The organism is Pseudomaricurvus alkylphenolicus (assembly GCF_011683955.1).
Lineage (GTDB): Bacteria > Pseudomonadota > Gammaproteobacteria > Pseudomonadales > Cellvibrionaceae > Pseudomaricurvus > Pseudomaricurvus alkylphenolicus.
In genome coordinates this window covers 1-57,671 of sequence record NZ_JAAQPI010000013.1, presented here as the reverse complement: position 1 = coordinate 57,671, position 57,671 = coordinate 1, and the positions used below count along the sequence as shown (strand labels likewise).

The following is a 57,671-nucleotide window of genomic DNA, read 5'->3' as shown; positions in this document are numbered from 1 at the left end:
TGATGCTGGAGGAAGTCTCTATGTCAATTGCTGTAACACAGGCCGCTCTGAAAATGGAGGAGCAAGGCGAACAATTGACCCCTCATGAAGTGATTCAGCTTCTGCTTGATGGCGCACTGGAGCGTCTCGGCCAGGCTGCATTGCAGCTACGTTGTGGTCGTGAAGAAGAAGCAGGCAAGTTAATGGCCAAAGCCATCGGAATTATCAACGGGTTGCGTCAAAGCCTCGACTTTGAGCAAGGCGGCGAAATGGCGATCAAGCTGGATTCCCTTTATGGTTATCTGATCAAGCGCCTGAGCGAAGCGGAGGCCGATACCGGCGAGTTTGTGCTGGCGGAATCTTCCAAACTGCTCGGTGAGCTGAAGGCCGGTTGGGATGCCATTGCCTGAGGTGCGCATTTGCCTGATGTGAATTCAGGCTAAAGAATGCGGGGAGGGTGCCGCTAACATTCTGGAATCAGTCTCAATTGAGCGAACCGGAGTGTTGTTATGGCGGTGGTGCCTTACTCTCAACTGACCCTGTGCCGCGAGCGCAAATCCCTGCAAGATGCCTATCTCAAGGCCGATTGGCAGCGCGTCAAAGATCTTGATTCGAGCCTGATGCAGGCAGTGGATCAAGCCTCTGAGGATCCTGGCAAGGACATGGCGGCTCTGCTGCAGGAATTGCAGGAAGTGGTGGGTTTATACCGCGACATGCTGGATCAGTGCGATACCCTGGTCAGAGATGCCGCCGATCATCTGCTCTAGGCCCGTTTTGATTACCCCGGGGCGACCGTTATACTACGCTTATGTATTAAGCTTACCGATAGCTTGGTTCGAAGAGTCCGCTGGAGACGTGCGTAGGTCGTTATGAAGGGGCCTGAACTTTACCGACAAATTGACCTCAAGGCCAAGGTGTACTCGGCTTCGCCCCATCAGCTGATCGCGCTGATGTACGAGGGTGTCCTCACCAGTCTGGCCGAAGCCCGCCAGGCGATGGAGTCCAATCAACTGAGCGCCAAGGGCCAACACATCACCAAGGCGATCACCATTCTGTCCGGCTTGCGCGAAAGCCTGGATCTGTCCATTGAATCGGACTTTCCCCACAATCTCGACAACCTTTACGACTATATGCAGCGACGCCTGTTGCAGGCCAGTACTGAGATGGATGTCAGCATGATCGAAGAGGTCAGTGAGCTACTGTTGGTTGTGAAGTCCGGCTGGGATCAAATCAAGCCCCAGCGGCCAGAGTCCCGGTAGGTCTGGCACCTTAACCCTCCTTCTTGATCTCAATCAGCGAGAAACGCAATAACTTTGTAATTTAAAGTCGCTTTCGGTATAAAGACTGCCTTTTATTATTCTTGAGATTTCTATAGCATGGTTTCTCAATAATAATTCTGTCAGAAATTTGACTGCTATGGTCGTCTTGGCTAAACCTGTTTGAGGGTTGTCATGAGGCTGACAGTTTGGGCGGACTTTTTAAGCGGGGAAGGTCAATAATCGCATGTGGCGAGAGTTAAAGGTGCTGGTGATTGATGACGATAAACAGCGTCGTCATGATTTGAAGGTTGTCCTCGACTTTTTGGGGGAGCCCTCGGTTACCACAGGTTGTGATAACTGGGTTGAAGCGGCCAGGAGTGCAGAGGAAGAAGACTCTCCCATCGTGGTTGCTATCCTGGGTGATTGCCACCAGCCGCATTCCCTGTCCCAACGCATTGAGGAAGTTCGCGATTGGAATGACGGTGTATCTGTGGTTCTGTTAGGTGAAAGCCAGCAGTTGCCGACGGATATGGACGTAGCCCTGTCGCAGCGGGTTCTCACTTATCTGGCGGAGCCGCCAAGCTACAATACCCTTCTTGATACGCTGCATCGGGCCCAGCGCTATTGTGAGGCGGTGGAAGCCAACAAGCGCGCACGCCATCAACGCCCGGTACATTTGTTTCGCAGTCTTGTCGGCACGAGCCGCGATATCGAGGCCGTTCGGGGCATGATGTCTCAGGTGGCCGATAAAGATGTGACGGTTTTGGTCACCGGCGAATCCGGCACCGGTAAAGAGGTGGTTGCCCGTAACCTGCATTATCATTCACCACGTCGCGACAAACCCTTTGTTCCCGTTAACTGTGGGGCCATTCCCGCGGAGCTGTTGGAAAGCGAGCTCTTTGGTCATGAAAAAGGTGCATTTACCGGCGCTATCAGTTCGCGAGCTGGGCGCTTTGAAATGGCCGAGGGCGGTACGCTGTTTCTCGATGAAATCGGCGATATGCCCCTGAACATGCAGGTGAAAATTCTACGGGTATTGCAGGAGCGCTGTTTCGAAAGAGTGGGTGCCAATAAAACCCAGTCTGTGGACGTGCGTGTCATTGCCGCGACGCATCGTAACCTTGAGGATATGATCGAGAAGGGCAGTTTTCGAGAGGATCTCTATTATCGTTTGAATGTCTTTCCCATTGAAATGCCGTCTCTGCGCGAGCGTACTGAAGATATCCCGCTGTTACTGAACGAGTTGGTGTCTCGGATGGAAAGCGAGAATCGCGGGTCACTGCGATTTAATTCTGCCGCCATCCTGTCCCTGTGTCAGCACGAGTGGTCGGGCAATGTGCGAGAGCTGGCCAACCTGGTGGAGCGCATGGCCATCATGCATCCCTATGGCGTTATTGGTGTTCAGGATCTGCCCAAGAAATACCGTCACATTGATGTGGTGGAAGAGGAGTTCGAAATCGCGGTGGAAGAGACCAGTTCCCAGACCACGGTTGTCAGCATGGGGGATACCACCTTGTTGCCGGAGCAGGGCATCGATTTGAAAGAGTATCTGACCACATTGGAGCGCAGCCTGATTCAGCAAGCGCTGGACGACTGCGGTGGCGTGGTTGCGCGTGCGGCGGACCGTCTCTCCATACGTCGTACCACTCTGGTTGAGAAAATGCGCAAATACGAATTACAGAGAGGCTGAAAATAGTTCTGGGCAAACCTATGGGTTTGCTCTAACATGCTCGCTTTGCGATCTATCACGATTGAATACAATTGCCATTGATCAATGAATTTTGACCTATGAATTTTCATTCCCCAGCCAAATTTCCAGCCTTTGCTGCCAAACGATGTGCGGTCGTCGCACGTTATTGGCTGGCAGAGCATGCTGTGGCTTGGGGAAGACCCGACAGGTAGTGTTTTAAAAAACACCCTGATTCATCAAAAGCCGCAGCTGACGAAACTGCGGCTTTTTTGTTTCTGATTCCGCATTTCTCATCGCTGCCAAACAGACAAACTGGAGGACACAATGTCTGCTCAGCTGGCTTACGCCACCGTTATTCTGGTGTGGTCCACCACGCCGCTGGCCATCAAGATCGGCAACGATTCACTCACGCCCATGGCGGCGCTGTCACTGCGCACGCTGCTGGCGACTGCGCTGGCATTGAGTGTCTGTGTGCTGGTGCGGCGAGCCAGCTTTTGGCGTCGTGAGCACTGGCCGGTGTATGGGGCAGCAGCGATTGGTATTTTTCCGAACATGCCACTGGTGTATAGCGCCGCCGAGTATATCCCGTCGGGTCTGATTGCCATTATGTTTGGTATTTCGCCATTCTTGACTGGCGTGATGGCGTGGATGTGGCTGGGAGAGGACGCATTGCGGGGGCGTAAACTGGCGGGTCTGGCACTGGCGATGAGCGGGCTGTTGCTGGTGTTTTACAACCAACTGTCACTGGACGGTGAGGCCTGGATCGGCATGCTGCTGATGCTGGCCTCCACGTTTCTGTTCTCCCTCAGTAGCGTACTGGTCAAAAAGTTGGCGCACAAAACAACGGTCTCCGCCGCCGACCAAATGTTGGGTTCCATGCTGGTGGCTTTGCCGGGGTTGTTGTTGTGCTGGTGGTTGGTCGATGGCAATTTGACGGTTGAATTCAGTCGCTCCTCGCTGTTGTCGGTCCTGTATTTGGCATTGCTGGGATCGCTGTTGGGAATGGTGACTTATTTCCACATACTGAAGACACTACCCGTGGCCACAGTGTCCCTGATCCCTCTGATCACACCGGTGCTGGCAGTGATTCTTGGGGCCTGGTTGGCCGGGGAGCAAGTGCCCGCGGCAACGGCCATGGGAGGGTTGCTGATCTTGTTGGCTCTGGCGATATATCAGGGAAATCTGACCGTGCTCTGGCGCCGGTTCCGGCGTTTACCTCGACAGGCGGCAGAGCCAAAACCCCTGACACCTGGACGTTCTTCTATTTGATGGTGGCAATAACTTGGCATTGTGTTTGCAAAAGCCCTGTCAGTAGGGCCGGAGTGATGAGTCTTTGACACCACTTCGGTCCCGTGACAGGTGACAGGAGCAACACAATGGCGAAAGCCGGGGTATTCGAAGAGGTAGATCTGCCCGAGTCCATCAAGGGCAGTCTTTCGAAAGGGGATCTATCTGACAAGGAAGAACTGCGCGCGGCATTTGAGATGTTCAATCAAATGTCCCGGCAGCTGGCGGATTCGTACCAGCATCTGGAAAAACGCGTCGCCGACCTGACCCAGGAGCTCAACACCGTATCGGCCAAGCGTCTGGAAGATCTGGCGGAAAAAGAGCGCATTGCCGAGCGCCTGGAAAGCCTGCTGAAAGTATTGCCCGGTGGCGTGGTAGTGATTGACTCGCGAGGGGTTATCACCGAAGCCAATCCCGCCGCCAAGGATATGTTGGGTGAACCCTTGGAAGGTATGCGTTGGATCGAGATTATCCAGCGCAGCTTTTGCCCACAGGACGACGACGGTCACGAAATTTCCACCAAGGACGGCCGTCGCATCAGCATTGCCACCCGCTCACTGGCGGAAGACGGTCAGATTATCCTGCTGACCGATCAGACGGAAACCCGACGTTTGCAAAGTGAGCTCAGCCGCCATGAGCGGCTATCCGCTTTGGGGCAGATGGTATCGGCCCTGGCTCATCAGATTCGAACTCCCTTATCCGCCGCCATGTTGTATGCCGGCCATCTCGTCGGCGGTCAATTACCACCCAACAAACAGCAGACCTTCTCTGAAAAGTTGCTCAAGCGCCTCAATCATATGGAACGCCAGGTACAGGATATGCTGGTGTTCGTCAAAGGGGATATGGCGCTGGATGATGTGATTACCTGTGCGGAGCTGGCAACCGGGGTGAGCGAAGAGATAGAAGTTCTGCTGGCCACCAATAGGGTCAACTGCCACTGGGATAACCAGTGCCCCACCCATCTGTTGCGTTGTCATAAGGATGCGTTGATTGGGGCGATTCTCAATCTGGTGAACAACGCTATCCAGGCCGGTGGTGAGGATGTAGAGATCTACATCGAGCTGGCGTTGGCTCAGGAACAATTTGTATCGATCTGTGTGAAGGACAACGGTCCGGGTATGGATGCGGAACTGTTGGACACGGTCAAGGACGTATTTGTGACCACCAAGGCGCAGGGTACAGGCCTGGGGCTGTCAGTGGTGGACAGCGTGGCGCGGCGTCACGGTGGTCATTTTGAGCTGAACTCTGCGCTGGGGGAGGGGACCGAGGCTCGTCTGCTGATTCCTCTGGCGCAATTGACGGCAGCACAGATTACCAGCGCCAACAGCGCTGTGGCGAATGGTTAAAACAAGTTTTTATCTAGGAGAATAACATGGGTTTGCCTGCATACGAGCTCAATACCAATCTCACTCGAGTGCTGATTGTTGAGGACGATCTGGACTTGCGCGAGGCGCTGGAGGATACGCTGCAGCTGGCAGATTATGATGTGCTGACGGCGGACAGCGGTGAAGCGGCTCTCCAGACTCTGGCGCTGGAGAACGATATCCAATGCGTGGTGTCCGATGTCAACATGGGGGGAATGGACGGCCATGAGTTGTTGCGAGCCATCAAAGCACAGTACCCGCATATTCCTGTGATTCTCAATACCGCCTATGGCAGCATCGACCGCTCGGTGGAGGCGATGCGTGAAGGTGCGGTGGATTATCTGGTCAAACCTTTTGAGCCTCAGTTGTTGGTGGATACCGTCGGCCGTTATACCGGGGCGGCGGAACCCAGTGGTGATGATGCCCCTGTTGCTCAGGACCCTTCCAGCCAGCAGTTGTTACAGTTGGCCCAGAGAGTCGCGGAGTCGGATTCCACGGCGTTGATCATCGGTGAGTCAGGAACCGGTAAAGAGGTGCTGGCCCGATTTATTCACGCTCACTCGCCCCGTGCGAAGAAGCCGTTTATTGCCATCAATTGCGCCGCCATTCCGGAGAATATGCTGGAGGCTATGTTGTTCGGTCATGAGAAGGGGGCGTTTACCGGCGCCTACAGCAGTGCGCCGGGTAAATTTGAGCAGGCCAACGGTGGCACCCTGTTATTGGATGAGATTTCGGAGATGGATCTCGGGTTGCAGGCCAAATTATTACGGGTCTTACAGGAGAAGGAGGTTGAGCGCCTGGGCGGTCGTAAGACTATCCGTCTGGATGTGCGGGTGATTGCCACGTCCAACCGGGATATGCGTCGGCATGTGGCGGAGGGCAAGTTCCGGGAAGACCTTTATTTTCGTCTGAGTGTGTTGCCTTTGCAGTGGGCGCCGCTGCGCGATCGGCCGGCCGATATTCTGCCCCTGGCGGAGAAGCTGTTGTCGCGTCATGCCGGCAAGCAGTATCGCAAGGGGGTTCGTCTGGATCCCGGTGCCTGCCAAACGCTGTTGCAGTACCCATGGCCGGGTAATGTGAGGGAGTTGGATAATGTCATGCAGCGTGCGTTGATTTTGCAGCCGGGTGCGACCATTTACGCTCAGGATCTGGGGTTGATCGAGCAGGTGAGTTATAGCGAGAAACCGAGTCTGATGACGGCAGGTGTGGTCGCCACCAGTCAGCAGTCTGCGCCGGTTTTTAGTGAGGCTTCACCGGTTCCACAGAGTGTGGCTATGGCGTCGATGAGTTCGGAGAATAATGCTGTGTTTACGGCTCAGCCGGCCGAGTCTTTGGACAGCAGCCCGACCGATGATAGCGCGGTCTTGGGAGACGATCTGAAACAGCGCGAATTTGAGATTATTGTGAATACGTTGCGACAGGAACGGGGCAGTAAGAAGAACACCGCAGAACGCCTTGGTATCAGTCCACGGACACTGCGTTACAAAATTGCGCGGCTCAAGGATGTGGGGTTGGATATTAATCTGGCTTATGGTGGTTGACGTCAGGGCAGGAGTTGATAGGCAGCAGAGTGCCATAACCGGAAGTTCATAATCCTGGTTCAGGGCACCATGGGCGTTCGATAATGTCCGCAACGACCGCACGACGTAGGGTGGATTAGAAGCGCTTTGCGCTTCGTAATCCACCGATCCGCCGAAGGTTTAAATTGGCGGCGGCCGTGTACAAATCACCTGTTGCAGGCACATTCAAGGGTGTTAAAAACCGGGCCGAAGCCAACGAACATCTCCGGCAGAACCGGCGGATTACGGCGCAAGCGTCTAATCCGCCCTACGCATAAACAACGCCGTCAGAGTACCAATCCTGCGAATTTCTAAGACCGGTTATGGCACTAAACAGCCTTTGCCACGAGCGACAGAATCCAAATGGCCTTCATAGTTTCCTTAAAGCCCTTCCGGGTTCTGCAGCAAAAGCTCGACACTTAGAATTGAAAATCAAATTCTTCCATTTCGCGTTTCAGCTTCAGATCTTCAAGGCGTTCTTCCAGGCGCCGACGTGCGTCAACAGTTTGGAGTTTGGTCTCGGTCTTGGCTGGTGGCGCTGACCGGATCTGAGGGGCTGCTTTGGTTTTACTTGTACTTTTTGAACTCACCGCTAAGACCTCACTGCTCATATCGAATTTCCTCCGTGTCGATAATCACTGCGTTAGTTGTTTGTTATATATATCGGTCTGGCCGAAAACTATACTCGCTGCGGCTGCCGGGTCAAGACCCGCTGAGGACGTTTCGGTGAAAGTTCTGTGACATTTTGGTCATACTTTCAATGCGGAGGAAAGACGCCATTTTGTCGTCGGCTTCGTTCTTGGGTTCAACCGGATTTGACTGTTCCCGCAGTTGTCGGAAACACCTCAACCACCACGCGCCAAGCCGATGGGCGGCATCAAAGCGGCAACAATCTCCCGCCGGCAAAGATTGGCCCACTTTGTGCAGATTAACCACTAAAGCATGCCGCGAGCACTTCGCCGCCAATTAATTGTCGGGTGCTTGGCTTAACGTGGTAACCCACAAACCAGTTCTCAGGAATCACTATGACCGATCGCGTGGATATCAATCGCCTGCTGGTGGAAATGCGTTCCCTCAAGAACCAGGCTTTTCAGCGCCCGGAGCCGCTGTCGTCAAAGGATGTCAAGGACGCAGCCGGGGTTAATCTCAACGGTGCCAAGGAAGCAGAGGCTGTACCGTCATTTGGTGAGATGCTGGAGCAGGCGGTGAACAAGGTCACTGAAGTGCAGAAAACCTCCGCAGGTTTAGCCACGGCTTATGAGAAGGGTGACCCCAATGTGGATATCACGGATGTGATGGTGGCTTCTCAGAAGGCCAGTGTGTCTTTCCAGTCGATGGTGCAGGTGCGCAACAAACTGATTGATGCTTATAAAGACGTCATGAATATGCCGGTGTAAACCGCGGGTTTACAGTCAGCATTCAATAAAAAACGTTACCCAAGGATTGCGGAGTTAGAGAATCCCAATGGCGACAGCAGACACAGACTTGCCGGCACCGGGCCGGGATAATCCGGCATCTGATCTTATTGAAGGTTTTAACAGTCTCAACCTGATTCGTCAGGCGGGTCTGATGGTGGGGTTGGCAGCCAGTGTTGCCATCGGTTTTGCGGTGGTGCTCTGGACTCAGGGCAAGGACTACCGTCCTCTCTATGGCAGTCTTGACCGTCTCGATTCCGCCGAGGTGACGCAGATACTGGAAACCAACGACATCGAATTCAAAATGGATGCCAACACCGGGGCGTTGCTGGTGGCATCCGAACATGTGCACAAAGCCCGTCTTAAGCTGGCGGAAGCTGGATTGCCCGGGGATCGCTCAGTCGGTTTTGAGTTGTTGGATCAGGAGCAACCACTGGGCACCAGCCAGTTTATGGAAAGCGCCCGTTACCGACGCAGTCTGGAAGGCGAGTTGGCCCGAACGGTTACCAGTATTAACAGTGTGCGCAGTGCGCGGGTACATCTGGCCATTCCCAAACGCTCGGTGTTTGTCCGTGATCCCCGTCGTCCCAGTGCTTCGGTGTTTGTGGAGCTGTTTCCGGGCCGTGGTATGAAACCGGCACAGGTTAAGGCTATTGCCAATCTGGTGGCGTCCAGCATTCCAGAGCTGACTCTGGACAATGTGACGGTGGTGGACCAAAAGGGCAATTTGCTGTCGACCGGGGAGGAAAGCGAAGAGCTGCTGATGGCCGGCCGCCAGCGGGAGTACACCCGCAAGCTGGAAAACGACTTTATTCAACGCATCAACAGTATTCTGGAGCCCATAGTGGGTTCAGGCAGTTACAAGGCCGAAGTCAGCGCGGATGTGGATTTCACCGAGGTGGAGCAGGCTGAGGAAATCTTTAACCCCGATTTGCCCGCTGTTCGCAGTGAGCAAACCCTGGAGGAGGCCCGTGTCGGTGAGGCTGTGGCAGGTATTCCTGGAGCGCTGACCAATCAGCCCCCAGGCGCGGCGCAGGCACCGGAAAGGGCGGGCGCGGAAGATGGTGCCGGCGGACCACGGGGCTCTCAGAACAGTCGCAAGCAATCTACCCGCAATTTCGAGCTGGATCGCACCGTCAGCTATACCAAACACCAGATGGGTAAGCTGCGCCGGCTCACCGTCGCGGTGGTGGTGGATGACCGCATTGGTCTGGATTCGGATTCGGGAGTTGAGTCGCGCCAGCCTTGGAGCGACAATGAGCTGGAGCGGCTGGCGGTACTGGTACGCGATGCGGTGGGCTACTCGGCGGTGCGCGGTGACAGTGTGAACGTCTTGAACTCGCCGTTTATTGATCGCAAGGATGAGATGCTGATCGGCGAGGCGCCGTTCTACCAGCAGCCCTGGTTTTTGTCCCTGGCCAAGCAGGCCGCGGGTTTGATTATCCTGTTGGTTTTGGTGACTGGCTTGTTGCGGCCGGTCCTCAAAAGTCTGACCACCACCGGGGTCAAACAGCGGGAAGAGGAGCGGGCCCGGGAGCTGGCGGCACTGGAGTCCTCCGGTTTGGACAGTTTTGAGGGGTTATCTGACGAAACGGTAACCCTGACCGGCGGTGAGGCGCTGGCACTGCCCAGTCCCGAAGAGAGTTATGAACAACAGTTAAATGCAGTGAAGGGCCTGATTGCGGAAGACCCCGGAAGGGTGGCACAGGTGATCAAGCGCTGGGTCAACGAAGATGAATGATGTCACCAATCCACCGGCGGAGCAGGGTGAAAAACGCGTCGCCTTAAATATGCCCAAACTGGATCAGGCCGCCATCCTGCTGATGAGTATGGGCGAGGCGGATGCGGCGGAGATCCTCAAGCATATGGGCCCCAAGGAGGTTCAGCGTCTGGGGACTGCCATGTCACAGCTCGCCAATGTGGAGCAGGGCACCGTCGAGGCTGTACTGGGGGAGTTCCTGGATGAGGTCAGAACCCTGACCGGCCTGGGCATGGGGTCAGACAGCTATATTCGTAATATGCTGGTGACGGCGCTGGGTGAGGACAAGGCCAATGGCCTGATCGACCGCATCCTGCTGGGCGGAAACACCACCGGCCTGGACACCCTGAAGTGGATGGAGGCCCGTTCGGTGGCTGACATCATCCGCAATGAGCACCCGCAGATTCAGGCCATTGTGATCGCTTATCTCGATCCGGACCAGTCTGCCGAAATCCTTAATTTTTTCACCGAGAAGGTGCGCCTGGACATTATGATGCGTGTCGCCGCGCTGGATACTGTACAGCCGGGTGCTCTGCAGGAGCTCAATGATATTCTTGAGCGTCAATTCTCTGGCAATGCGGCCTCCCAGACCAAGGACATGGGTGGATACAAGGTAGCGGCGGAGATCATGAACAATCTGGACAGTTCTGCGGAAGCCGACTTGATGGAATCCATCAAGGAAGTGGACGAAGAAATGGGCAATCAGATCCAGGATCTGATGTTTGTGTTCGACAACCTCAAAGAAGTGGACGACCGGGGAATACAGGCGCTGCTGCGCGAGGTGTCTTCCGAAGTGCTTATTATCGCCCTCAAAGGTGCCGACGAAGTGCTGCAGGAGAAAATTTTCAAGAACATGTCCAAACGTGCTGCCGAACTCTTGCGCGACGATCTGGAAGCCAAAGGGCCCGTCAAGGTCTCCGAGGTGGAAGGTGCCCAGAAGGAAATTCTCACCATTGCCCGCCGCATGGCCGATGCCGGCGAAATTGTGTTGGGCGGCGGTGGCGAGCAAATGATGTAATAAGACCATTCTATGAGCGGCAACAACCCCAACCGCATAGCCTCGGAAGATCTGCAGGACTGCAACCCGTGGCTGCTGCCTGACGTCAGTGGCAAGGTGATTCCGTCGGCTGAAAAGGAGGCGGCGGATCGCGAACGCCATCAAGGCGAGGTGATCGAAGACGTCAGTGGTGAAGAGGTCAGCTATGCGCCCATGACCGCCGATGAATTGCAGGCGTTGACGGATGCGGCTGAGAAAGAGGGCTTCGACAAAGGACACGCCGAAGGCCTGGCGCAGGGCCAGGCCGAAGGTCATAAGCAGGGATACGAGCAGGGCCTGCAGCAGGCACAGCAGGAAAGTGCCAAGGTACTTGATGACCAGGTAGGGCGGCTATTGCAAATTGCCGAGGCGTTGATGGCCCCAATTGGTGATCAGGAACAGCAGCTGGAGCATCTGTTACTCAGTTACGTGACACGTTTGACTCGACAGCTGGTGGAACGGGAGCTGCAGATGGATTCCGCTCATATCCTGTCTGTGGTGCAGCGTGCCGTTGCGGCTTTACCCTCCGGCTCCAAACACCTGAAAGTGATCTTAAACCCGGACGATCTGGCGTTGGTTGAGGCCTATGCTGAAGAAACCCAGAAAGACTGGGGGTTTCGAGGTGATGCCCAGCTGTCGCCTGGCGGATGCCGGATTGAAACCGATAACAGTTTAGTGGATTTCTCTGTGGAGTCCCGTATCGACGCCATGTTGGAGCAATTTCTTGATCGGCAGCTGATATCGGAAACTGGCGATGTGACGCTGGAACCGCTACCGGAAATGCCGTCAAAGGCCGAAACTTCTTCGTCTCAACGAGAGGCCACAGAGGAACAGCAGGCTTTGGCTGAGGAGGAGCCGGCGGCGCCGGTTGATAAAACGCAAGCACCCCAAAAATCGCCTCCTGCCCAGTCCAATGAATCCTCTGAGTCAGAACCGTGACGTTATTAAAGCGGCTCCAGGGATACAGCCCGGAGCGACAGTTTGACTTTGAACCCCAGGCGGAGGGGCGCCTGACCCGACTGGTGGGAATGACCCTCGAAGCGGTAGGGCTGAATGTCTCTGTCGGCCATCAGTGTGAGGTGCTCACCGCCGATGGCCGCCGGGTTGAGGCGGAGGTAGTGGGCTTCAGCCAGGAAAAAATCTACCTGATGCCTATTCAACATATCGAAGGCGTGCAACCAGGGGCGATTGTGCGCCCATTGGGGGCTCACAACGGTGTGAGAATCGGCCCTGGCCTGCTGGGCCGCGTCATTAACGGGCTCGGCCAGCCTTTGGACGGTAAACCCCATTGGAATGGTGACGACTTTCTGGACTTTGCGCCCCATACGATCAATCCGCTGCATCGTCATCCCATCAGCGAACCCATGGATGTCGGTATCCGCGCGATTAATGCGCTGTTGACCGTAGGTCGAGGTCAACGCCTGGGGCTGTTTGCGGGCAGCGGTGTGGGCAAGAGTATGTTGCTGGGGATGATGACCCGATTCACCACCGCGGATGTGGTGGTGGTGGGACTCGTCGGTGAGCGAGGACGCGAGGTAAAAGAATTTATTGATCACATCCTTGGGGAAGAAGGGCTGCGCCGTGCTGTCGTCGTGGCCTCTCCCGCGGATGACGCTCCGTTGATGCGCTTGCGGGCTTCCCAGCTCTGTACCCGGGTGGCGGAATACTATCGGGACCAGGGCAAGAATGTGTTACTACTGATGGATTCTCTGACCCGCTACGCTCAGGCTCAGCGTGAAATCTCTCTCGCCATTGGCGAACCTCCTGCAACCAAAGGTTATCCGCCGTCGGTATTTGCCAAGATTCCACAACTGGTGGAACGCGCCGGTAATGCTGCCGAAGGGCAGGGCTCGATTACAGCTTTTTATACGGTTCTGACGGAAGGCGACGATCTGCAAGATCCCATTGCCGATGCGGCACGGGCCATTCTGGATGGGCACGTGGTCCTGTCCCGGCGCCTGGCGGAGGAGGGAACCTATCCCGCCATCGACATTGAGGCTTCTATCTCCAGGGCTATGCCCAATATCGTCGAACCGGAGCACCTGCAAATGATGCAAAAGTTCAAGCAGCTGCAATCGCTCTACCAGGACAACCGCGACCTGATTAATATTGGGGCCTACCGGGCCGGCAGTGATCCACAGGTTGATCTCGCCATTGAACGCATGCCGCATCTGAAGCAGTTTATTCAGCAGGGGCTGACCGAGCCTGTACCCTTCCAGCAGAGCCTTGAGCAGTTGCTGGCGCTGATGGTTACGGCAAACGCGGCGCCTGCCCCACAGCCACCTCCTGGAGGCTAGGATGAGACAAAGTGGCTGTTAAACGTTCGCGCCGCATGGTGGTGGTGTTGCAATTGGTCGAACGGGCTGAACAGAATGCTGCCGACGGACTGCGCCACAGTCGCCAGCAGGTGGAGCAGGGTGAACAGCAGCTGCAACAGATTACGGCTTACCAACAGGAGTATGTTCAACGGCTCAATCAACCGCGCAGCGGTTTGCATGCCGAGTCGATCATCAATGACCGCCGTTTTCTGCAACAGTTGATGGATGTGCAGCAGAGCCAGCAACAGCAGCTCCAGCAATTGAAACAGGCGGAAGAGCAGGCCCTGAAAAACTGGCAATTGTGTTATCGGCGCCGCCAAAGTATTGAGCAGCTTATTGAGCGCTTGAAACAGGGTGAAAACCAATTACTGGAAAAGCAGTTACAGAAGGAATTGGATGAGCTGTCAGGCTTAGCCCGGTTGACGCGCCAATAACGGCAATGGGCACTTAATCCTTACATTCTTTACCCCTATACAGAGCGCGGATTTTCTTTTTTGTAAATCCGAGAATCTTGTCTGACATCCACTCAATTCGCCGTATTGATGTGCAGAGGTGATTTCAAGTGCCCGAGATTTATCTTGATCGCCAATTTTCCGCAGCCAAACGCCTTTTTTGGCGTTAAAATCCTTCTAATGTGAAGATTTTCACTGTGTAACGCGAAAGTCAAAATATCGTCTAGACTAAATATCGGGATCAGACTGTAAAGTTCCAAAGGGAATGACCGATAGCTAGCGAAACAGAACGACACAGGGAAAGAACGAAGGAGCTACTAAGTGACTGCAGTTAAAACTGTGGATTTGCCCGACAATTTGACCATTGCCAACGCGGAAAGTCTTCATCACGACTTGGAACCCCTGACCAATGGCACTGAGGATGTGATTCTCAATGGCGCCGATGTTCAGCGTGCGGATACTGCGGGTTTGCAACTCATCTACGTGTTTATCCAGACGTTGCAGAAAAGCAGTGCCAGCGTCAGCTGGAGCGGTGCGTCGACCGCATTGCTCGATGCCAGTGAACAGCTCGGCCTGAAGTCTCATCTGGCTTTGGATTCCTTCTAATATTCCCCTCTTTAGTCACCGGAGAAGTAACTATGGCAAAGATTTTAGCCGTCGATGATTCCGCGTCTATGCGGCAGATGGTTTCTTTTACACTCAAGGGCGCTGGCCATGACGTGGTTGAAGCGTCAGATGGTGTTGAAGCGCTTGGCATTGCCCGTAAGGGAGCGGTGGATCTGGTCATCTCTGACGTCAATATGCCCAATATGGACGGCATTGCACTGATTGCCGAATTGCGCAAGTTGCCCAGCTATAAATTCACTCCGATTTTGATGCTGACCACGGAATCGAGCATGGACAAAAAAATGCAGGGCAAATCTGCAGGTGCGACTGGCTGGATTGTTAAACCTTTCAATCCTGATCAATTATTGGCCACAATCAAGAAGGTGTTGTAATCGCCATGAGTGTCGACCTGTCGCAGTTCCATCAAGTCTTCTTTGAGGAAAGCTTCGAAGGGCTTGATGCCATGGAATCGGCGTTGATGGAGTTAGACCCGGCCGCCGTCGACACTGAAACGATCAATACCATTTTCAGGGCTGCGCACTCCATTAAAGGGGGAAGCGCAACTTTCGGGTTTTCTATCGTGGCGGAATTTACCCACGTGCTTGAAACCCTGCTGGACGAAATTCGTTCCGGTACCCGTTCGATTCGCCAGGAAGACATTGATCTGTTCCTGCAGTCTGTGGATTGCCTGCGTGATTTGCTGCACGCGCTGCAGCAGGGCCAGGAGCCGGATAAAGCCGGTCCCAATCAATTGCAGGCGGAGTTTGAAGAAATTCTCGCCTCTGACCCCGCAGCTACTCAAACGGGCGAGCCTCCGGTTACCGATGCAGAGGCTTTGATGGAAGCGGCAACCGCACAACCTGATGCCCCTCAAACCGATGGTCCCTGGCGTATCATTTTCCGACCGGGGCGTGATGTGCTGCGCACCGGTAATGAGCCACTGCGAATGCTGCGGGAGCTCGCAGAGTTGGGACGCATCTCTGTGACGCCGCTGCTCGATCGGCTGCCTTCTTTTTCCGGGTTGGAACCCGAAGGCTGTTTCCTGGGCTTTGAGATCATCTTTCGCGACCGTATCGACCGCGACTCCATTGTCGAGGTGTTCGAATGGGTCGCCGACGAATCGGAACTGGATATTCGTTTGGCCTGTGAGCAGTCTTCATCGGCGGCAGAAGAATCCAGTTCCTCTGCAGGGGCGGGATGGAAAATCAATTTCCGACCCGGCGAGGATATTCTACGCACCGGTAATGAACCCTTGCGAATTTTTCGGGAATTGGCGGATCTGGGTACACTTCAGGTGGAGGCAGATGTCACTCGGATGCCGGACTGGAGCACCATTAACCCTGAGTCGAGTTATCTTGGTTGGCGATTGCAATTACCCGCTGATGTTGAGCGTGAAGCCATCGACGAAGCCTTTGAGTGGGTGGTGGATGACTCCGATTTGGTGATTGAGCAAAACGCAGGCGCCACCGATGTCGCTGATCGTGAAGACGCGGACGTGTCTGAGGCGCCATCAGCCGACTCATCCGCCGTGATTGTTGCGCAGGCGGCTGAGGCCGCTGCCGTTGTTGCTACCCCGAGTGTTGAACCGCAAGAGGAAACCGCCGCACAAACGCCATCCGCAGCAGCAACCATACCCGCCGCTCGCGCTGCGGAAACCACTCCAGCCGCCGCAGGCCCCGCCAAAACCGAATCGACCTCAATCCGTGTGGGTATTGATAAAGTCGATACACTTATCAATATGGTGGGCGAGCTGGTGATCACCCAGTCCATGTTGGGCCAATTGGGCAACGAGTTCGAAATCGACGACCTGCCCAAATTACTCGAAGGTCTGAGTCAACTGGAACAGAATACCCGTGAGCTGCAGGAAAGCGTCATGCGTATTCGGATGCTGCCCATCAGTTTTACCTTCAGCCGCTTTCCGCGCATGGTTCGCGACTTGAGTCGACGGCTCAACAAAAAAATTGAGCTGAAGATGCTCGGCGAGCAGACTGAACTCGACAAAACGGTGATGGAAAAAATCGGTGACCCACTGGTACATCTGGTTCGCAATGCCATTGATCATGGTATTGAAACCCCAGAGGAACGTCTTCAATCAGGAAAGACGGAATCCGGTACTATTACTCTCAATGCCTACCATCAGGGCGGCAATGTTGTTATAGAAATCACCGATGATGGCAAGGGACTGAATCGAGAGCGCATTCTGCAAAAAGCCATCGACAACGGTATGTTGTCGTCTAAAGATGCCAGTCAGCTCAGCAATGAGCAAGTACACGATCTGATTTTCCAGCCGGGATTTTCCACCGCTCAAGAAGTGAGTGACGTCTCCGGCCGTGGAGTCGGCATGGATGTGGTCCGCCGAAATATCCAGGAACTCAATGGCAGCGTGGAAATCAACTCCACTGAAGGAACCGGATCACGCATTACCATTCGCTTGCCCCTGACACTGGCCATTCTCGATGGCCAGCTGGTTCGCGTTGGCAAGGAAACCTACATCTTTCCGCTGGTTTCCATAGTGGAGTCATTGCAGAGCGAACAAAAGATGATTAATCAAGTGGCGGGAGGGTGTGATGTGTTTCAATTGCGCGACGAATACGTCCCCATTATTCGCTTATTTGATATTTTTTGTGTCGAACCGGAATTCCATGATCTGGATGAATCCCTGCTGGTTGTTGTGGAATGCGATGGAGAAAAGGTGGGCATCGTGGTGGACGAATTGCTTGCACAGCAGCAAGTGGTGATCAAAAGCCTGGAGCAGAATTATCAGCGGGTTGAAGGTATTTCGGGCGCGACCATTCTCGGTGATGGTACCGTTGCCCTGATTCTGGATATTCCCGGTTTGGTTAAACTGGCGGGCATCAATCATCAGCTGCGCTCGAGAGTGTCCTCGCTTGCCAGCTCGCACCAAGAATTGAATCAATACGCATAATCGAGGTTGATTGGATGCAAATGGTCAATACCACAACACAGGACGGCAGCGAAAAACACGCCTTGGATAATGGCGTCGCCAATAGTAATGACGGCGATCAGTTTCTTACCTTTATCATGGCCGGGGAGGAGTACGGAGTTGACATTCTCTGTGTTCAGGAGATTCGCGGGTGGGAATCAGCGACCCCCATTCCCAATGCACCACCGAATATCAAGGGTGTGATCAACCTCCGGGGTACCATTGTACCGATTGTCGATTTGCGCCAATGCTTTGGCCTGGAGGCAATCGAGTACACACCGGTGACAGTGGTGATAGTGCTGAAAGTGGTGGGAGGTTCCGGCAGCCGCATAATGGGCATCGTGGTTGATGCCGTGTCCGATGTCTACAATCTGGCAATGGACGATATGAAAGCGGCACCGGATCTGGGTGATTCTGTCAGCACCGACTATATCAGGGGACTGGTAAATGTTGATGACAAGATGGTGATTCTGTTGGAGATCGACAAACTGTTAAACATGGACGAACTTCCGGATCTGGCGGAGGTCTCGGCTAAACTCGCTGCAACGCAGTAAGGGACTGAAAGAGTGGTCATGGGCGGTGGTTTAGGGCCCTCGAATAATGCCTGCGGGCTGGAGTAAGTATACGATGAACAAGATGCTGGAATTATTGGGAATGTCCAACACGGAAGAGTTGGATGAGTTGAGAGCGAAAATGGCTGCACTGGATAAAGTGCAGGCGGTGATCGAGTTCCGGCTGGACGGGACCATCATTACGGCGAACAACAATTTTCTGTCCGTGTTGGGCTACACGCTGGGTGAAATCCAGGGGCAGCACCACAGTATGTTTGTCGATACGGAGTACAAAAACAGTCTCGAATACCAGCAGTTCTGGCAGCGGCTAAATCGGGGGGAATTTGAAACCGGGGAATATCGACGGGTCGCCAAGGACGGGCGTGACGTATGGATTCAGGCCTCCTATAACCCCGTGTTCGACAAGCATGGGAAAATTGTCAAGGTGGTGAAGTTTGCTTCGGACGTTACCGAGCAAAAACGCCAGGCGGAAATCAGTCGCAAAAATGCCAATATTGCTAATGCCCTCAAGGTGGCGCAAGCCAATGTGATGTTGGCGGACAATGATCTGACCATTGTTTATATGAATGATCAGGTGGAAAAAATGCTGCGTCACAGACAGACGGAGTTGCGCCAGCATCTGCCCAATTTCTCTGTGGACACGCTGGTGGGTACCTGCGTCGACGACTTCCATCAGAATCCGGCCCACCAGCGGGGAATGCTCAGCCGACTGACTCAAGCCTACAAAACAGATCTGGAATTGGGTGAATTGGTCTTCGGGCTTATTGCCTCGCCGTGGATTGGTGACGATGGTGAACGCCTTGGAACGATTGTCGAGTGGTACGACAAGACTGATGACGTACGAAAGCAGCGTGAAGAAGCCGCGATAGCCGCAGAAAACAAACGTATCAAACAAGCTCTGGATAATGTCACCGCCAACGTCATGATTGCGGATGACAAATACAATATTATCTACATGAATGACTCGATCACGGGCATGATGCGTACCGCAGAATCTGATATTCGCACACAGCTGAGCAACTTTGACACCACCACGTTGATTGGCTCCAATATGGATATTTTTCACCGCAACCCGGCCCATCAGCGCGGTATGCTGGATCGCCTGGCCTCGACGCATCGGGGCCAGATCCTGGTTGGCGGCAGAACTTTCGCGCTGATAGCCAATCCGATCATCGTTGATGGCAAGCGTATTGGTACGGTGGTGGAATGGGCGGATCGCACTGCAGAGGTAGCTATCGAGGCCGAGATTGATGCCATGGTTGACGCGGCTTCTTCCGGTGATTTTACCAGGCAGTTGTCCATGGAAGGCAAAGAAGGCTTCTTCGCCAACCTCAGTCAGGGGCTCAACAATCTGGTGGGTACGGTTGAAGTCGCGCTCAATGACGTGATTCGTATGTTGGGCAGCATGGCCAAGGGCGACCTGACTGAGCGCATCACCCGGGACTACCAGGGCGTGTTTGGGCAGCTCAAGAATGACGCCAACGAAACAGCCAACAAATTGACAGAAGTGATCGGTAATATCCGTTCCTCTTCAGTGGCCATCACCTCTGCGGCGAACGAAATCGCCCAGGGTAACTCCGATTTGAGCCAACGCACCGAAGAACAGGCCTCGTCGCTCGAGGAGACGGCCTCCAGCATGGAAGAGATGACCTCTACGGTGAAACAGAGTGCGGAAAATGCCTTGCAGGCCAACGACCTTTCCCGCGAAGCCCAACAAAAGGCCCAAGAGGGTGGTGAAGTCGTCAGTCGGGCAGTATCTGCGATGGAAGAAATCAATGCTTCCAGCAAGAAGATCTCGGATATTATCGGGGTCATTGATGAAATTGCCTTCCAGACCAACTTGCTGGCGCTAAACGCTGCGGTGGAAGCGGCCCGTGCGGGCGAGCAGGGCCGGGGCTTTGCGGTAGTCGCCGGTGAGGTGCGGAACCTGGCACAGCGCTCTGCTGGTGCGGCCAAGGAGATCAAGGAGTTGATCCGCGATAGTGTCAACAAGGTGGGTGACGGTACGCAATTGGTGAATGACTCCGGCGACACGCTTAAGGAAATCGTCAGTGCGGTTGAGAGAGTCAGCGTCATGATGCGGGAGATCAGTGAGGCGGCTCAGGAGCAAACTTCCGGCATTGATCAGGTCAATACCGCGGTTTCCCAGATGGATGATATGACCCAGCAGAATGCGGCTCTGGTGGAGCAAGCTTCTGCAGCCGGAGAAGCTATGGCCGAGCAGGCCCGCGGAATGGCAACCATGATGGATTTCTTCACCGTCGACAATAATGCGGTGGCGCCATCCCAGGGGGCTTCCTTGCATGTAGTCAGCTCTTCACCTGCTGCGAGACTGTCTCCACCTTCTGCTCCTCAGCAATTGCATGCTCCGGGCAGTGACGACGAGTGGGAGGAATTCTGAGTAAAACCCAGGACAGTCCGATACCACACGAGGTTAAAACGTGAGCGCCAACACCTCTCACATGGAGCGCGAATTTCCGATGAGCCAGCGGGATTTCGAGCACATTAAGCAGGTGGCTTACGAGCTGACCGGCATCAAACTGACGGACCATAAAAAGAACATGATCTACAGCCGGCTGGCGCGTCGAATACGGCGCCGCCAGCTGGGATCTTTCCGTGATTATTGTGATCTCATCTCAGCTGATGGCTCCGATGAAATCACAGACTTCATCAACGCAATCACCACCAATCTGACCTCGTTTTTCCGGGAAGAGCACCACTTCGACTTTCTTGTGCAAAACGTATTTCCCGAGCTGCTGCGCCATAATCAGGGCAGTCGACGCATCAGGATCTGGTCTGCGGGTTGTTCCACAGGGGAAGAACCCTATTCCATCGCCATGTGCCTGAGAGAAAAAATGCCGGTGGAAAGCTGGGATATCAGGGTGCTGGCCACAGATCTGGATACCGATGTAGTGGCACATGGCAAGCGCGGTGTCTACAGCGCCGATAGGATTGACGGTATTGTTGAAGATCGCAAAAAACGTTGGTTCCTGCGTGATTCTGTTGGAGAGGAAGTTCGGGTTAAAGATAGTCTGAGGAATCTCATCACGTTTAAGCCATTGAATCTATTGCAGTCTTGGCCCATGAGGGGGCCTTTTGATGTAATATTTTGTCGTAACGTTGTCATTTATTTCGATAAAGACACTCAGCGTACGCTATTTGATCGTTATGCAGACCTTTTGGCCCCAGGAGGCTATCTTTTTATAGGGCACTCAGAAAGCCTGCATAAGGTGACAAACCGGTTCGTATCCCGGGGAAGGACCATTTACCAAAAAGTGGGTTAGCTTGGTTTATCTGTAATCAACCCGGCGGCTGCCCCTGCAATACATTGCAATTGTCACAGGATGGAGATGTTTCCTTGACCCACCCAACACTTCCCAAGCCCCTTTCCGGTTTTTCCCATGTTAACCGCTATTGGGATCGGCGCATGAACGTTGCCGCCGCCAAGATACTGCCGGGCCAGTTCTATGTCAGCACCCAGGGAGAGATGATTGCCACAGTACTGGGCTCGTGTATTTCGGCCTGTGTCCGTGATCGAAAGATTGGTATTGGTGGCATGAATCACTTTATGCTGCCGATGTCGGGGGACCATAGCAGCTGGGATCACAATCAGGTTGGCGCCGCGGCTCGCTATGGTAATTGGGCCATGGAGTACCTCATCAATGCCATACTCAAGGCCGGTGGCCGCAGGGAGCAGCTCGAAGTCAAGTTGTTCGGCGGTGGCGCGGTGTTATCCAATATGACCAACATCGGTGAGAAGAACATCCAGTTTGCGCTTGATTATTTACGTCAGGAATCTCTGGAGGTCACTGCCCAGGATCTCGGGGGGGTATTTCCGCGCAAGGTTCTTTATTTCTCCGATACTGGTGCGGTAAAACTGCGCAAACTGAAAAGTCGCCATAATGATACTGTTGAAAAGCGCGAAGAAGAGTATCGTCGCAGTATTTCCGTTGAACCCAAGTCCGGAGATGTGGAATTGTTCTGAGTGCAGCAAGGAGCGTCATAAGGTAACGAAGACATGAGTAATATCAATACATCGAAGTGGTGATGGGGCGACAAGATGATTAAAGTGTTGGTGGTCGATGATTCCGCGCTGGTAAGGGGGTTGTTGACAGACATTCTCAGCTCCGACCCGCAGTTGAAGGTGGTTGGTGCCGCGCGAGACCCCTATGAGGCGCGGGAGATGATCAAACGTCTGAACCCGGACGTACTGACGCTGGACATTGAAATGCCGAAAATGAATGGCATTGCATTCCTGTCCAATCTGATGCGGTTGCGTCCCATGCCCGTAGTGATGATTTCCACACTGACCCACGCCGGTGCGCCGGCCACGCTTGAAGCGCTGGAGCTGGGGGCGGTGGATTTTCTGCCCAAGCCCCAAGACGAAGGCGCCATGGGCCAGTATCAGCGGGTTATCGTTGAGAAGGTGAAAATAGCCGCCAGTGCCAATCTTACCGGGCGGGATTCCAACTGGATGGAGCAAGCGCCGGTCAAACCCTCAGCCAGCACGCGCCTGAAAGCCAACTTCATCTGCGCGATAGGAGCCTCTACGGGCGGCACCGAAGCCATCAAAGACGTACTGAGGGTGTTGCCGAAAGAGTCGCCACCGATCATGGTTACGCAGCATATTCCGGCTGCGTTCAGTACCTCATTTGCCCAACGTCTGGATGACAACTGCGAGATCAAAGTGTTTGAGGCTAAAGATGACCAGCCAGTGCGAGCCGGCTGTGCTTACCTGGCTCCCGGTGATCAACATTTGCGATTGGAGCGCTCCTCCTACGGCTATGTCTGTAAATTGACGCAAGGTGACAAGGTCAATCGTCACCGGCCTTCGGTCGAAGTCTTGTTTCAGTCAGTGGCGGAAACCGCCGGCAACAACGCTATGGCGGTTATGCTTACAGGTATGGGTGCCGATGGTGCCCAGGCAATGCTGGAATTACATCAAAAAGGGGCGATGACCGTCGCCCAGGATGAGGCAACCAGCGTGGTATGGGGCATGCCGAAAGCAGCTGTGCAGCTGGGCGCTGCCGAAAAAGTGCTGCCACTGGGTAAAATCGCTGACACAATTATCAGGGCCGCCTATAGTTAGAGAATTGGGGGTTTGAAAGCCGGGTCAGGGTATTGAAGCTTTGATCTCGCCGGTGAAAACTTGAGCAGTTTGAGCTCGAGGTGTGCAGAGCTTTAAAAAAATGCCGCTGTCCTGCCTTGGATGGGGTAGTCAGAGGCATAGATTAGTCTATTATTAGATAACAATTCTGGTGCTCAATAACAGATGGAATAAGAGGCAGGTTATGGGAATTCAATCTCACGTTTCTGATGATGGCAAGGAGCTGGTCATTTCGATTCAGGGTCGCTTTGATTTCAGTGCGCATCAGGATTTCAGGAACAGTTACGAGACTTTGGACAGTCAGCCTACGCGTTACAAGGTGGATATGAACGAAACGACGTATCTGGACAGCTCTGCCTTGGGTATGTTGCTCTTGTTGAGAGATCATGCCGGAGGAAACTCCGCAGAGATTGAAATTGTGAACTGCAGTCCTGATGTCAAGAAAATTTTGACCATATCCAACTTTGAACAGTTGTTTACCATCGAATAGTGGTTGGCTGCGGGAACAATGCCCCAGGAGATGTCGCAACAGGCAAAGCCCTTGAAAATACTGATCGCTGACGATACCGAGACCGATCGCCGGATCCTGGAGGCCATTGTTCGCCGGGAGGGGCATGAGGTCATCAGTGTCTGCGATGGTCAGGAGGCGGTCACTGCCTACGAGCGGGAACAGCCGGATATCGTCCTGCTGGATGCCCTCATGCCAAGGCTGGACGGCTTCGGCGCCGCGAGGCAGATCAAGGAACTGGCTGGCGAAGAGCTCGTGCCGATCATATTTCTCACTTCCCTGAGCGATACCGAGTCTCTGGTGCGCTGCCTGGAGGCAGGTGGGGATGACTTCCTTTCCAAACCCTACAACCGGGTTATCCTCCAAGCCAAAATCAAAGCCTTTAATCGCATGCGTGAGATGCATCAGGAGGTGCAGATTCAGCGCGATCAAATTGCCTCGCATAACGATCATTTAATGCAAGAGCAAACGGTTGCCAAACAGGTGTTTGACAACATAGCCCATACTGGTTGTCTGGATGCCAGTAACGTTAAATACCTGCTGTCACCGCTTGCCGTTTTTAACGGCGACGTGATTGTGGCGGCCATTCGGCCTTCGGGCAGTATGATGGTGTTGTTGGGGGACTTTACCGGCCACGGGCTGCCGGCCGCGATTGGCGCCATGCCTCTGGCATCGTCGTTTTACGGGATGGTGCAGAAAGGATTCTCAATGGTGGATATCCTGCGGGAAGTCAACCAGAAGCTTAAACAGATCCTGCCGATCGGCGTATTCTGCTGTGCCTCCATCGTCGATATGAATTTCTCCAAAGGCAAGATTCGCATCTGGAATGGTGGCTTGCCCGACTGTTACCTGCACCGGTCCGGTACAGGCGAGGTAGAACCCATTCGCTCAACCCATCTGCCGCTGGGTGTGCTTGACGACAGCAGTTTCAAAGACGACTGTCTGCATTTTGAGATGGAGGTGGGAGACCGCCTATATATGTGGTCTGACGGAATCATCGAAACCCGCAACCCGAAAGGTGAGATGTACGGCGAAGAACGTCTTCAGCAAGTCTTCGCCGGCAATAAGGTGCCCGGCCAGGTCTTTGACGACATTGTGAACAGTGTGCATGAATTTGCGGGTGGGGAGCGGGATGACGATTTGTCTCTGATAGAGCTGACCATGGCAGAACCCGGGCAAATCGATGGTGGACCGCGAGATTACTCGCCACAACGCCATAGCGGAATGATGGAATGGTCAATGGATCTGGAATTGCAGCCCTCTACCTTCCGGCTGTTTGATCCCTTGCCGCTGTTACTCAACATACTGGTCGAAGTACCGGGGCTGAGAACTCACAGCGGCAGCCTCTACACCATCCTGGCAGAGCTCTATTCCAATGCCCTGGAACACGGGGTGCTGGGTTTGTCCTCCGAACTCAAGCACACGCCGGAAGGGTTTGCGGAATACTATCAGCAGCGTCAACAGCGGCTGGACACCCTGGAGGAGGGAACCGTCGCTTTTTCGATGGATCACCGGGTTCTGGGGGATGGCGGAGAACTCATATTGAAAGTCACCGATTCCGGTACTGGCTTCGATCATCAGAACAATATCGACAACCCCCACAAGCGGGTAGGCTACAGCGGTCGGGGAATACCGCTGATTCGCACGCTGTGTCACTCCTTGCGCTATATTGGAACTGGCAATCAGGTAGAAGTCGTATTTCGTTGGGATGGCGACGATTAGTATGGGAATCAGGCAAACTATTTGGCAAGCAACGAGGAAAGTCGCAGTATGACTCAGTCGGTTGATACAGAAACCCTGGCAATGTTGAAAGAGGTTATGGAAGATGACTTCAATAACTTGATCAACACTTTTCTGGACGACGCCCGACAGAGGTTGCCGCTGTTGCGGGAACAGTTGGCCGCTAGTGATTATGAGGCCCTGAGACGCACTGCTCATAGCCTGAAGGGCAGCAGCAGCAATCTGGGGGCCATGCCGTTGTCCGAACTGTGTTTCCAGGTCGAACATCGTGCCAATGAGCACCAGTTATCAGGTGTTGAAGGTATTTTGCAGGAAATTGACGCTGAATTTCAGCAAGTCAGCGATATTTTGTCTCAGTTCTAACCGTCCTTTTCAGAACCCTGGGTTCTGGCATTGACTTTGCAGTATTGATCCCAAACGCAGGATTACACTCAAAAGCGGATAAACATTGCCGCTATGCGGGTGTTGTGCCCAGAGGATCGATATGAACGCCTACCAGCTGCCCATTTCTAACCTGCTCAATCTGGATGTCGGTGCAGGTGCGAACAACCGAGCAAGCCAAACCGGTGATGCCGCTTTTGAAGACAGCTTTCGTTCTGCTATGGACGAACGCCGGGTATCACCAGCAAACCATTCTGAAAAATCAGATTCTGAGCAGACTCGTAACGAACCGTCTAATGAGCGGAAGGACGCACAGAACGATCCGCGTTCTTCAGCGGAACAGAAGTCGTCGGACACTGCCGATTCGGCAGGCGACCAGGAGCGTTCGGCCCGCAACAATGGTAGCGCGGGTGGCGAGTCTTCAGCGGAGCAGCAGCCTTCAGCGGAGCAGGAGCCTTCAGCGGAACAGGAGCCTTCAGCGGAACAAGAGCCAGCACCGGAAGCAGAGGCTTCCGCCGATGAAAATTCTTCAGCTGAAAAAGCGCATTCAACCGGAACTGAGTCTGCATCCGGTGAAGAATCCTCAGCTTCAGATGTAGAGACTTCCGTCGAGGAGCAGGCACCTTCGGATGAAGCTTTGGCCAATGATGATCTCTCAGGCGATGAAGAGTCATTGGCTGAAGAAGCGTCAGCTCCTTTAGAGCTGCTCTCAGAATCAGTGGCTGGAGAACAGTTGTCCAGTGCAGATGATCCCACGGCAGGCGAAACCACTTCTGCAGACCACCCATCCGCATCCCTAAGAGCTGACCCATCGCCAGCCCGCGCCACATCCGGCCCCGAGGATCTGGCCGAGGGCCGGCTTCAGGACGGAGAATCCTTGGTGAGCTCCGGCACAGCTGAGTCTGGAGACAACAACCAGCAGCAACGAAATCAGGGCGAAGAAGCGCTTTCGGAAGTTGATGTTGACTCTCCAGCCTACCTTTCCAGCCAGCAAGTTGCACTCGAAGCGTCAGTCCTGGGCGGTAGCGCTCCTAGGGAACAAGTTGCAGATGACGCGTCGGTGATCTCGGTGGGAGACAATGGCGCAACAGAAGCGGCTCCCGGGTCACCGGTCTTGGATCCCGATACATTTTACTCTGGTGGCCCTGCAGCAGCGGACCAAACCCGTGAAAATAGCCGCCCGCTGGCACAGCCCTACGCCGATGAGAGTTGGCTTGAGGATATTCCAGATACTGCCGAAGGCGCCTTGCCTGACCAGAATGTCGCTGGCGACACCACCTGGGAACGTCGTCCTGAGTCTTTGTTGGCTGCCCACGGAGTAAACGTAGCTCAGATCAGGCATTCCGGGGCTGAAGGTTACCCTGGGGACCCTGTGCCTACCTTATCGACCACTGCAAACCCGGGTGCTGTCACTGGCTCTCCAGGGGTGTCTGAGACAGTGAACGCTTCCTCGTCTGCGATGGGGAACCAAAGATCGCCTTCTGCACTTGGGGCGGGTAGTAGCCAAGGCAGCGGAATCAGCACTGAAGAGTCAACGATTAATCTGACAGACCTGGCTGCGGACGGTGAAGCTGAGACCAGTGACGAGCTTCTCGCCGCGCCCCGGGCCAAGGTGATTCCTGCAGGCAGTTCACGCCTGTCGACCGACGGTCAGTTGAATCGTGCGGTGATGGAAGCTGTGGCGGAATCGCCTCAACAGTCGGACTCAGCCGTCGACCTTGAAGTCGATACCCACCTTGCCAATTCTCGCCGTCAAGCTGCCCCCGACGCGATGACGGCCTCTACCGTGCAATGGTTGAACCGTCAGACTCAAGGTCCGAGCATCAGGTCAGAGGCGACAGCTGCCACGGCGGCAGCGGGCATTGATGCCAATACGGCCAATGCCTCCAGTCAGAGCAGCACCAGTTTGGCGGCAGTCTTGAATGCCGCGGCCAGACAACAGGCCGCACCGGCCAGTGTCCAAAACGGCGCGGCGGTATTTCAACTGCCTCCACAGGCAAAAGGGGTGGGCCAACCCCAGTGGCAGACCGCAATTGCGGAACGGGTGGCGGTGATGGCCAGTCAGCGTATCAGCGCTGCGGAAATTCAACTGGACCCGCCGGAATTGGGCCAGTTACAAGTCCGGGTTACCCTGAATCAGGAGCAGGCCAGCGTCAGTTTTGTCAGCCAGCATTCGGTAGTTCGGGAAGCCCTGGATCAAACCGCATTCCGCCTGAGGGAGATGTTTGATGCTGAAGGACTGGATTTGGTGGATGTGGACATTTCTGATCAGGGGTTTCAGGAGCGTCAATCCTCCGGAGAAGGGGGAGGCCATTCCCAGGGGGCGGAGGATGACGAGCTGGAGCCGGTGACTACTCACGTACGATTATCCCAGGGATTGGTGGATCACTTTGTCTAATCTCATCGCTTCTCCTTCATCATACTGGCGCCTGACTGTCTGAGCGAGGCGCCAGCGTTCAGACCCACATCTATCGCGAACGCCTTTTCCCAATCTCTGCCACTTTTGCGCAAAAAATTCTGTACACTCCCTGAATGAGTATCGAGCCAGGCCATGAATGCCTTATTTATCAATGGCATGGGTCTTGCTGGCAAATCAACTTTACAGGGGGCGACAGGTTTTTGACATGGCAGAAGACGCTAACGAACAAACGGGGAATTCGGGCGGCGGCAAGAAAAAGCTGATAATGATGATAGTCATCGGTCTGGTACTGATCGGCTTGTCAGTGGGAGGAACCCTGTTGGCGTTAAAATTTGTGGGAGGCGATGAACCAGCGGCCACCGCTGAGGCGGAGCCGGATGCGCCGGTAGAAGAGGTTAAAAAACCAGCGATATACTATCCACTGAAGCCTACAATCATCGTCAATTTCAGTGCTCGCGGCCGGCAACGCTTCCTGCAGGCGGAGGTGAGTCTGATGGTGCGGGAAGAGGATGTGGTAGCGGCTATCGAGGAGCATGGCACAATGCTGCAGCATGGTCTGTTAATGCTGTTCAGCGGGCAGGACTATGGCGAGCTGCAAACGGACGAAGGCAAAGAGTTGCTTCGTCAGATGGCACTGGAAGAAGTTCAGCGTATGCTGGAACAGGAAATTGGCAAACCTGGTGTTGAGCAGGTTTTGTTTACCAATTTTGTGATGCAATAACTGCTTTCTGATGCAGAGACTATCTGTGATGCAGAAACCAGTGGTTGAGACAATCGGGCGGTAACCGTGCAGGATCTACTTTCACAAGACGAAATTGATGCGCTCTTACACGGTGTCGACGACGGCGATGTCGATACGGAGAGTAGCGAAGAGCCGGGTGCGGTCAAAGCATATGACCTGACCAGCCAGGATCGTATCGTGCGCGGGCGAATGCCCACGCTGGAGATGATCAACGAACGTTTCGCCCGGTACACCCGCATAAGTATGTTCAATTTGCTGAGACGCTCGGCCGACGTTTCTCTGGGCGGGGTGCAGATTCAGAAGTTTGGGGAGTATGTACACACGCTGTACGTACCTACCAGCCTGAATATGGTCAAATTCCGCCCGCTTCGTGGAACCGCCTTAATCATCCTGGACGCCAAGCTGGTGTTCAAACTGGTGGACAACTTTTTTGGCGGCGATGGGCGTCACGCCAAAATCGAGGGTCGTGAATTCACACCCACCGAACTGCGGGTGGTGCAAATGGTACTCGAACAGGCGTTTGTGGATCTGACAGAAGCCTGGAAAGCCGTGATGCCCATTGAATTCGAGTTCATTAATTCAGAAGTTAACCCGTCAATGGCCAACATCGTCAGTCCCAGCGAAGTCGTGGTGGTGAGTACTTTCCACGTCGAACTCGATGGCGGTGGCGGTGATCTCCATATCACCATTCCCTATTCGATGATTGAACCCATTCGCGAGATGTTGGACGCCGGTTTGCAAACCGATACCGATGAGCGGGATGACCGCTGGGTACACGCGCTGCGAAACGACGTCATGGAAGCGAAGGTGGAATTAGAGTGCGAAGTCGCCCGCAGAGAGATTACTTTGAGGGACATTGTCGATCTTAAAGCAGGAGATGTTGTGCCTATTGAGCTGCCCGAGCTTCAGGTAGTCACGGCCAACCGTGTTCCAATGTTCAGGATTTCGCTGGGACAGTCCAACGGCAATCTGGCGCTGAAAGTCAACGAAATCATTGATCGAACAGCGTTGCAAAACAGCACAACCCTGGCCGAAACACCGGTAATTGAGGAAAGCAAAAAATGAGTGATGACGATCTGTTGGACGAAGGTGGTGATGTCAATCAGGACGCCATGGCGGACGAGTGGGCTGCGGCGATGGCCGAAGCTGAGGCTGCCGAACAGGCCGAGGCGGAAGCGGAGGCCACACCTGTTGCTTTGAATGAGTTTGAGGACGAAGGTATTGGAGGTGGAGCGGATAACCCTGATCTTGACGTGATCCTGGATATTCCAGTGACCATTTCAATGGAAGTTGGCTCCACTTCTATCACCATCCGCAATCTGCTACAACTCAATCAGGGCTCGGTTATTGAGCTGGACCGACTGGCGGGTGAGCCTCTGGACGTGTTGGTCAATGGCACCTTGATTGCCCACGGAGAAGTGGTGGTGGTGAATGAAAAATTTGGTATTCGGATGACGGATGTGATCAGTCCGGCTGAACGTATCAAGCGGTTGCGGTGATTGCCATTGAATGTACGACGCTCGTTTGTGGTCATACTGTTTTGGATGGTTTGCGGGGTGGCGTTTGCTCAGAACTCCATTAGCGGGAATCTGGATACGGCCGCTAGCCAGGAAGAACATCCACCGCAAGATGCACAGTTAGCCGCTCCAGCACGTGAGAAACCTGGTCTTGAGACCGCTCCCTCTAGTCAAACCGGCGGGCCCACCGGTCCTTCCTTCAAAATCCCTGCAACCCGTCAATCTCAGACCGCATTACCCGACAGTGGCGCCTACCTGACTCAGGTTTTTCTGGCATTGATGGTGGTGATTGGCTTGGTGTTTGCCGTCGGCTGGTTAATGCGTCGAGTGGGTGGAGGAGCCCTGGTGGGCAGTCAGCATATGAAGGTTCTGGCGACCATGCCGATGGGAACACGTGAGCGAGTGGCGCTGATTGATGTGGCTGGCCAGCAATTGCTGGTGGGTGTAACGGCGACCTCTATCAATACGTTACATGTCTTTCCTGAACCGGTGATTGAGTCTGACCATGGCGCTGCTGATTCGGACTTTGCGCATAAGCTTCGGGCGTTAATGGGCGGCAAGGGACAAAGCTCATGAGTCGATATAGCTCACTGAAAACCGGATTGTTACTGCTGATCCTGATGGTCGGGGGATCTATGGTTCCGGCATTTGGCCAGGATACCAGTGGCGCGTCATCTTCCACCGCAGCCAGCGGCAGTGCTGACCCGACGACCTTTAAGGGCATTCCGGGATTGCCCGCCGTCACGGTTCAGACTAACCCAGACGGCAGCCAGGATTACACCGTAACCCTGCAAATCCTGGCCATTATGACGGCGCTGTCGTTGCTGCCGGCACTGTTGATGATGATGACCTCGTTTACACGCATCATTATTGTGTTCGCCATTCTCAGACAGGCACTGGGCTTGCAGCAATCGCCTTCGAATCAGATTCTGATCGGACTGACGTTGTTTCTGACATTTTTTATTATGGCGCCGGTGTTTGACCGGGTGAACCAGGAAGCGCTGCAGCCCTATATCAATGCGGAAGTCACCGCACGACAAGCTTTTGATCTGGTCCAGGTTCCTTTTCACGAATTTATGCTGTCGCAGACCAGGGAATCGGATCTGGAGCTGTTTATGGAGATCGCCGATCGGCGTGATATCGCCTCACCACAAGAGGTGCCCATGAACATACTGGTGCCGGCGTTTGTGACATCGGAGCTTAAAACGGCTTTCCAGATCGGTTTTATCATTTTTATTCCCTTTCTGGTGATCGATATTGTGGTCGCCAGTGTACTGATGGCCATGGGTATGATGATGCTGTCGCCGCTGATTATTTCGTTGCCCTTTAAGATTATGTTGTTTGTGTTGGTCGATGGCTGGGCGTTGATCATTGGCACATTGGCGGCCAGTTATGGTTAAAGCAGACTCTGGGATTCAGTACCAACTTGGGCTGAGCTAGCGAGGTGAACTGATGACTCCGGAAGTGGTGATGGACCTGTTAGGCACCGCCTTTTACCTGACGGTGGTAATGGTGTCGCTGATTGTGGGTCCCAGTCTGGTGGTGGGATTGCTGGTGAGCATGTTCCAGGCGGCCACCCAGATTAACGAACAGACCCTCAGTTTTTTGCCGCGATTGCTGATCACACTGGGAACCATTATGGTTGCTGGCGCCTGGTTGATACAGCAGTTTATGGACTTGTTTAATAACCTGATCCGCCAGATCCCACAATTGATCGGCTGACCCCTCATGTGGTATCTCACAGACAGTCAGATTACCGAATTTGTGGGCAGATACCTGTGGCCCCTGTTTCGTATCAGCGCGCTGTTTATGGCGATGCCGATCATCGGCACCCGTGTTGTTTCGGCACGGGTACGTATCGTATTGGCGTTGACGATTACCTTGCTGGTTGTGCCGCTGTTACCGCCAATGCCTGAGGTTCCACCATTATCCCTGGGCAGCTTATTGATTGTATTGCACCAGATACTTATCGGATTGACGCTGGGTTTTTTTCTTCAGGTGGTATTTCACCTGTTTGTCTTGGCGGGGCAGTTTGTGGCGATGAAAATGGGGTTGGGTTTTGCTCAGATGAATGACCCGTCTAGCGGTGTCGCCGTGACTGTGCTGTCAAACTACTATCTGATTCTTACGACATTGCTGTTTCTGAGCATGGATGGGCACTTGGTCGTATTTCAGATGATCATCGAGAGCTTTAACACCATTCCCATTGCCGCCCAGGGAATGACCTCAGATATCTTCTGGCAGGTGGCCAGCGGCGGTAGCTGGATGTTCAGCCGGGCACTGTTGATTGCGATGCCGGTATTAACCTCTCTGCTGGTGGTCAATCTTTCTTTTGGCGTGATGAGTCGTGCAGCGCCACAGATGAACGTGTTTACTGTGGGCTTTCCCATTACCCTCATTTTCGGGTTGTTACTGATGTGGTTCAGCATGCCTGGGTTTCTACCCAATTATCAGTTGTTTCTGGAAGAGGGCTTTAATGTGCTCTACCAGTTTCTCAGGATACCCTGATGGCCGAAGACGACAGCAGTCAGGAAAAAACAGAAGAGCCCACGCCGAAACGGCTGGAAAAGGCTCGCGAAGACGGTCAGGTTCCCCGATCGCGGGAGTTGACCACCTCTGCGATTCTGATTGCCGGCAGTGTCGGGCTGTTTGTGTTAATGCCGTTTATGTCCCAACGCCTGCTCGATATCTCGCGATATAACTTTTCCCTGGACCGACGCGTGGTATTTGATCCTGCGCTGATGGTTCAGCAGCTTGCTCACTCATTCGCCGACGCACTCTGGTCTCTGGTGCCGCTGTTTTCGATTCTGCTGGTGGCGGCAATCCTGGGGCCGATTGCTCTGGGTGGCTGGTTATGGAGTGTCAAAGCCATGGCGCCCAAGGCCAGTCGCATGAATCCCATGGAGGGCCTCAAGCGCATGTTTGGCGTTAAAGGCCTTATCGAGCTGGTTAAGGCGGTGGCCAAGGTGCTGCTGATTCTGAGTCTGGCTATTCTGCTGCTGGTGAGTATGCAACAGGACATGCTGGAGTTAGCCAACCAGGCAGTGAATCCGGCAATCGTCGACTCGTTCAAGCTCGCCGGTTGGGCGGCCATTGCATTGTCTGCCATTACGCTGTTTATCGTGATATTGGATGTGCCTTTTCAGATGTGGGACCACAGCCGCAAGCTGAAGATGTCGCGTCAGGATATCAAGGACGAAATGAAAGACAGTGAGGGTAAGCCGGAAGTCAAAGGCCGGATTCGGCAGTTGCAACGGGAGATGGCCAATAACCGACAGCTGGCGGCCGTGCCCGAGGCCGATGTGGTGATTACCAACCCGACGCACTTTTCCGTAGCAGTCAAGTATGATCCGGACACCATGCAGACTCCCATCGTACTGGCCAAAGGGGTGGACTTTTTCGCTCTGAAAATCCGGGAAGTGGCCAAGGCCAACGACGTGCAGATTATGGAATCTCCAGTTCTGGCTCGAGCCATCTATCATACTACCGACGTGGACCAGGAGATTCCCGCCGGGCTCTATATGGCAGTGGCGCAGATACTGGCGTATGTTTTCCAGTTGCGCAATTATCGTAAGGGCAAGGGAGAACGACCGCCGTTCCCCAGAAACATTGATGTCCCCGAAGAGATGCGCTTTGATCCCTGATTAAGGAAAGTCCATGCTGAAACGAACTATTGCCATAATCTTTGCGATTCTGGCGGTGTACTTCTTATTCTGGCCAGTACCTGTCGAGCCTCGCAGCTGGTCGGCCCCAACGGCCCCGGCCTATGAGGGCGACTATCAGGTTAACCAGGCATTGCGTCAGTTTGAGCCCATGGTCATGCCCGAACAATCCGGGCCCGAAGGCGTGGTGGTCGACGCCAGTGGTTTTGTCTACGCCACCACGGAGCAAGGCTGGATTGTGCGTTGGAGGCCGGGCGTCAGGGAGGCTGAGAACTGGGTTAAATTACCTGGCCGGCCGCTGGGAATTTGTCTGGGTGCCAACAACGATTTCTGGGTGGCCGATGCTTTCGAGGGGGTCTTTCATGTCGATTCCGATGGCCGGCTGACACGGCGTTTGACCGAAGTGGACGGCAAGCCGCTGCTCTATGCCAATGACCTGGTACTGGCCGCTAATGGCAAACTCTATCTCAGCGATTCTACCGCCCGCTTTTCGGCAAAGGCCTACGGCAGTACCTATAAGGCCAGTCTGGTGGACATCCTGGAACATGGCGATACCGGTCGGGTGATCGAATGGGATCCAGTTTCCGGTGAAAGCCGGGTCATTATGTCGGGCTTGAGCTTCGCCAATGGCGTGACGGCTGATCCATCGGGTGAATTTCTCCTGGTGAACGAAACCTCTGAGTATCGTGTCTGGAAGTATTGGATTGCAGGTGCCAAGGCCGGCACTGCTGAGGTGTTGATCGATAATCTGCCCGGTTTCCCGGACAATATTATTGCCGGCCAACAGGGACGCTTTTGGCTGGGTTTTACTTCTCCGCGAATCGCGCTGCTGGACAATCTCGCCAACAAGCCCTTTGTTCGGAAAATGGTTCAGCGTCTGCCTTCCTTTGTCAGGCCCAAGGCCAAATTCTATGGGCATATTCTGGCCATCAATGGGGAAGGGCAGGTGGTTGCCAACCTGCAGGACCCTGAGGCTCGATATCCGTTGACGACCGGCGCCAGCGAAACCGATGAGTACCTCTATATCAGTAGCCTGATCGCACCGGATTTGGCTCGTGTGCGTAAGTCTGATATCGGTTTATAGCGAAGTCTGTCAGCCACTGGTACGGTTCTTGCCCTATCTGCTGCTAACGCAGTAAACCGTCAAGAATCCGTATCTCAATGGCATCAAATTCTCTGTCCGAATTCCGTCAGTTTGCCTCCAGTATTGACCGCAAGGACGCCATCAATCACGTCCGCAGCATCGGTCAAGGTAACTTGGGGATACCCATTCTGCTGTTGATGCTGCTGGGCATGATGACGCTGCCTCTGCCGCCATTTCTGCTGGATCTGTTCTTCTCTTTCAATATCGCCCTGTCCATTGTGGTTCTGCTGGTGGGTATTTATTCCCTGCGCCCTCTGGATTTTGCGGTATTTCCCACCATTCTGCTGGTGGCGACACTGTTGCGGCTGGCACTGAATGTGGCATCGACCCGTGTCGTTCTGCTCGAAGGGCATCAGGGGGGGGATGCCGCAGGCAAGGTGATTCAGGCCTTTGGTGAGGTGGTGATTGGCGGTAACTACGCAGTGGGGATCATCATCTTTATCATCCTGATGATCATCAACTTTGTCGTGGTCACCAAAGGCGCCGGGCGAATTTCAGAAGTGAGTGCGCGTTTTACTCTGGATGCGATGCCTGGCAAACAGATGGCCATTGACGCCGATCTCAATGCGGGGCTGATTGATCAGGACGAGGCTCGAACCCGCCGTGAAGATGTGGCTGCTGAGGCCGACTTTTATGGTGCGATGGACGGTGCCAGTAAATTTGTACGTGGCGATGCCGTTGCCGGCATCCTGATTCTGGTGCTCAATATTATTGGTGGACTGATCGTGGGTATGGTGCAACACGAGCTGGAGTTTCAGGATGCCTTGCAGAAGTACATTCTGTTAACCATTGGCGACGGCCTGGTCGCCCAGATTCCTTCTCTGTTGCTGTCGACCTCGGCCGCGATCATGGTCACCCGCGTCAACAGCTCCGAGGACGTTCGCAAGCAGGTCATGCGGCAGATGTTTGATTCACCCAAGGCGCTGGCAGTGGCGGCGATGGTGCTGTTTATTATGGGCGTTATCCCGGGTATGCCTCATCTGTCGTTCCTGGGGCTGGCGTTCCTGGCTGCCGGCCTCGCCCTGTTTCTTTACTATCGTCAGTATCAGCGTGAAATGACCGGAGATGTGCCAGGAGCGGCACCGGGTTCCGGGCTGGTGCCGGTCGGGCCAACTCCGGGTGCACCGACAGGTGGTCCGGTCACGGTCGATGCAGCCGATGTCACACCCGCTGAACCCGTCGATATCGGTTGGGACGATGTACAGCCCGTCGATATTGTTGGCCTGGAAGTGGGCTACCGATTGATTCCGATGGTGGACAAGAATCAGGGTGGTGAGCTCCTGAGCCGAATCAAGGGGGTTCGCAAAAAACTGTCTCAGGAAGTCGGGTTCCTGATTCCTTCGGTTCATATTCGAGACAACCTGGATTTGATGCCCAACGCCTATCGCATCAGTCTGATGGGGGTGACATTGGGTGAGGCCGAAGTGCATCCGGACAAGGAGTTGGCGATTAATCCCGGGCAGGTGTTCGGCAGTATCGATGGCATTGTCACCACCGACCCGGCCTTCGGTCTCGAGGCGGTGTGGATTGATAGCGACAAGAAGGATCAGGCCCAGACCCTGGGTTATACCGTTGTCGACGCCAGCACGGTGGTAGCCACCCATATCAATCAGATATTGCACAAACATTCCTACGAGCTGTTGGGTCACGAAGAAGTTCAGAAGCTGCTGGACAAGCTGGCGGAGGCCTCGCCTAAACTGGCCGAAGAGTTGGTGCCTGGTGCCGTTACACTGAACGCATTACTCAAAGTTCTGCAGGGACTGCTGCGCGAGCGCGTGTCCATCCGAGATATGCGTACCATTGCTGAGTCCTTGGCTGCCTCGGGGGTCAACAGTCAAGATACTGACGCTTTGATTGCTCAGGCCCGGGTGGGGCTGTCGAGGCAGATTGTGCAGGGTATTGTCGGGCCTGAGCCGGATCTTCCGGTAATGACCCTGGAGGCCAGTTTGGAACAATTATTGCTTCAGACCGTTCAGCAGGCACAAAAATCTGGCGGTGACGGCACCTTTATTGAGCCTTCATTGGCTGAAAAGCTGCAGCAGTCCCTGATTGAGGCGGCACAGCAGCAGGAAGCCAAGGGCAAGCCGGTGATTCTGCTGGTGGCGGCACCGATCCGGATGACAATGTCGAAATTCGTGCGGTACAGCCTGCCGGATATGCATGTATTGGGGTACACGGAAATCCCCGACAACAAACAAATTACCATCGAGGCTTCGGTGGGAGCCCAGGGCTGAAGCGTGCCCTGGACAGATGACAAGCAACGGTAAAACAGGCGTCGTCGGGGGTTGTCCCGGGCGGTCGCTGGAGGAATATCAATGTCTGTGAAGCGATTTGTAGCGGCGGATATGCGCAGGGCCCTGGAGCTGGTGCGACAGGAAATGGGCCCGGATGCCATCATTTTATCCAGTCGACGGATCAAACAGGGGGTTGAGATTCTCACCAGTCTGCAGCCCGAGCCGGCACAGGCCACCCCTCCATCGCCCGTGGATACGCCGATGCCGGGTGTCGATGTGCCCATGGACAGCGATGCTTCCTGGCGTGAGCAGCTCGCAGTGGAAGAGGCAGTTCAGGGCCATGCCACGATCGTAAACCCACCGATCGCGAACTCCGTTCAATCCAGGCCCTCTCTGGCAGCAACCTCAGCCAAGTCAGAGTCTGATCATTCCGCGCCGGTGAGGGGAATGGCTTCCGGCAAGACGCCGGCCGAGTTGGCTGAGGAGATTGAGCAAGCGCGCCAGCGAATGTTGGCCGCCAAAAGAGAACAGCGCCGCCTGGATGTCTCCATTGAAGAACTGAGCCGAAGAGAATCTCCACAGCGTATCGAACCGTCAATGGCACCAAAGCCAGACTACAATGTGGAGCCCACCCAATCGTTCCACAAACCAGAGACGGCCAGCGCTCGTGTTGAACCCAAAATTGCCACGGAGCTGGAGGTTCGACAGGAGGAACAGCTAAAGTCCCTGCAATCTGAACTTGCTGATATGCGTCTGTTGCTGGAAGAGCAGCTCACCCGCATGGCGCAAACTCCTCAACATTCCTCACCCATTGTTGCCGGCCTGATACGGCGTTTTAAGCATATGGGCATGACGGATGCTGCGGCCCAACAGGTTATTGGCCAAGTGCGGGAAAGCGGCACCATGCAGCAGGCCTGGACGGATGCCCTGGCCGCGTTGGCTCACGCTATACCGGTTGGAAATGCGGACGACCTGGTGATGCGGGGTGGGGTATTTGCTTTCGTGGGACCCACCGGTGTAGGAAAAACCACTACTATCGCCAAACTGGCGGCCCGCTACGTGCTCGAGAACGGGCCCGAAAATGTTGCGCTGGTGACGACAGATACCTTCCGCATTGCGGCTCATGATCAACTTCGGGCGCTGGGTCGCATTCTCAATGTTCAGGTCAAGGTCGTGGACGATAACCAGGATTTGCCTGCCATTCTGCGCAGCCTCAAGGGGTGTCCTCTGGTGTTGATTGATACGGCGGGATTCCGCCAGGGAGATGTGCAGCTCAGGGAACAGCTCCAGGCATTGGCACTGGCCCCGGAAATCCAGCCATTGCTGGTCATGGCCAGCAATTCCCAGCTGCAAATGATGAAAGCGACCATACACGCTCACCAGGCGGCTCGACCCATTGGTTGCGTTTTGACCAAGTTGGATGAAACCGCCAGCCTCGGAGAGGGCATCAGTGTGTTACTGGAGCACCATCTGCCCCTGCTGTACACCACCGACGGCCAGGAGATACCGCAGGATTTGAATGTCGCTCGGGGGCACAAACTGGTGGCCAGGGCGGTAGCGCTGATGAAATCGGCGGCGGCCAGTCAGTCCGTCACCAAACTACACCATAGTTAACGCATGGCACGGCTAGCTGTTGTGCAGCAGAGACGCCTATAATAAGTAGCTGAACTGACAGGCTACGCACAGATTTACTTTTAGACCTAATTAGGCAGCTGGATTCCAGGCGGGAATTCACTCAGGAGACAACAGATACATGAGTCCAACACGTCCGGTTCAAGTGATTGCCGTTACCGGCGGTAAAGGTGGCGTTGGCAAGAGCAACATCTCAGTGAATCTGAGCGTGGCGCTGGCCAAGATGAGACGCCGGGTAGTATTGCTGGATGCCGACCTTGGACTGGCCAACATCGATGTGTTGCTGGGCATCAAAGCCCAGCACAATCTTGCTGACGTTCTCGCTGGGACCTGCTCTCTGGAAGAGGTGATGGTCACTGGTCCGGGGGGCGTAAAGGTGGTTCCTGCCTCATCGGGTGTACAGCAAATGGCGGCTTTGGGCCCTCAGGAGCACGCTGCGCTGATCAATGCCTTCAGCGAACTCAGCAATCAACTGGATGTGCTCATCGTTGATACAGCTGCCGGTATTTCCGACACCGTGGTCAGTTTTGTGCGCGCCTCCCAAGAAGTTCTGGTGGTGGTGTGTGATGAGCCGTCTTCTATCACAGATGCTTATGCATTGATCAAATTGCTCAACAAAGAGTACGACATGTTTCGTTTTCGCGTGGTGGCCAACATGACGCGGAGCGCTCAGGAAGGGCAGGCGCTTTACAACAAATTGAATATGGTATGTGAGCGTTTTCTTGACGTCTCGCTTCAGTACGTCGGGCATGTCCCCTTTGATGAGAATGTTCGCAAGGCGGTGCAGCGTCAGCGGCCCCTGTTGGAATATGCCCCCAACTGCAAAGCATCGCAGGCGATCCGCAGTATGGCGGAGAAGATTGACCAGTGGCCACTGCCCAGCGCGGCACGAGGACATCTGGAGTTTTTCGTAGAACGACTGTTGCAGTCAGCGGGAGCGGGTTATTAGCGAATTGTTGACAGACGTTTACTATGACGAGTATGCAGGATCAAACCAATGCCAGCAGTTAACGGCTTAGCCATGTATGACGACACTCAGAAAAGTCTGACGACGGTTGACGTTGAGCAATACGCTCCGCTGGTTAAGCGCATTGCCCACCATATGATGATGCGTATGCCAGCCTGCGTGCAGGTGGAAGACCTGATCCAGGCGGGTATGATCGGCTTGTTGGAAGCCTCCCAAAAGTACGATGCTTCCAGGGGCGCAAGCTTTGAAACCTATGCCGGCATCCGTATTCGTGGCGCCATTGTCGACGAAATGAGACGCGGTGACTGGGCGCCAAGATCGGTGCACCGAAACGCCAGGCGCGTCAGCGAAGCCATCAGCACGGTTGAATCAAAGTGTGGTCGGGACGCCACTGATCAGGAAGTGGCTGAAGAAATGGGTGTGAGTATTAATGAATATCACGCCATGCTCAATGACTCTGCATCCAGTCGTCTGTTCAGTTTTGAAGAAAGCTTTGGTGACGACGATGGCCGCCAGAGCGGTGACGGCGTCAGCATGGCATTTGCCCCTCCCCAGGAAGGATTCCAGAGAGAATCCCTAAAGCAATCGCTGGCCCAGGCGATAACCCAATTGCCGGAGCGGGAAAGATTGGTATTGGCGCTGTACTATGATGAGGAGCTCAATCTCAAAGAGATTGGTCAAATTATAGGCGTTAGTGAGTCCCGAGTCAGTCAGATCCACTCCCAGGCGGCGCTCAGACTCAGATCCCGGCTGGCAGATTGGCGGGAGAGTGATTGACCCTTGGGGCGATTGTGAGTACCTTCTGCGGAGATGCTGAACTCAAGCGGGCTCTGAACAAAAAATACCCAGTTTTCAACGGCTTGGCAAAAACTGGCTACCCGCTGACCAGCTACTAGACTATTAGTTAGTAAATCCCATGCCCGGGACATATGGAGGCTGCATTGGACAAAAACATGAAGATCCTCATTGTCGATGATTTCTCGACGATGCGACGGATTATTAAGAATCTACTGAGAGACCTGGGATTTACCAATACCCAGGAGGCCGACGATGGCTTGACCGCTCTGCCAATGCTCAAAAGTGGGGACTTCGACTTTCTGGTAACCGACTGGAATATGCCGGGAATGACAGGGATCGACCTGCTTAAAGCCGTACGGGCAGATGAGCGCCTGTCGTCTCTACCAGTATTGATGGTGACCGCCGAAGCCAAACGCGATCAGATTATCGAGGCGGCACAGTCCGGAGTGAATGGATACGTGGTTAAACCTTTTACCGCTGCGGCTCTGAAGGAGAAAATTGAGAAGATCTTCGAGCGCGTAGACGGATAACAACGATAAAAGTGAAAAAGGTTTGGCAATGGATAATCAATCCGAGCTGCACAATAATCAGGAGTTTATCCAGGAGCTTCGCGATTGTGCCACACAACTGTCTGAAAAACTGAGCAGTGACGATCTGGAGGGGGCCTCTGACCTGATTCAAAAGCTGTTGGAGGTGCGCGACCGCAACATGTTTAACGCGGTTGGCAAACTCACAAGGGGGCTTCACAGCGCCATCGTCAATTTCCACGTGGATGGCGATTTGAGCAGTGAACCGCCGGAAATTGAAAGCTCCGAAATCCAGGACGCTTCTGATCGACTCAACTATGTCATAGAAATGACACAAAACGCCGCGGACAAAACCATGGATATGGTTGAGGCTTCGGCACCTATCGCCATTAATCTCGGCGAAGAGGCGTCTGCATTGCACGAGCAGTGGGGGCGATTACGACGTCGTGAGATGACCGCCGATGAATTTCGCGAAGTGTACAAGCGCATGGACAGCTTTCTAGGCGATATGCGTGAGGGTACTGGCGAACTCAATAAAAATCTGCAGGATATTATTCTCGAGCAAGGCTTTCAGGACCTCACCGGACAGGTGCTTAAACGTGTGATTGGATTAATCCGCGAGGTGGAAGAAAGCCTGGTAAGCCTGGTGAGAATAGCAGGTCAGGTCGAAGAAATTACAGGTTTGGCTGACGCCGCCGATACAAAACCGGAGGCTGCTGAAAAACCCAAACAGGTGGCGGCCGAAGGACCACAAATCCACGCCGCAGAGCGGGAAGATGTGGTGTCCGGACAAGATGATGTTGACGATTTGTTGTCGAGTCTGGGTTTCTGATTCAGTTCTGAAGGAGCGATGAATGGGTTTCGGTGATGACGAAGAAATTCTCCAGGATTTTCTGGTTGAAGCGGGAGAAATCCTTGAGCTTCTGTCCGAACAACTGGTGGATCTTGAGCAGCGTCCCGACGATACCGATCTGCTGAACGCCATCTTTCGCGGTTTTCACACGGTCAAGGGGGGCGCCGGTTTTCTGCAGCTGAATGCCATGGTGGAATGCTGCCATGTGACAGAAAATCTGTTTGATATTCTCCGTAACGGCAAGCGTACGGTGACTTCGGAATTAATGGACGTGGTGCTGCAGGCACTCGATACCGTTAATCACCAGTTTGAGCAGGTATCCCAGCGCACAGAGGTTGAGCACGCCTCCCCCGAACTGCTTGCCGCCCTGGAACGATTGGTTTCCTGTGAAGATCTGGCCGGTGGTGCAGTCGAAACCGTCGCTGAACCCGTGTTAGAGGTGCAGCAGGAAGAACTGGTTGCTGAAACCGAGGCGGCGCCTTCGACCCTGGGCGCGGGCGGCGGCGATGGTGATATTACGGATTCGGAATTCGAAGAACTGCTGAACGCGATCAGTGACGATACACCTGTTCAGCAGACACAAAGCGCGGTGCCTGCCGCTGTCGAAGCACCAGCCGGTGGCGACGATGACATCAGCGAAGATGAATTTGAAGCGCTGCTTGATCAGTTGCATGGTAAGGGCAAGGGGCCTGGAGTAGGCTCGTCGGCTTCCCCTCCGGGGGCCGAGCCCACTGCGGCCGCAACTGCCTCCGCACCAGCTGCTGCCAATGGTGGTGACGACATCAGCGAGGATGAATTCGAAGCGCTGTTGGACCAATTGCACGGTAAGGGCAAAGGGCCCGGTGCCGGTGCTCCTGCGGCCCAGACTCCAGAGCCTGCGCCTTCAGCTGCGGCCGGTGGTGGTGATGACGTCATCACCGAAGATGAATTTGAAGCGCTGCTGGACGAATTGCACGGCAAGGGCAAGGGCCCCGGCAAAGAAGCTGGCGCCGCTCCGGCAGCCGCCCCGCAACAGCCTGCCGCCAAACCACAACCCCCGGCAGAAACTCCAAAACCGGCAGCCCCCAAAGCGAAAGCTGCCAAGCCGGAGAAAACCGAGGCTCCTGCTCCTGCCCCAGGGCCTGACAGAGGCAAAAGCGCCGCACGGGGCGCTGGTCGCGACGGTGGGGCCCAGGCATCGGCACCTGCCGGCGAAACCACGGTTCGGGTAGACACCCAGAGGCTCGATGACATCATGAATATGGTGGGAGAGCTGGTGCTGGTGCGTAATCGCCTGGTGCGCCTGGGACTCAAGGCCAACGACGAAGTGTTGTCCAAGGCTGTGGCCAATCTGGATGTGGTGACGGCTGACCTGCAGACCTCGGTTATGAAGACCCGAATGCAGCCCATCAAAAAGGTATTTGGGCGATTTCCTCGGGTGGTTCGTGACCTGGCCAGAAATCTTAAAAAAGAGATCAACCTGGAACTGCAGGGTGAAGAGACCGATTTGGATAAAAACCTGGTCGAGGCTCTGGCGGATCCGCTGGTGCACTTGGTGCGCAACTCGGTGGATCACGGTATTGAACTGCCGGCCGACCGCGAGGCCAAAGGCAAACCCCGGATTGGCAAGGTAATCCTCGCTGCCGAGCAGGAAGGCGATCATATCCTGTTGTCGATCACGGACGATGGCGGTGGTATGGACCCTGATAAACTGCGTGGTATTGCAGTGGAAAAAGGTCTGATGGACGAAGATGCTGCGGCACGCCTGTCGGATACAGAGGCATTTTCCCTGATCTTTGCACCTGGTTTTTCCACTAAAAAGGAAATTTCCGACGTGTCCGGTCGGGGCGTGGGCATGGATGTGGTGAAAACCAAGATTACCCAGCTCAATGGCTCCATCGAAATCAACTCGGTGATGGGCGAGGGGACTCGTATTACCATTAAGGTACCCCTGACTCTGGCCATCATGCCAACACTGATGATTATGCTTGGCAAGCAGACCTTTGCACTGCCGCTGGTCAGCGTGAACGAGATATTCCATATGGATTTGACCCGTACCAATGTGGTCGACGGGCAGGAATGTGTTACCGTAAGGGAAAAAGCGGTGCCGATTTTCCATCTCAAGCGCTGGTTGGTGAATGGTGCCATGAACGATCCGCAACCCGACGCAGCCCACGTGGTTATCGTATCAGTGGGTACTCAGCGGGTAGGGTTCGTGGTTGACCAATTGATAGGCCAGGAGGAGGTGGTGATCAAGCCGCTGGGTAAAATGTTACATGGCACTCCCGGAATGGCCGGTGCGACGATCACCGGTGACGGTACCATCGCGCTGATTCTGGATGTGCCCAGCATGCTGAAGCGTTACGCCGGGCACGCCTGATTGTCTGCAAAAATGGAAGGCAAGAAGGCACCCCGGGCCAGGCATCTTCAGCAAGCCAATAAATTACATACGGGATGTTCATGCGACTGGGTTGTCATCAAATTCTTTGTTCTTCTTTTGAATCCAATGTTAATGGTGGGCGTGCCATAAAACTCGCAGCGAGAGGTGAGCGCTGATGGAGTTTAAAGTACTGATTGTTGATGATTCCAACTTCTTTCAGCACAGGCTCAAGGAAATGCTCAATGAGCATCCTGAGCTGAAAGTTGTCGGCATTGCCGCCAATGGCCGTGAAGCGGTGGAGAAAGCCGCCAGTCTCAAACCCGATCTCATTACCATGGACTACGAGATGCCGGTGATGGATGGGGTTACGGCAGTGCGTAAAATTATGGCTGAGCGGCCGGTGCCCATCCTGATGTTTTCATCGCTCACCTACGAAGGCGCGCGTACTACTCTGGATGCGTTGGAAGCGGGTGCGGTAGATTTTCTGCCAAAAAACTTTGCCGAGATCTCCAGCGATTCCGCGACACTCAAAAAGAAACTGCACAATCGCCTGCTGGCCATTGCTCGCCAGCGGCGGGCGCCGGCAACAGCAGCCGGTTCTATTCAATCCTCACCATCTTCAAAGTCCTCAGCGTTGCAACGCTCGGTGCCCACCAGACCCTCGAGTCCGGCGGCGCCAGCAAAACCGGAGCCACGCAGCCTGAAGGGCCAGGTTAAATTGCTCCTGATAGGAGCCTCCACAGGTGGTCCGGTAGCGCTCTCTGATGTGCTGACCAAACTGCCCGCGAACTTTCCACTGCCGATTGTTTTGATTCAGCATATGCCGGAAAACTTCACCAAGGCGTTTGCCGAACGCCTGAATCGGCAGTGCAAGATCAGTGTGCGCGAAGCCGTGGATGGAGATCAGCTGAGGCCCGGGCTGGCACTGCTCGCGCCAGGCGGCAAGCAACTGATGGTGGACAAGCGCGGCGCCGGTTGTGTGAGAGTGTTACCCGGTGATGAGCGAGTCAACTATAAGCCCTCCGTTGACATCACCTTTGGCTCCGCCGCCAACGCCTATGGCGGACAGAGCCTCGGAGTTATCCTGACTGGCATGGGGTCAGATGGCTGTGAAGGTGCGCGGTTGATCAAGCAAAAGGGCGGCGCCATTTGGAGCCAGGATGAAGCGAGCTGCGTCATCTACGGTATGCCGATGGCTGTTGCCCGTGCCCGTCTGACCGACCGGGTGCTGGGGCTCAAAGATATTGGCCCGGCGCTGGCCAAGGAACTATGAGGCATGGATATTCTCAGCCTGTTGGGTGTGATTCTCGGATTTGCCGCACTGATTGGTGGCAACTTTCTGGAAGGGGGGTCCATTCAATCCCTGTTGAACGCACCTGCGGCTATTATTGTCATTGGTGGAACGCTGGGGGCGGCCATGCTGCAAACCCCCTGGCTGCAAATGCGCCGTGCATTTGCGATCTTTCCCTGGGTATTTAATCCGCCGCGAAACCTGTTTCAGGATGGATTGGACAGAGTGGTTCGCTGGGCCATGGCAGCGCGCAAAGAAGGCCTGCTCGGTCTCGAAACAATGGCCGAAACAGAGGCTGACCATTTCGCACAAAAAGGCTTGCAGCTGCTGGTGGACGGCAGTGAGCCGGAATCCATCCGGCGGGTGCTTGAGACAGAGATGATCGTCAATGAGCAGCGCGATCTGGATGCCGCGAGGTTTTACGAATCCATGGGTGGCTACTCGCCGACGATTGGTATCATAGGCGCGGTGATGGGATTGATCCACGTGATGCGTAATCTCGCCGACCCCAATGAGTTGGGGCCCGGCATTGCCATTGCCTTTGTTGCCACTATCTACGGCGTTGCGTTTGCGAACCTGTTTTTGCTGCCTGTCGCCAACAAAATCAAAACCTGCATCCAGAGTCAGTCCCAATATCGTGAGTTGATCATCGAGGGCATTATTGCCATTGCCGAGGGTGAGAACCCCCGCAATATCGAAGTCAAACTCAACGGTTATCTGCCTTGACGGGAGGGTCGTTCCATGCCCAGACGGCGACCCGTAGAAGTTGATACGCACCACGAACGCTGGCTGGTGTCCTATTCAGATTTTATCACCTTGCTGTTTGCGTTTTTCGTGGTGATGTATTCAATTTCTCAGGTCAGTGAAAGCAAATATCGGGTGCTCTCCGAAACCCTGACTGAGGCCTTCAGCCAGACGTTGCCCAAATCACCGCTCTCCGCCCGTGATGAAACCCAGCCCGGAGAACCGGTGGCTTCTCTGGACCCCCTGCAGATCGGTAGCCCATCATTGTCGAGCCAGCCCTCGGAAATCTCCGGCGACGCCGGTGATGGTGCAAGGCCGACCGAAGACAGCCTGTCTGCCGGGGAAGGAGCTTTCGACAAAACAGCCGATTTACCCCAGTTGTCTGATCTCTTTGAAGACGAATTTGCCGACCTGATCGATGATGAGCTGGTACAGGTTCACAGTAACGAGCTTTGGCTTGAGGTTGAACTCAAGTCTTCCATTCTGTTCGCCACGGGGAATGCGCAGCCAACACTGCAGGCCCGGTCGATTTTTGCAGATGTGGCAGCGCTGCTGCGTGGCTATAACAACCCGGTGCAGATAGAAGGTTTCACAGACAATGTACCCATCAATAATGCGCGCTATCCAAGCAATTGGGAGTTGTCCGCTGCGAGAGCGGCATCTGTGGTCAAATTGTTGGCATCGTCGGGGATTCAGCCGCAAAGGCTGTCGGCGGTGGGTTATGGGGAGTATCAACCGGTAGAGGATAATGCCACAGCAGAGGGGCGTGCCGCCAACCGGCGTGTGGTACTGATGATTGCCAGAGACCGTCCCGAGCGCCCCAATGTCAATTCCGCTGATCAAATCGCCGGGGCCGTTGATCCTCCCCAACGTGAAGTGACCTCGCCGTTTCCCCAGCCGGGGCTAGATACCGATGCTATTGCCGAGAATCCGACGGCTGCCGCAGAGCCTGCCACGGCACCGGAGACAGAAGTCTCAGAACAGGATGAAGGCACGCAACCTGCGAATGCCGGGTCCACAGAGACAGCCTCTGAGCCCGCCACGGATGAGACTGGCGAAAGGACGATCAGGCCTGTTGAGAAAGCGGACGGAGGCTTGTTGTTTACCAGTGATCCCGATCTACCCAGAAATTGATGCGATCTATTTTCGAATAGAGTTATTGAAGGGACGGAAACTTTACAGAAGGGAGGCAGAACAGCGACAATAACCATTCAGGCATAAAGTTTGCCTGTATTCCCGTCAAATAGCTATAAGAGACGATATTTTGGCGGAATTCTATATGGTTATTGCCTTGTTTGTGGTGGTGACAGAATTTCGTTGGCGGTCGATCTTCGCTGCTTGACCATGGCCACTTGACCACCGCTTTGCAGCGTGTGATCTTGTAGCCTGGGACAGAATACCGACATCTCAACGGTTATATTAATCTTCTCATTGCAGTTCAAGGGGATAGAGGCTTGCTGGCCTGGACCATTGCGAATCAAAAAGGTGGTGTTGGCAAAACCACGACTACGGTTGCCTTGGGAGGCCTGTGCGCCGAGCAGGGGAGGCGTGTGCTGCTGCTTGATCTGGATCCGCATGGTTCCCTGAGCAGCTATTTTCGCTTTGATCCGGACACTGTTGAAAACAGTACCTTTACCCTGTTTCACGAGCGTCAATCGCTCACGCCTGAGTTGGCACGCAGTTGTGTGGTAAAAACAAAGTTTGACAATCTGGACCTGATTCCGGCTTCGTTGGCGCTGGCAACGCTGGAGCGACAGGCGATCAACCAGGACGGTATGGGTTTGGTCATCAGTCGTGCCGTGTCCATGTTGCGCGAAGACTATGACATTGCTCTGATTGATTGCCCACCGGTGCTGGGGGTTCTGATGATCAATGCGCTGGCCGCCTGCCAGCAACTGATCATTCCGGTGCAGACTGAGTTCCTGGCTCTCAAGGGCCTGGAGCGCATGACCCAGACTTTGCAAATGATGACTAAGTCCCGCAAGCAACCCTTGAGCTATACTATCGTGCCCACCATGTTTGATCGGCGTACACAGGCATCGATCAGCAGTCTGCGCTCGATTAGAAATGCCTACGGCGACAGAGTCTGGCCCGGCAAGGTACCTGTTGACACCAAGTTGCGAGACGCCAGTAAGGCGGGGGTTCCACCGCATTTGTTCCAGCCGGTGGGGCGCGCAGTTGATGCCTATCGCTCGTTACTGAAGTGGCAATTGAGCCGTGGTCTTGCCAATGTGAGGCGGGAAGCGGAGAGGGCAGCCTCGTGAGCGGCTCATCCAAAGACGTTCTTCAGGGCTATTTCGACGAATTATTGACAGGGTTCGATGCTGAGGAGGATACTCAAGGCTATCAACCCCCCAAAACACCTCAGCGCCGCCCCAATGCTGCGCCTCCGAGCTCGGCAGCCCCGACTCCACAACCCCAGCAAGAACCGGCAACCCCGATTCCTCCAGCGGACAATCCACCGCAGATTTCCGAGCTCAACAGTGCCAAGAACGTCGCTGAGCGGCTGGCCAAACAGAAACTGGCAAGATTATTGAAATCAGCACCACCGGAGCCCGCCGTTGAAGTGAAGGTTCAGCGCCCGGTGGTCGAAAAAACGCTGACGCATACTGAAATAGATGCCCGCACCAAAGCCCGGCTACTGGCGGAGACGAAGATTCGGGAAAAAACGGTGCGGAAGGCGCTCAAACCCAATCCCACGGAGGTTGTGGTTGAATCTCTGGCTCCGAAACCGGTGGTTTCGAAGCCCGCTGTGTCGGAAGCTCCTCTGGTTCCCGCACCCCAAGTCTCTGATCCCGCAGTTCCTGAACCGATAGTTCCTGAACCTTCGGTTTCTGAAACTATAGCCTCGGAGCCAGCAGTGGCCGAGAGTACTCAGCAGGATTCCGAAGATTCCCTGGCCTGGATGCCTAACGGGCGCCCGGTCTGGGCACAGGAACGCTTCGAGGTGCTGTTGTTCAGTGTGTCTGGTCTGACTCTGGCTGTGCCTCTGATTGCGCTCGGGCAGATTCAGCCGCTGACCGAAGACTTGACACCACTATTTGGGCAGGCTGACTGGTTTATGGGGCTGCAGCCCACCCCGGTCGGGAAAATCCGAACGGTCAATACCGCTAAATTTGTGATGCCGGAGCGATACGACGACGCTTTTCTGCAATCAGCCAAATATGTGGTATCGATTGATGGCCTGCCTTGGGGGTTGGCAGTGGACTCCGTGAACCAACCGATTTCTCTGCAGCCGGAAGACGTCAAATGGCGCAGCGAACGCAGTAAAAGACCTTGGTTGGCGGGAACGGTTAAGGAGCATATGTGCGCTCTGATTGATATTCCCACCATGGGTAAGTTGCTTCAACAGGCCGATGCGAATGCCCCGTCTGCTGCCAACAATAACAATACACACTGATTTACCCATCGATACTCAAATATTTAAACATTCAGTCGATAGACTGGCATAGAAGCTGCTGTTATCTATAGTAAACTGAAGCATGTGTCTGAATTCTGACGCCTCTGCGGCAGTGGCAGTGAGCTTGTACCACAGGATGACATTGATCGCGCCGCAAAACGCGACCCTACTGAGGAATAACCATATGGCAACCAGCTCAACGAAAAGCAAGACCAGCGAAGACCCAATGTTGCAATGGGTCACCTTCAAGCTGGCGGGGGAGACCTACGGCATCAATGTGATGCAAGTGCAGGAGGTGTTGCGTTATTCGGATATCGCCCCCGTGCCGGGCGCGCCTCATTACGTGTTGGGTATTATCAATCTGCGCGGAAACGTGGTTACCGTTATCGATACCCGTCATCGTTTTGGTTTGGAGCCAGGTGAGGTCACGGACAATACCCGGATTGTGATTATCGAAGCCGATACCCACGTGGTGGGTATTCTTGTCGATAGCGTCGCGGAAGTGGTTTACCTGCGTCAATCTGAAATGGAAACCGCGCCCAATGTCGGTAACGAAGAGAGTGCCAAGTTTATCCAGGGCGTGTGTCATAAGAATGATGAACTGCTTATTCTGGTAGAGCTGGACAAACTGCTTACCGACGAAGAGTGGGCGGAGCTGGAAAACGTTTAAGACTAATATTTATCCCTGCAATTACTGCTGGGTAAGAGGAGCTTGATGATGCTGTTGTCAGAAAACCTGTGGCTGGATATGGCGCTGGTAGCCGCAACGGTAGTGGGTTGGCTGGCGTTTGCTTTGGCACTGGTATGTGTGTTGAGACTGCGTAAACAGGCTCAGCTGACCCAGAAGCTGTTCCAGCGTCTTGAGCGAAACCTGCAAGTGACCAACAGCAGTGCCATTGGCATGGGTAAACGACTGATTGCCCTGGAGCAACAGGGTAATGCACAGGCTCCGGTATTGAGTAAGGATGCCATTGTAAAGACCGCTCCCAGTTTCGAAGATCGGCTGCACGAGGCGCAGGCACCAGCGGGTGAACAGCGACATTTGGTGCCTGGCAACCGCGACGATGGTCTGCGTGATGCCAACAGTTTGCTGCAGGCGGGAGTCAAACCGGAAGAAGTGGCGAGACGCTGCGGTATATCCAAGGCCGAGGCCTCGTTGCTGCAGTTGATGAATCACCAGTCTCCATCGGCGGCCTGACTCGACAGGGGCGCGATCATGGTCCGTAATATTGTCCTGATGACGTTATGTTTTACGCTGCTCAGTGCCTGTCAGGTGCTGGATATCAGTGAAAAGGTCAGTTATGAGGAAGGTGATCGTCCGCTGCCCCATACGCTGATCAATTCCATCAACAAGGGCCGAACCTCCAAGGCTTGGGTGATGCGACATCTGGGTGAACCGGATGAAAAGCGCCTGATCGGCGATAACATGCTCTTTACCTACCATTATCAGCAACAAGTAAAGTCCCGGGTTCGTCTGATTTTGCTGTTCCAGTATCGTCAGCAGCAGACGCGTCAGCGCAGCCTCTATATTGAGTTTAATGACGATTTGGTCAATAAAGTATGGCTCGACGTAGAGCTGGATGATGACGACGACGAAGACTGATCCGTTTCAATAAGCACCACTTCTCATCACTTTCTTAGACGAAAACACACTAAGCGGCAGATATCACTGACCTACACTTAAATAAAGTGTCGTCGGAGGTGTTGTTATGCCCTTCACTCTGTCTGAGGTAAAGCCCCTGTTGTTAGTGGTTTTACTGTCCCTTGCCTCACCCTTAATGGCTGATCAATCGCCATTGGCGATCAGTGGAGCTCATACCATCAATGTCTTTCAGGCTAAACATTTGTATGACAAAGGCGCGGTATTTATTGATGTGCGCAGCGACGAAGAGTGGGAAATTGGCCACATTGACGGGGCCATTCATCTGGATTTTCAGCGGGATTTCGCCAAGCTCTATGGCGCCAACGGCATCACCCGCGATACACCGTTGGTGATTTACTGCAACAGCAGTAACTGCCTGCGCAGTGCTTATGCCTCTGCCGTTAGTGTCTATTGGGGATTTCGCAATGTGTTTTACTTCCGCAGCGGTTATTTCTCCTGGATGCTGGAAGACTTCCCTGTCAACATGAGTTTGATTGCAAAGCTCTGAATGGTGCGTTTGTCATACGCCCACGGGGCCTGTGAGCCCCCGTGGGTGGTTTGTATGTGCCCTAGAGTTTGAATTTAATCATCATGTTGTACATCTTCTCAAAGGTTTTCCCGTAGGGGGGAGCCATTGCCAGTACGCCGCTGAACTTCGCCTGCTTGAAGATGGGGCGAAGTTTTGAAAACTCGATAAATCCTTCCTGGCCGTGATAATGGCCCATACCGCTGTTACCAACACCACCAAAGGGCATATCGTGCTGCGCAACGTGAAAAACACTGTCGTTAATGCACATGCCGCCAGACAGAGTGTTGTAAATCACCTTCTCCTGTAGCTTCGCATCATCGCTATACAGATAAAGCGCCAATGGGCGTTCATTGGCGTTAATGTAGCGAATAACGTCATCAATATTGTCATAAGCTTTAATCGGCAGCAGCGGGCCGAAAATTTCGTCCTGCATAATGACCATATCGTCGCTGGTATCCAGAACCACATGAGGGGGAATCTTACGGTTTTCTTCGTCGATCGGATCATTGCCCAGTAGATTCACCGGGCGGGCACCTTTGCTGCGGGCATCTTCCAGCGTGCTGCTCAAGCGGTTGAAGGCCTTCTGGTCGATAACGGAGGTGTAGTCTTTGCTGGAGGCCGACGGATATCGACCCTTAACCACCTTTTTAGCCGCTTCGACAAAAGCCTCAACCTTATCGCGAGGAACAAATACATAATCAGGGGCCACACAGGTCTGTCCGGCGTTGAGGAATTTACCGAACATCATGCGCTCGGCGGCGGTGTTGATATCGAAGTCTTCGCCGATGATGGTTGGAGATTTGCCACCCAGTTCCAAGGTGACAGGGGTCAGTGTTTTCGCGGCCGTCTCCATTACGGTCTTGGCGGTGCCGGGAGAACCGGTAAATACGAGATGATCCCATGGCTGATGGGTGAATTCGGTGGCAGACACACCGGGAATAACGGCCAGCACATCTTCATCAAAGGCATTGCTGATCAGCTGGTCCATCAGCCTGGCCAGGGTCTGGGAGTTGGCAGCCATCTTCACTATGCAGCGGTTACCCGCTGCCAGTGCACTGGTGCAAGGGCTCAGGGCCAGGAACAGTGGATAGTTCCAGGGGGTCACCACACCGATAACGCCCTTGGGCTGGGGAATCACAGTGTTCTTGGCGCCAAAGTAAGCCATGCTCACATGACGTTTCTGGGGCTTCATCCATTTCTTCAGGCGCTTTTTCGTGTAGTTGATGCCGCTGATTAATCCGAATATCTCCAGCATGCGGGTTTCCTGGCTGGAGCGATTACCGTAGTCCTCGCAGATGGCGTCAGCGATGGCATCCTGGTTGTTGGTCAGGAGTGCTTCAAGCTTTTCCAGCCTTTCCAGCCGCTGTTCCAAAGAAGGATATGGCGCCTCGCGGGAAGCCTGGCGCTGCTTGTCAAAAACTTGCTGGAATCGGCTGGGTGTGGAGGTATCAACGGACTCCAGCCGGGTGGCTTCTACGGCGCTGTTCATTCGGTTTCTCCTGTATCCAACAATGATGCTGTAAGAATTGCACGGGTGTACAAATTTAACCGAATTCGACTTTGATTGAAACTGGCAGGAGAGGCCAAAGAGGGGGATATTTGACCGTGCACGCCAATTTGGCCCCTAGCCCGCCGTTTTCGGTAAGAGACACTTATGGGTCAAATCAGCCGATTTGTTGTTAGTTTTGACTAAATCGACCCCTAAGTCGCGGTGTTTCGGGAATCCGTGTGACTGGCTGTGTTAGACTCGTCGCGTTCAAAATCGAGGAAGCAAGACATGAAGTTTGAAGGTACCGAGAATTATGTAGCCACGGATGACCTGCGCATGGCGGTGGATGCTGCCGTTACTCTGCAGCGTCCCTTGCTGGTCAAGGGAGAGCCTGGCACTGGTAAAACCATGCTGGCAGAAGAAGTGGCCGGTGCTTTGGGCAAACGGTTGATTCAGTGGCACATCAAGTCCACCACCAAGGCCCAGCAGGGACTCTATGAATACGACGCCGTTTCCCGCCTGCGTGACTCACAGCTGGGCAATGACAAAGTCCATGACATCGCCAATTACCTGAAGAAGGGCAAACTTTGGGAGGCCTTTGAGTCCGACGAGCAGGTGGTTCTGCTGATTGACGAAATCGACAAGGCGGACATCGAGTTTCCCAATGATCTGCTGGTTGAACTCGATAAGATGGAATTCTTCGTCTACGAGACAGGCGAGGTGATCAAAGCCAAGCATCGTCCGATCGTAATCATCACCAGTAACAACGAGAAAGAACTGCCGGATGCTTTCCTGCGGCGCTGCTTTTTCCACTATATCAGCTTCCCTGACCGAGAAGTCATGAAGCAGATCATTGATGTTCATTTTCCCAGCATCAAAGCGGACCTGGTTCGTGACGCGCTGGATATCTTCTTTGACGTTCGTCAGGTGCCTGGCCTGAAGAAAAAGCCTTCGACTTCCGAGCTGGTAGACTGGCTGAAGTTGCTGATGGCGGACGATATTCCCGATGAGGTTCTGCAAAGCGGCGACACCCGCCAGGCGATTCCACCTCTCTATGGTGCCTTGCTGAAAAACGAGCAGGACGTGCATCTGCTGGAGCGTCTGGCCTTTATGACCCGTCGCCAGAACGCGTAAGTCGGCAAATCTGACTGAGGAGTGACTGATGCTGGTCAATTTCTTTTATGGCCTGCGCAAAGCGGAAGTGCCGGTGTCGCTGAAAGAACTGCTGGTGTTGCTGGAGGCTATGGAAAAACAGCTGGCCTTCGGCAGTGTTGACGACTTCTATCTGTTGTCGCGAACCTGCCTGATCAAGGACGAAAAGTATTTCGATAAATTCGACAGGGCTTTTGGCGCCTATTTTAAGGGCCTTGAAAGCCTGGAAGGCATTGTCGAGGCGCTGATCCCGGATGAATGGACCCGGGCGGAGTTTATGAAGCACCTGAGCGACGAAGAGAAGGCCAAAATTGAATCCCTGGGTGGGCTGGAAAAGCTGATCGAGGAATTTAACAAGCGCCTAGAAGAGCAGAAAAAACGTCATCAGGGCGGCAACAAGTGGATCGGTACCGGCGGCACTTCACCGTTTGGTAACAGCGGTTATAACCCTGAGGGCATTCGTGTTGGTGGCGAAAGTCGCAATAAGTCTGCAGCAAAGGTTTGGGATAAACGCGAGTTCAAAAATCTGGCGGACGACGTTGAGCTGGGTACCCGCAATATCAAGGTGGCACTGCGCAAATTGCGTAAGTTTGCACGTACGGGGGCGGCCGAGGAGCTGGATCTGGACGATACCATTCGCTCGACCGCCAACAATGCCGGTTTTCTGGATATCAAGATGGTTCCGGAGCGCCACAATGCCGTGAAGGTGTTGCTGTTTTTTGATGTGGGCGGTTCAATGGATCCCTATGTGCGGGTCTGTGAGGAGCTGTTTTCGGCCTGCAAGACAGAATTCAAGCATATGGAGTACTTTTACTTCCATAACTTTGTCTACGAGTACTTGTGGAAGGACAATCGTCGGCGCAACACCGACACGACGGCCATGTTTGATGTACTGCATACCTACGCCAGTGACTATAAGGTGATTTTTGTGGGAGATGCCTCAATGGCACCCTATGAAATTACCAGTCAGTACGGATGTGTAGAGTACATGAATGAGGAGCCGGGACACGTGTGGATGAAACGGCTGACCGATACTTACCAGAAGGTGATCTGGCTCAATCCGACACCTGAAAAGTACTGGAACCACACCCAAACCATCGACATCACCCGCAAGCTGGTGGATGGTCATATGTACCCACTTACCCTGGAAGGTCTGGATCGCGGTATTCAGTTTCTGACCAAGTAATTCTCCCTTTGCCTCCATATGCCTCCCGTTCTGAGGGGGATGTGGAGGCGATTTGTCCCAAAAAACCGGAAAAATGATGATATAACCAGATTTTGGGCATTGCGTTTTTTCTATGTCATCATACTATTAGTTTTAAGGGACGACAGCCGATAGAATAAGCGGATATTAGCACTCGTCCGTTCGAGATAAACGCTCTTGAGAAGAGACAGACGCATTCACTTCACGACAGGCTGATCAGGCGCAATATGTTTACTTTAAAGATGATCATTGTTGCCCTTGTACCGATGGTTACGGTGCTGGCGGCTGTTGTGTTGGGATTGATGATCGACCGCAAGAAGATCAGTGGCATTTTGGCCAATTGGCGTCAGCGCTATGAAGTTGAGCGTACGCTTGCCCGGGAGTTGAAAGCCAAGCAGGCGAAGCTGAAGCAGGTTTATGCGAAGAAGCTTGATCATTTGCGGCAGAGTCAGGATCGTCGTTTTAAGGCGGGTGTGAGTGCTTTTATCGAGCACTGCCGGCATCAGGTGGATGAGCAATTGCAGCAGCGCTCAATGGATAAGAGTGTGGACCCTCATCATTTGTCTTCTTTGAAGCTCTATTCGACGTCTCTGGATGCGACTCTGGATACCTTTCAGGCCACGGGTCCTATGCATTATGAGGATTTGCTGGCGGGCATGCGGGAGCAGGTAATCGAGACGATCGCGGATTCTCAGCGTGGGCAGGAGGCTCTCGATATCGCAGACAGTTTTCAGAAGGCGTTTCAGTCTCAGGAGTCAGAGCGCAGGCAGCTGCGTGGTTTGATTGAACAGGTGTATCGAGATGGCAAGGTGGTTGTTCAGAGTGAGAAGGATGAGCTGGTACTGACTCTGGAAAAGCAGCTGCGGGACAGTATTCGCCAGCAGAAGGAAATGCTGCTTCAACTGCATCGGTTGGAGAGTGAGCTTAAGGAGAGCTATCAGGAAGAAGGGTGGCATTCATCTACCCCCAATATGATGGGCTGAGAAGTATAAATTGGCCTTGATTGTTCATTTTAGGCCAGTTGTTTGAGTAAGGGCTGACGGTCAGGAGAGTGTCAGGAGCTGACCTTCGGCGTGGCACAGTTTGTCTTCGTGTGTAGCAGCGCGCTCCGAGCGCGACCGGGTTGGCACCGTCTCTTTGCACCATAACCGGCCATTGGAATTAGGTGTTTTTCCCAGGTCTTTTCTTTGCGGATAGGACGAAAGGGGCTGGTGATTTTGTGCCACAACGGGCGGCTGGGTGTCCGTTGGAGGGGCACGCTACGGGACTGTTAAAAATTCTGTGTCATTCCTATAATCACGACCCAAAAGGAACGACACATGTCCAACGAGTTCGACTTTAACAAAGCACTGGAAGCCCTACAATCTGGTCAATCTTTGACCGGGAAAGA

Annotated in this window: 55 protein-coding genes; 53 read left to right on the top strand and 2 right to left on the bottom strand. The window is 54.1% G+C overall.

Features of this window, described 5'->3' with window-relative positions; genetic code table 11:
* Positions 1-20: 20 nt before the first annotated feature.
* From HBA55_RS26700 to HBA55_RS26670, 7 genes are all read left to right on the top strand, one after another.
* A complete protein-coding gene (locus HBA55_RS26700; protein WP_166997769.1) occupies positions 21-389 on the top strand; it encodes a flagellar export chaperone FliS in 369 nt (122 codons plus the stop codon).
* Positions 390-488: 99 nt separating this feature from the next.
* A complete protein-coding gene (locus HBA55_RS26695; RefSeq protein ID WP_166997767.1) occupies positions 489-746 on the top strand; it encodes a hypothetical protein in 258 nt (85 codons plus the stop codon).
* A 102-nt stretch (positions 747-848) separates the two neighbouring features.
* Positions 849-1,238 (top strand): flagellar export chaperone FliS, encoded by a 390-nt coding sequence (fliS, locus tag HBA55_RS26690; RefSeq protein ID WP_166997764.1) that lies wholly within the window; start codon positions 849-851, stop codon positions 1,236-1,238.
* 244 nt (positions 1,239-1,482) lie between these two features.
* Positions 1,483-2,928, top strand: a complete 1,446-nt coding sequence (locus HBA55_RS26685; RefSeq protein ID WP_166997762.1) for a sigma-54 dependent transcriptional regulator — start codon at positions 1,483-1,485, stop codon at positions 2,926-2,928.
* Positions 2,929-3,252: 324 nt separating this feature from the next.
* On the top strand, positions 3,253-4,197 hold the full coding sequence (locus HBA55_RS26680) for a DMT family transporter (protein WP_166997759.1): 945 nt from the start codon (positions 3,253-3,255) through the stop codon (positions 4,195-4,197).
* A 107-nt stretch (positions 4,198-4,304) separates the two neighbouring features.
* Positions 4,305-5,561 carry a sensor histidine kinase gene (locus HBA55_RS26675; RefSeq protein WP_166997757.1) on the top strand — a complete coding sequence of 419 codons (1,257 nt, stop codon included), beginning with the start codon at positions 4,305-4,307 and terminating at the stop codon, positions 5,559-5,561.
* A gap of 26 nt (positions 5,562-5,587) precedes the next feature.
* Positions 5,588-7,120, top strand: a complete 1,533-nt coding sequence (locus HBA55_RS26670; RefSeq protein ID WP_166997755.1) for a sigma-54-dependent transcriptional regulator — start codon at positions 5,588-5,590, stop codon at positions 7,118-7,120.
* 437 nt (positions 7,121-7,557) lie between these two features.
* Here HBA55_RS26670 and HBA55_RS26665 read toward each other — a convergent pair whose 3' ends face one another.
* Positions 7,558-7,749: a PA3496 family putative envelope integrity protein gene (locus HBA55_RS26665; protein WP_166997753.1), complete on the bottom strand. Its 192-nt coding sequence runs from the start codon at positions 7,747-7,749 to the stop codon at positions 7,558-7,560.
* A gap of 414 nt (positions 7,750-8,163) precedes the next feature.
* On the opposite strand from HBA55_RS26665, the gene fliE reads away from it, so the two are divergent.
* From fliE to HBA55_RS26450, 43 genes are all read left to right on the top strand, one after another.
* Positions 8,164-8,535: a flagellar hook-basal body complex protein FliE gene (gene fliE / locus HBA55_RS26660; RefSeq protein WP_166997751.1), complete on the top strand. Its 372-nt coding sequence runs from the start codon at positions 8,164-8,166 to the stop codon at positions 8,533-8,535.
* A 67-nt stretch (positions 8,536-8,602) separates the two neighbouring features.
* Positions 8,603-10,294, top strand: coding sequence for a flagellar basal-body MS-ring/collar protein FliF (fliF, locus tag HBA55_RS26655; protein ID WP_166997748.1), 1,692 nt, complete (start codon positions 8,603-8,605; stop codon positions 10,292-10,294).
* A gap of 49 nt (positions 10,295-10,343) precedes the next feature.
* On the top strand, positions 10,344-11,330 hold the full coding sequence (gene fliG / locus HBA55_RS26650) for a flagellar motor switch protein FliG (protein WP_240946319.1): 987 nt from the start codon (positions 10,344-10,346) through the stop codon (positions 11,328-11,330).
* A gap of 12 nt (positions 11,331-11,342) precedes the next feature.
* Positions 11,343-12,287: a flagellar assembly protein FliH gene (locus tag HBA55_RS26645; protein WP_166997743.1), complete on the top strand. Its 945-nt coding sequence runs from the start codon at positions 11,343-11,345 to the stop codon at positions 12,285-12,287.
* Positions 12,284-13,645 (top strand): flagellar protein export ATPase FliI, encoded by a 1,362-nt coding sequence (gene fliI / locus HBA55_RS26640; RefSeq protein WP_166997741.1) that lies wholly within the window; start codon positions 12,284-12,286, stop codon positions 13,643-13,645. The genes HBA55_RS26645 and fliI overlap by 4 nt, the downstream gene beginning before the upstream one ends.
* An 11-nt stretch (positions 13,646-13,656) precedes the next feature.
* Complete coding sequence (gene fliJ / locus HBA55_RS26635; protein WP_166997739.1) at positions 13,657-14,100, top strand: flagellar export protein FliJ; 444 nt, start codon at positions 13,657-13,659, stop codon at positions 14,098-14,100.
* Between the two features lie 339 nt (positions 14,101-14,439).
* Positions 14,440-14,724: an STAS domain-containing protein gene (locus tag HBA55_RS26630; RefSeq protein WP_166997737.1), complete on the top strand. Its 285-nt coding sequence runs from the start codon at positions 14,440-14,442 to the stop codon at positions 14,722-14,724.
* 32 nt (positions 14,725-14,756) lie between these two features.
* Positions 14,757-15,116: a response regulator gene (locus HBA55_RS26625; protein WP_166997735.1), complete on the top strand. Its 360-nt coding sequence runs from the start codon at positions 14,757-14,759 to the stop codon at positions 15,114-15,116.
* Between the two features lie 5 nt (positions 15,117-15,121).
* Complete coding sequence (locus HBA55_RS26620; protein ID WP_166997733.1) at positions 15,122-17,650, top strand: chemotaxis protein CheA; 2,529 nt, start codon at positions 15,122-15,124, stop codon at positions 17,648-17,650.
* A gap of 14 nt (positions 17,651-17,664) precedes the next feature.
* Positions 17,665-18,222, top strand: coding sequence for a chemotaxis protein CheW (locus tag HBA55_RS26615; RefSeq protein ID WP_206019989.1), 558 nt, complete (start codon positions 17,665-17,667; stop codon positions 18,220-18,222).
* A gap of 73 nt (positions 18,223-18,295) precedes the next feature.
* Positions 18,296-20,641: a methyl-accepting chemotaxis protein gene (locus HBA55_RS37910; protein WP_166997731.1), complete on the top strand. Its 2,346-nt coding sequence runs from the start codon at positions 18,296-18,298 to the stop codon at positions 20,639-20,641.
* A 40-nt stretch (positions 20,642-20,681) separates the two neighbouring features.
* Positions 20,682-21,524, top strand: coding sequence for a CheR family methyltransferase (locus HBA55_RS26605; protein ID WP_338109465.1), 843 nt, complete (start codon positions 20,682-20,684; stop codon positions 21,522-21,524).
* Positions 21,525-21,598: 74 nt separating this feature from the next.
* Positions 21,599-22,225 (top strand): chemoreceptor glutamine deamidase CheD, encoded by a 627-nt coding sequence (cheD, locus tag HBA55_RS26600; protein ID WP_240946313.1) that lies wholly within the window; start codon positions 21,599-21,601, stop codon positions 22,223-22,225.
* A gap of 75 nt (positions 22,226-22,300) precedes the next feature.
* A complete protein-coding gene (locus tag HBA55_RS26595) occupies positions 22,301-23,329 on the top strand; it encodes a protein-glutamate methylesterase/protein-glutamine glutaminase (protein WP_166997729.1) in 1,029 nt (342 codons plus the stop codon).
* A 202-nt stretch (positions 23,330-23,531) separates the two neighbouring features.
* On the top strand, positions 23,532-23,837 hold the full coding sequence (locus tag HBA55_RS26590; protein WP_166997727.1) for an STAS domain-containing protein: 306 nt from the start codon (positions 23,532-23,534) through the stop codon (positions 23,835-23,837).
* Positions 23,838-23,888: 51 nt separating this feature from the next.
* Positions 23,889-25,577 (top strand): ATP-binding SpoIIE family protein phosphatase, encoded by a 1,689-nt coding sequence (locus HBA55_RS26585; RefSeq protein WP_240946312.1) that lies wholly within the window; start codon positions 23,889-23,891, stop codon positions 25,575-25,577.
* A gap of 48 nt (positions 25,578-25,625) precedes the next feature.
* Positions 25,626-25,958 (top strand): Hpt domain-containing protein, encoded by a 333-nt coding sequence (locus HBA55_RS26580; RefSeq protein WP_166997725.1) that lies wholly within the window; start codon positions 25,626-25,628, stop codon positions 25,956-25,958.
* 121 nt (positions 25,959-26,079) lie between these two features.
* Positions 26,080-28,374: a flagellar hook-length control protein FliK gene (locus tag HBA55_RS26575; RefSeq protein WP_166997723.1), complete on the top strand. Its 2,295-nt coding sequence runs from the start codon at positions 26,080-26,082 to the stop codon at positions 28,372-28,374.
* Positions 28,375-28,600: 226 nt separating this feature from the next.
* Complete coding sequence (locus tag HBA55_RS26570; protein ID WP_166997721.1) at positions 28,601-29,116, top strand: flagellar basal body-associated FliL family protein; 516 nt, start codon at positions 28,601-28,603, stop codon at positions 29,114-29,116.
* A gap of 66 nt (positions 29,117-29,182) precedes the next feature.
* Entirely contained in the window at positions 29,183-30,202 is a 1,020-nt protein-coding gene (gene fliM, locus HBA55_RS26565; protein ID WP_166997719.1) for a flagellar motor switch protein FliM, read from the top strand.
* Positions 30,199-30,636, top strand: a complete 438-nt coding sequence (fliN, locus tag HBA55_RS26560; RefSeq protein ID WP_166997717.1) for a flagellar motor switch protein FliN — start codon at positions 30,199-30,201, stop codon at positions 30,634-30,636. Before fliM ends, fliN begins: the two co-directional genes overlap by 4 nt.
* A gap of 6 nt (positions 30,637-30,642) precedes the next feature.
* Positions 30,643-31,230 (top strand): flagellar biosynthetic protein FliO, encoded by a 588-nt coding sequence (gene fliO, locus HBA55_RS26555; protein ID WP_166997715.1) that lies wholly within the window; start codon positions 30,643-30,645, stop codon positions 31,228-31,230.
* The gene (gene fliP / locus HBA55_RS26550) at positions 31,227-32,054 is read left to right on the top strand and encodes a flagellar type III secretion system pore protein FliP (protein WP_240946311.1); all 828 of its coding nucleotides are present in this window, start codon (positions 31,227-31,229) and stop codon (positions 32,052-32,054) included. The genes fliO and fliP overlap by 4 nt, the downstream gene beginning before the upstream one ends.
* Positions 32,055-32,106: 52 nt before the next feature.
* Entirely contained in the window at positions 32,107-32,376 is a 270-nt protein-coding gene (locus HBA55_RS26545) for a flagellar biosynthetic protein FliQ (RefSeq protein ID WP_166997709.1), read from the top strand.
* A 6-nt stretch (positions 32,377-32,382) separates the two neighbouring features.
* On the top strand, positions 32,383-33,162 hold the full coding sequence (fliR, locus tag HBA55_RS26540; protein ID WP_166997707.1) for a flagellar biosynthetic protein FliR: 780 nt from the start codon (positions 32,383-32,385) through the stop codon (positions 33,160-33,162).
* Positions 33,162-34,298 carry a flagellar biosynthesis protein FlhB gene (gene flhB / locus HBA55_RS26535; protein WP_166997705.1) on the top strand — a complete coding sequence of 379 codons (1,137 nt, stop codon included), beginning with the start codon at positions 33,162-33,164 and terminating at the stop codon, positions 34,296-34,298. The genes fliR and flhB overlap by 1 nt, the downstream gene beginning before the upstream one ends.
* 13 nt (positions 34,299-34,311) lie before the next feature.
* Entirely contained in the window at positions 34,312-35,400 is a 1,089-nt protein-coding gene (locus HBA55_RS26530; protein WP_166997703.1) for an SMP-30/gluconolactonase/LRE family protein, read from the top strand.
* A 197-nt stretch (positions 35,401-35,597) separates the two neighbouring features.
* The gene (flhA, locus tag HBA55_RS26525) at positions 35,598-37,694 is read left to right on the top strand and encodes a flagellar biosynthesis protein FlhA (RefSeq protein WP_420821513.1); all 2,097 of its coding nucleotides are present in this window, start codon (positions 35,598-35,600) and stop codon (positions 37,692-37,694) included.
* 81 nt (positions 37,695-37,775) lie between these two features.
* Complete coding sequence (gene flhF, locus HBA55_RS26520; protein WP_166997699.1) at positions 37,776-39,308, top strand: flagellar biosynthesis GTPase FlhF; 1,533 nt, start codon at positions 37,776-37,778, stop codon at positions 39,306-39,308.
* A 139-nt stretch (positions 39,309-39,447) separates the two neighbouring features.
* The gene (locus tag HBA55_RS26515) at positions 39,448-40,275 is read left to right on the top strand and encodes a MinD/ParA family protein (RefSeq protein ID WP_166997697.1); all 828 of its coding nucleotides are present in this window, start codon (positions 39,448-39,450) and stop codon (positions 40,273-40,275) included.
* Positions 40,276-40,347: 72 nt separating this feature from the next.
* Positions 40,348-41,070, top strand: coding sequence for an RNA polymerase sigma factor FliA (locus tag HBA55_RS26510; protein WP_240946316.1), 723 nt, complete (start codon positions 40,348-40,350; stop codon positions 41,068-41,070).
* Positions 41,071-41,234: 164 nt separating this feature from the next.
* Positions 41,235-41,621 (top strand): chemotaxis response regulator CheY, encoded by a 387-nt coding sequence (gene cheY, locus HBA55_RS26505; RefSeq protein ID WP_166997693.1) that lies wholly within the window; start codon positions 41,235-41,237, stop codon positions 41,619-41,621.
* Between the two features lie 28 nt (positions 41,622-41,649).
* Positions 41,650-42,450, top strand: coding sequence for a protein phosphatase CheZ (locus HBA55_RS26500; RefSeq protein ID WP_166997691.1), 801 nt, complete (start codon positions 41,650-41,652; stop codon positions 42,448-42,450).
* 22 nt (positions 42,451-42,472) lie between these two features.
* Entirely contained in the window at positions 42,473-44,830 is a 2,358-nt protein-coding gene (locus HBA55_RS26495) for a chemotaxis protein CheA (protein WP_166997689.1), read from the top strand.
* Between the two features lie 175 nt (positions 44,831-45,005).
* A complete protein-coding gene (locus HBA55_RS26490) occupies positions 45,006-46,103 on the top strand; it encodes a protein-glutamate methylesterase/protein-glutamine glutaminase (RefSeq protein WP_166997687.1) in 1,098 nt (365 codons plus the stop codon).
* 3 nt (positions 46,104-46,106) lie between these two features.
* Entirely contained in the window at positions 46,107-46,847 is a 741-nt protein-coding gene (locus HBA55_RS26485; RefSeq protein ID WP_166997685.1) for a flagellar motor protein, read from the top strand.
* 15 nt (positions 46,848-46,862) lie between these two features.
* Positions 46,863-47,999 carry a flagellar motor protein MotD gene (gene motD, locus HBA55_RS26480; RefSeq protein ID WP_166997683.1) on the top strand — a complete coding sequence of 379 codons (1,137 nt, stop codon included), beginning with the start codon at positions 46,863-46,865 and terminating at the stop codon, positions 47,997-47,999.
* Positions 48,000-48,319: 320 nt separating this feature from the next.
* Complete coding sequence (locus tag HBA55_RS26475; protein ID WP_166997681.1) at positions 48,320-49,129, top strand: ParA family protein; 810 nt, start codon at positions 48,320-48,322, stop codon at positions 49,127-49,129.
* Positions 49,126-50,265 (top strand): chemotaxis protein CheW, encoded by a 1,140-nt coding sequence (locus HBA55_RS26470; protein ID WP_338109464.1) that lies wholly within the window; start codon positions 49,126-49,128, stop codon positions 50,263-50,265. The genes HBA55_RS26475 and HBA55_RS26470 overlap by 4 nt, the downstream gene beginning before the upstream one ends.
* A gap of 184 nt (positions 50,266-50,449) precedes the next feature.
* Positions 50,450-50,935 (top strand): chemotaxis protein CheW, encoded by a 486-nt coding sequence (locus HBA55_RS26465; protein ID WP_166997679.1) that lies wholly within the window; start codon positions 50,450-50,452, stop codon positions 50,933-50,935.
* 45 nt (positions 50,936-50,980) lie between these two features.
* Entirely contained in the window at positions 50,981-51,463 is a 483-nt protein-coding gene (locus HBA55_RS26460; RefSeq protein WP_166997677.1) for a DUF2802 domain-containing protein, read from the top strand.
* A gap of 18 nt (positions 51,464-51,481) precedes the next feature.
* Positions 51,482-51,868, top strand: coding sequence for a hypothetical protein (locus HBA55_RS26455; protein WP_166997675.1), 387 nt, complete (start codon positions 51,482-51,484; stop codon positions 51,866-51,868).
* Positions 51,869-51,974: 106 nt separating this feature from the next.
* Entirely contained in the window at positions 51,975-52,415 is a 441-nt protein-coding gene (locus tag HBA55_RS26450) for a rhodanese-like domain-containing protein (RefSeq protein WP_166997673.1), read from the top strand.
* A gap of 61 nt (positions 52,416-52,476) precedes the next feature.
* Here HBA55_RS26450 and HBA55_RS26445 read toward each other — a convergent pair whose 3' ends face one another.
* Positions 52,477-53,925 (bottom strand): coniferyl aldehyde dehydrogenase, encoded by a 1,449-nt coding sequence (locus tag HBA55_RS26445; RefSeq protein ID WP_166997671.1) that lies wholly within the window; start codon positions 53,923-53,925, stop codon positions 52,477-52,479.
* Positions 53,926-54,213: 288 nt separating this feature from the next.
* On the opposite strand from HBA55_RS26445, the gene HBA55_RS26440 reads away from it, so the two are divergent.
* The 3 genes from HBA55_RS26440 to HBA55_RS26430 all read left to right on the top strand — a co-directional run bounded on the left by HBA55_RS26440 (position 54,214) and on the right by HBA55_RS26430 (position 57,264).
* On the top strand, positions 54,214-55,059 hold the full coding sequence (locus HBA55_RS26440; RefSeq protein WP_166997669.1) for an AAA family ATPase: 846 nt from the start codon (positions 54,214-54,216) through the stop codon (positions 55,057-55,059).
* A 28-nt stretch (positions 55,060-55,087) separates the two neighbouring features.
* Positions 55,088-56,263 carry a vWA domain-containing protein gene (locus HBA55_RS26435; RefSeq protein ID WP_166997667.1) on the top strand — a complete coding sequence of 392 codons (1,176 nt, stop codon included), beginning with the start codon at positions 55,088-55,090 and terminating at the stop codon, positions 56,261-56,263.
* Positions 56,264-56,508: 245 nt separating this feature from the next.
* Entirely contained in the window at positions 56,509-57,264 is a 756-nt protein-coding gene (locus HBA55_RS26430; RefSeq protein WP_166997665.1) for a hypothetical protein, read from the top strand.
* The last annotated feature ends 407 nt before the right edge of the window (positions 57,265-57,671 follow it).

Excerpts from the sequence above, each read along its gene's own strand:
- flhF (WP_166997699.1), top strand. The coding sequence starts at position 37,776 with ATGTCTGTGAAGCGATTTGTAGCGGCGGATATGCGCAGGGCCCTGGAG.
- HBA55_RS26490 (WP_166997687.1), top strand. The coding sequence starts at position 45,006 with ATGGAGTTTAAAGTACTGATTGTTGATGATTCCAACTTCTTTCAGCAC.
- HBA55_RS26645 (WP_166997743.1), top strand. The coding sequence starts at position 11,343 with ATGAGCGGCAACAACCCCAACCGCATAGCCTCGGAAGATCTGCAGGAC.
- HBA55_RS26440 (WP_166997669.1), top strand. The coding sequence starts at position 54,214 with ATGAAGTTTGAAGGTACCGAGAATTATGTAGCCACGGATGACCTGCGC.
- HBA55_RS26680 (WP_166997759.1), top strand. The coding sequence starts at position 3,253 with ATGTCTGCTCAGCTGGCTTACGCCACCGTTATTCTGGTGTGGTCCACC.
- HBA55_RS26695 (WP_166997767.1), top strand. The coding sequence starts at position 489 with ATGGCGGTGGTGCCTTACTCTCAACTGACCCTGTGCCGCGAGCGCAAA.
- HBA55_RS26450 (WP_166997673.1), top strand. The coding sequence starts at position 51,975 with ATGCCCTTCACTCTGTCTGAGGTAAAGCCCCTGTTGTTAGTGGTTTTA.
- HBA55_RS26545 (WP_166997709.1), top strand. The coding sequence starts at position 32,107 with ATGACTCCGGAAGTGGTGATGGACCTGTTAGGCACCGCCTTTTACCTG.
- HBA55_RS26500 (WP_166997691.1), top strand. The coding sequence starts at position 41,650 with ATGGATAATCAATCCGAGCTGCACAATAATCAGGAGTTTATCCAGGAG.
- HBA55_RS26485 (WP_166997685.1), top strand. The coding sequence starts at position 46,107 with ATGGATATTCTCAGCCTGTTGGGTGTGATTCTCGGATTTGCCGCACTG.
- HBA55_RS26580 (WP_166997725.1), top strand. The coding sequence starts at position 25,626 with ATGACTCAGTCGGTTGATACAGAAACCCTGGCAATGTTGAAAGAGGTT.
- fliE (WP_166997751.1), top strand. The coding sequence starts at position 8,164 with ATGACCGATCGCGTGGATATCAATCGCCTGCTGGTGGAAATGCGTTCC.
- HBA55_RS26530 (WP_166997703.1), top strand. The coding sequence starts at position 34,312 with ATGCTGAAACGAACTATTGCCATAATCTTTGCGATTCTGGCGGTGTAC.
- fliF (WP_166997748.1), top strand. The coding sequence starts at position 8,603 with ATGGCGACAGCAGACACAGACTTGCCGGCACCGGGCCGGGATAATCCG.
- HBA55_RS26460 (WP_166997677.1), top strand. The coding sequence starts at position 50,981 with ATGATGCTGTTGTCAGAAAACCTGTGGCTGGATATGGCGCTGGTAGCC.
- HBA55_RS26685 (WP_166997762.1), top strand. The coding sequence starts at position 1,483 with ATGTGGCGAGAGTTAAAGGTGCTGGTGATTGATGACGATAAACAGCGT.
- flhA (WP_420821513.1), top strand. The coding sequence starts at position 35,598 with ATGCTGCTGGGCATGATGACGCTGCCTCTGCCGCCATTTCTGCTGGAT.
- HBA55_RS26625 (WP_166997735.1), top strand. The coding sequence starts at position 14,757 with ATGGCAAAGATTTTAGCCGTCGATGATTCCGCGTCTATGCGGCAGATG.
- fliN (WP_166997717.1), top strand. The coding sequence starts at position 30,199 with ATGAGTGATGACGATCTGTTGGACGAAGGTGGTGATGTCAATCAGGAC.
- flhB (WP_166997705.1), top strand. The coding sequence starts at position 33,162 with ATGGCCGAAGACGACAGCAGTCAGGAAAAAACAGAAGAGCCCACGCCG.
- HBA55_RS26570 (WP_166997721.1), top strand. The coding sequence starts at position 28,601 with ATGGCAGAAGACGCTAACGAACAAACGGGGAATTCGGGCGGCGGCAAG.
- motD (WP_166997683.1), top strand. The coding sequence starts at position 46,863 with ATGCCCAGACGGCGACCCGTAGAAGTTGATACGCACCACGAACGCTGG.
- HBA55_RS26575 (WP_166997723.1), top strand. The coding sequence starts at position 26,080 with ATGAACGCCTACCAGCTGCCCATTTCTAACCTGCTCAATCTGGATGTC.
- fliG (WP_240946319.1), top strand. The coding sequence starts at position 10,344 with ATGCCCAAACTGGATCAGGCCGCCATCCTGCTGATGAGTATGGGCGAG.
- HBA55_RS26430 (WP_166997665.1), top strand. The coding sequence starts at position 56,509 with ATGTTTACTTTAAAGATGATCATTGTTGCCCTTGTACCGATGGTTACG.
- HBA55_RS26455 (WP_166997675.1), top strand. The coding sequence starts at position 51,482 with ATGGTCCGTAATATTGTCCTGATGACGTTATGTTTTACGCTGCTCAGT.
- HBA55_RS26435 (WP_166997667.1), top strand. The coding sequence starts at position 55,088 with ATGCTGGTCAATTTCTTTTATGGCCTGCGCAAAGCGGAAGTGCCGGTG.
- HBA55_RS26510 (WP_240946316.1), top strand. The coding sequence starts at position 40,348 with ATGTATGACGACACTCAGAAAAGTCTGACGACGGTTGACGTTGAGCAA.
- HBA55_RS37910 (WP_166997731.1), top strand. The coding sequence starts at position 18,296 with ATGAACAAGATGCTGGAATTATTGGGAATGTCCAACACGGAAGAGTTG.
- fliS (WP_166997764.1), top strand. The coding sequence starts at position 849 with ATGAAGGGGCCTGAACTTTACCGACAAATTGACCTCAAGGCCAAGGTG.
- HBA55_RS26615 (WP_206019989.1), top strand. The coding sequence starts at position 17,665 with ATGCAAATGGTCAATACCACAACACAGGACGGCAGCGAAAAACACGCC.
- HBA55_RS26675 (WP_166997757.1), top strand. The coding sequence starts at position 4,305 with ATGGCGAAAGCCGGGGTATTCGAAGAGGTAGATCTGCCCGAGTCCATC.
- HBA55_RS26590 (WP_166997727.1), top strand. The coding sequence starts at position 23,532 with ATGGGAATTCAATCTCACGTTTCTGATGATGGCAAGGAGCTGGTCATT.
- HBA55_RS26595 (WP_166997729.1), top strand. The coding sequence starts at position 22,301 with ATGATTAAAGTGTTGGTGGTCGATGATTCCGCGCTGGTAAGGGGGTTG.
- HBA55_RS26515 (WP_166997697.1), top strand. The coding sequence starts at position 39,448 with ATGAGTCCAACACGTCCGGTTCAAGTGATTGCCGTTACCGGCGGTAAA.
- HBA55_RS26445 (WP_166997671.1), bottom strand. The coding sequence starts at position 53,925 with ATGAACAGCGCCGTAGAAGCCACCCGGCTGGAGTCCGTTGATACCTCC.
- HBA55_RS26620 (WP_166997733.1), top strand. The coding sequence starts at position 15,122 with ATGAGTGTCGACCTGTCGCAGTTCCATCAAGTCTTCTTTGAGGAAAGC.
- HBA55_RS26495 (WP_166997689.1), top strand. The coding sequence starts at position 42,473 with ATGGGTTTCGGTGATGACGAAGAAATTCTCCAGGATTTTCTGGTTGAA.
- HBA55_RS26465 (WP_166997679.1), top strand. The coding sequence starts at position 50,450 with ATGGCAACCAGCTCAACGAAAAGCAAGACCAGCGAAGACCCAATGTTG.
- HBA55_RS26700 (WP_166997769.1), top strand. The coding sequence starts at position 21 with ATGTCAATTGCTGTAACACAGGCCGCTCTGAAAATGGAGGAGCAAGGC.
- fliR (WP_166997707.1), top strand. The coding sequence starts at position 32,383 with ATGTGGTATCTCACAGACAGTCAGATTACCGAATTTGTGGGCAGATAC.
- HBA55_RS26665 (WP_166997753.1), bottom strand. The coding sequence starts at position 7,749 with ATGAGCAGTGAGGTCTTAGCGGTGAGTTCAAAAAGTACAAGTAAAACC.
- fliP (WP_240946311.1), top strand. The coding sequence starts at position 31,227 with ATGAGTCGATATAGCTCACTGAAAACCGGATTGTTACTGCTGATCCTG.
- HBA55_RS26670 (WP_166997755.1), top strand. The coding sequence starts at position 5,588 with ATGGGTTTGCCTGCATACGAGCTCAATACCAATCTCACTCGAGTGCTG.